The sequence below is a fragment of the Streptomyces sp. NPDC087845 genome (assembly GCF_044742755.1).
Taxonomy (GTDB): Bacteria; Actinomycetota; Actinomycetes; order Streptomycetales; family Streptomycetaceae; genus Streptomyces.
The window spans coordinates 552,215-609,885 of record NZ_JBIUVC010000003.1; the positions used below are offsets into that span (position 1 = coordinate 552,215).

At 69.9% G+C, this 57,671-nt stretch carries 39 protein-coding genes (1 of these 39 cut by a window edge); 25 read left to right on the plus strand and 14 right to left on the minus strand.

The features are described from left to right. Window positions 1-129 precede the first annotated feature (129 nt). Genes ACIOMQ_RS11565 through ACIOMQ_RS11575 form a run of 3 tightly spaced genes read right to left on the minus strand, consistent with a single transcriptional unit; the run spans window position 130 to window position 4,212 of the window. Window positions 130-942: a class I SAM-dependent methyltransferase gene (locus ACIOMQ_RS11565; protein ID WP_402188846.1), complete on the minus strand. Its 813-nt coding sequence runs from the start codon at window positions 940-942 to the stop codon at window positions 130-132. Between the two features lie 35 nt (window positions 943-977). Next, window positions 978-2,618: an FAD-dependent monooxygenase gene (locus tag ACIOMQ_RS11570; protein WP_402188720.1), complete on the minus strand. Its 1,641-nt coding sequence runs from the start codon at window positions 2,616-2,618 to the stop codon at window positions 978-980. A gap of 7 nt (window positions 2,619-2,625) precedes the next feature. Next, window positions 2,626-4,212, minus strand: coding sequence for an MFS transporter (locus ACIOMQ_RS11575; protein WP_402188722.1), 1,587 nt, complete (start codon window positions 4,210-4,212; stop codon window positions 2,626-2,628). Between the two features lie 192 nt (window positions 4,213-4,404). Between ACIOMQ_RS11575 and ACIOMQ_RS11580 the strand changes: the two genes are divergently transcribed. From ACIOMQ_RS11580 to ACIOMQ_RS11645, 14 genes are all read left to right on the plus strand, one after another. Continuing rightward, window positions 4,405-4,854, plus strand: coding sequence for a nitroreductase family deazaflavin-dependent oxidoreductase (locus ACIOMQ_RS11580; RefSeq protein WP_402188724.1), 450 nt, complete (start codon window positions 4,405-4,407; stop codon window positions 4,852-4,854). Between the two features lie 212 nt (window positions 4,855-5,066). Next, window positions 5,067-6,491, plus strand: a complete 1,425-nt coding sequence (locus ACIOMQ_RS11585) for a phenylacetate--CoA ligase family protein (RefSeq protein ID WP_402188726.1) — start codon at window positions 5,067-5,069, stop codon at window positions 6,489-6,491. After that, complete coding sequence (locus tag ACIOMQ_RS11590; RefSeq protein ID WP_402188728.1) at window positions 6,488-7,570, plus strand: Coenzyme F420 hydrogenase/dehydrogenase, beta subunit C-terminal domain; 1,083 nt, start codon at window positions 6,488-6,490, stop codon at window positions 7,568-7,570. The genes ACIOMQ_RS11585 and ACIOMQ_RS11590 overlap by 4 nt, the downstream gene beginning before the upstream one ends. After that, complete coding sequence (locus tag ACIOMQ_RS11595) at window positions 7,567-8,391, plus strand: class I fructose-bisphosphate aldolase family protein (protein ID WP_389801843.1); 825 nt, start codon at window positions 7,567-7,569, stop codon at window positions 8,389-8,391. Before ACIOMQ_RS11590 ends, ACIOMQ_RS11595 begins: the two co-directional genes overlap by 4 nt. A gap of 80 nt (window positions 8,392-8,471) precedes the next feature. Then, a complete protein-coding gene (locus ACIOMQ_RS11600; RefSeq protein ID WP_402188730.1) occupies window positions 8,472-9,725 on the plus strand; it encodes a 3-dehydroquinate synthase II in 1,254 nt (417 codons plus the stop codon). Continuing rightward, window positions 9,715-10,494 carry an amidohydrolase family protein gene (locus ACIOMQ_RS11605; RefSeq protein ID WP_402188732.1) on the plus strand — a complete coding sequence of 260 codons (780 nt, stop codon included), beginning with the start codon at window positions 9,715-9,717 and terminating at the stop codon, window positions 10,492-10,494. The genes ACIOMQ_RS11600 and ACIOMQ_RS11605 overlap by 11 nt, the downstream gene beginning before the upstream one ends. Then, window positions 10,491-11,780, plus strand: coding sequence for a phenylacetate--CoA ligase family protein (locus ACIOMQ_RS11610; protein ID WP_402188734.1), 1,290 nt, complete (start codon window positions 10,491-10,493; stop codon window positions 11,778-11,780). Before ACIOMQ_RS11605 ends, ACIOMQ_RS11610 begins: the two co-directional genes overlap by 4 nt. A 1-nt stretch (window position 11,781) precedes the next feature. After that, window positions 11,782-12,285, plus strand: a complete 504-nt coding sequence (locus ACIOMQ_RS11615) for a hypothetical protein (protein ID WP_402188736.1) — start codon at window positions 11,782-11,784, stop codon at window positions 12,283-12,285. Further along, entirely contained in the window at window positions 12,282-13,559 is a 1,278-nt protein-coding gene (locus tag ACIOMQ_RS11620) for a phenylacetate--CoA ligase family protein (protein ID WP_402188738.1), read from the plus strand. The genes ACIOMQ_RS11615 and ACIOMQ_RS11620 overlap by 4 nt, the downstream gene beginning before the upstream one ends. Then, window positions 13,556-14,470, plus strand: a complete 915-nt coding sequence (locus ACIOMQ_RS11625) for a WD40 repeat domain-containing protein (protein WP_402188740.1) — start codon at window positions 13,556-13,558, stop codon at window positions 14,468-14,470. The genes ACIOMQ_RS11620 and ACIOMQ_RS11625 overlap by 4 nt, the downstream gene beginning before the upstream one ends. Window positions 14,471-14,529: 59 nt before the next feature. Next, window positions 14,530-16,422 (plus strand): FAD-dependent monooxygenase, encoded by a 1,893-nt coding sequence (locus ACIOMQ_RS11630; RefSeq protein WP_402188742.1) that lies wholly within the window; start codon window positions 14,530-14,532, stop codon window positions 16,420-16,422. Further along, window positions 16,419-16,997, plus strand: coding sequence for an NADPH-dependent FMN reductase (locus ACIOMQ_RS11635; protein ID WP_389801820.1), 579 nt, complete (start codon window positions 16,419-16,421; stop codon window positions 16,995-16,997). Before ACIOMQ_RS11630 ends, ACIOMQ_RS11635 begins: the two co-directional genes overlap by 4 nt. A gap of 201 nt (window positions 16,998-17,198) precedes the next feature. Then, a complete protein-coding gene (locus tag ACIOMQ_RS11640) occupies window positions 17,199-17,558 on the plus strand; it encodes an ACT domain-containing protein (RefSeq protein WP_402188745.1) in 360 nt (119 codons plus the stop codon). 78 nt (window positions 17,559-17,636) lie between these two features. Further along, a complete protein-coding gene (locus ACIOMQ_RS11645; protein WP_402188747.1) occupies window positions 17,637-19,271 on the plus strand; it encodes an FAD-dependent monooxygenase in 1,635 nt (544 codons plus the stop codon). Window positions 19,272-19,347: 76 nt separating this feature from the next. On the opposite strand, the gene ACIOMQ_RS11650 is transcribed toward ACIOMQ_RS11645, so the two are convergent. Beyond that, window positions 19,348-20,445, minus strand: a complete 1,098-nt coding sequence (locus tag ACIOMQ_RS11650) for a PucR family transcriptional regulator (protein WP_402188848.1) — start codon at window positions 20,443-20,445, stop codon at window positions 19,348-19,350. 672 nt (window positions 20,446-21,117) lie between these two features. On the opposite strand from ACIOMQ_RS11650, the gene ACIOMQ_RS11655 reads away from it, so the two are divergent. The 5 genes from ACIOMQ_RS11655 to ACIOMQ_RS11675 all read left to right on the plus strand — a co-directional run bounded on the left by ACIOMQ_RS11655 (window position 21,118) and on the right by ACIOMQ_RS11675 (window position 27,848). After that, window positions 21,118-21,810 (plus strand): VOC family protein, encoded by a 693-nt coding sequence (locus ACIOMQ_RS11655; RefSeq protein WP_402188749.1) that lies wholly within the window; start codon window positions 21,118-21,120, stop codon window positions 21,808-21,810. A 49-nt stretch (window positions 21,811-21,859) separates the two neighbouring features. Then, complete coding sequence (locus ACIOMQ_RS11660) at window positions 21,860-23,197, plus strand: carotenoid oxygenase family protein (protein ID WP_402188751.1); 1,338 nt, start codon at window positions 21,860-21,862, stop codon at window positions 23,195-23,197. A gap of 738 nt (window positions 23,198-23,935) precedes the next feature. Further along, entirely contained in the window at window positions 23,936-26,092 is a 2,157-nt protein-coding gene (locus tag ACIOMQ_RS11665; RefSeq protein ID WP_402188753.1) for a LuxR C-terminal-related transcriptional regulator, read from the plus strand. A gap of 255 nt (window positions 26,093-26,347) precedes the next feature. Next, on the plus strand, window positions 26,348-27,046 hold the full coding sequence (locus tag ACIOMQ_RS11670) for a BTAD domain-containing putative transcriptional regulator (protein WP_402188851.1): 699 nt from the start codon (window positions 26,348-26,350) through the stop codon (window positions 27,044-27,046). Between the two features lie 16 nt (window positions 27,047-27,062). Then, window positions 27,063-27,848 (plus strand): thioesterase II family protein, encoded by a 786-nt coding sequence (locus ACIOMQ_RS11675; protein ID WP_402188755.1) that lies wholly within the window; start codon window positions 27,063-27,065, stop codon window positions 27,846-27,848. 96 nt (window positions 27,849-27,944) lie between these two features. Here the strand turns inward: ACIOMQ_RS11675 and ACIOMQ_RS11680 are convergent, their stop codons facing one another. Then, complete coding sequence (locus ACIOMQ_RS11680) at window positions 27,945-41,297, minus strand: type I polyketide synthase (RefSeq protein WP_402188758.1); 13,353 nt, start codon at window positions 41,295-41,297, stop codon at window positions 27,945-27,947. 130 nt (window positions 41,298-41,427) lie between these two features. Continuing rightward, on the minus strand, window positions 41,428-42,624 hold the full coding sequence (locus ACIOMQ_RS11685) for a cytochrome P450 (RefSeq protein WP_402188760.1): 1,197 nt from the start codon (window positions 42,622-42,624) through the stop codon (window positions 41,428-41,430). 287 nt (window positions 42,625-42,911) lie between these two features. On the opposite strand from ACIOMQ_RS11685, the gene ACIOMQ_RS11690 reads away from it, so the two are divergent. Genes ACIOMQ_RS11690 through ACIOMQ_RS11700 form a run of 3 tightly spaced genes read left to right on the plus strand, consistent with a single transcriptional unit; the run spans window position 42,912 to window position 45,366 of the window. Then, entirely contained in the window at window positions 42,912-44,147 is a 1,236-nt protein-coding gene (locus tag ACIOMQ_RS11690; RefSeq protein ID WP_402188763.1) for a cytochrome P450, read from the plus strand. Between the two features lie 18 nt (window positions 44,148-44,165). Further along, a complete protein-coding gene (locus ACIOMQ_RS11695; protein ID WP_402188765.1) occupies window positions 44,166-44,369 on the plus strand; it encodes a ferredoxin in 204 nt (67 codons plus the stop codon). A 40-nt stretch (window positions 44,370-44,409) separates the two neighbouring features. Further along, entirely contained in the window at window positions 44,410-45,366 is a 957-nt protein-coding gene (locus ACIOMQ_RS11700; protein WP_402188767.1) for a zinc-binding dehydrogenase, read from the plus strand. Between the two features lie 114 nt (window positions 45,367-45,480). On the opposite strand, the gene ACIOMQ_RS11705 is transcribed toward ACIOMQ_RS11700, so the two are convergent. Then, window positions 45,481-46,218, minus strand: a complete 738-nt coding sequence (locus ACIOMQ_RS11705) for a dienelactone hydrolase family protein (protein ID WP_402188769.1) — start codon at window positions 46,216-46,218, stop codon at window positions 45,481-45,483. Window positions 46,219-46,392: 174 nt separating this feature from the next. Here ACIOMQ_RS11705 and ACIOMQ_RS11710 point away from each other — a divergent pair, with 174 nt between their 5' ends. Beyond that, window positions 46,393-47,844 (plus strand): FAD-dependent monooxygenase, encoded by a 1,452-nt coding sequence (locus ACIOMQ_RS11710; protein WP_402188771.1) that lies wholly within the window; start codon window positions 46,393-46,395, stop codon window positions 47,842-47,844. Window positions 47,845-47,940: 96 nt separating this feature from the next. On the opposite strand, the gene ACIOMQ_RS11715 is transcribed toward ACIOMQ_RS11710, so the two are convergent. From ACIOMQ_RS11715 to ACIOMQ_RS11745, 7 genes are read right to left on the minus strand one after another with little or no spacing between them, the layout of a single operon-like run. Further along, window positions 47,941-49,434, minus strand: coding sequence for an FAD-dependent monooxygenase (locus tag ACIOMQ_RS11715; protein ID WP_402188773.1), 1,494 nt, complete (start codon window positions 49,432-49,434; stop codon window positions 47,941-47,943). Then, complete coding sequence (locus ACIOMQ_RS11720) at window positions 49,431-50,234, minus strand: thioesterase II family protein (RefSeq protein WP_402188775.1); 804 nt, start codon at window positions 50,232-50,234, stop codon at window positions 49,431-49,433. Before ACIOMQ_RS11720 ends, ACIOMQ_RS11715 begins: the two co-directional genes overlap by 4 nt. Further along, window positions 50,231-51,325, minus strand: coding sequence for an alpha/beta hydrolase (locus tag ACIOMQ_RS11725; RefSeq protein WP_402188777.1), 1,095 nt, complete (start codon window positions 51,323-51,325; stop codon window positions 50,231-50,233). The genes ACIOMQ_RS11720 and ACIOMQ_RS11725 overlap by 4 nt, the downstream gene beginning before the upstream one ends. Then, on the minus strand, window positions 51,318-52,136 hold the full coding sequence (locus ACIOMQ_RS11730; RefSeq protein ID WP_402188779.1) for a 2-oxo acid dehydrogenase subunit E2: 819 nt from the start codon (window positions 52,134-52,136) through the stop codon (window positions 51,318-51,320). The genes ACIOMQ_RS11725 and ACIOMQ_RS11730 overlap by 8 nt, the downstream gene beginning before the upstream one ends. After that, on the minus strand, window positions 52,133-52,360 hold the full coding sequence (locus ACIOMQ_RS11735) for an acyl carrier protein (protein ID WP_389803093.1): 228 nt from the start codon (window positions 52,358-52,360) through the stop codon (window positions 52,133-52,135). The genes ACIOMQ_RS11730 and ACIOMQ_RS11735 overlap by 4 nt, the downstream gene beginning before the upstream one ends. Then, a complete protein-coding gene (locus ACIOMQ_RS11740) occupies window positions 52,357-54,237 on the minus strand; it encodes an HAD-IIIC family phosphatase (RefSeq protein ID WP_402188782.1) in 1,881 nt (626 codons plus the stop codon). Before ACIOMQ_RS11740 ends, ACIOMQ_RS11735 begins: the two co-directional genes overlap by 4 nt. A 4-nt stretch (window positions 54,238-54,241) precedes the next feature. Further along, complete coding sequence (locus ACIOMQ_RS11745; protein WP_402188853.1) at window positions 54,242-55,273, minus strand: 3-oxoacyl-ACP synthase III family protein; 1,032 nt, start codon at window positions 55,271-55,273, stop codon at window positions 54,242-54,244. A gap of 213 nt (window positions 55,274-55,486) precedes the next feature. Here ACIOMQ_RS11745 and ACIOMQ_RS11750 point away from each other — a divergent pair, with 213 nt between their 5' ends. Together ACIOMQ_RS11750 and ACIOMQ_RS11755 are read left to right on the plus strand one after the other, a co-directional pair. Beyond that, window positions 55,487-56,677 (plus strand): cytochrome P450, encoded by a 1,191-nt coding sequence (locus ACIOMQ_RS11750; RefSeq protein WP_402188784.1) that lies wholly within the window; start codon window positions 55,487-55,489, stop codon window positions 56,675-56,677. 48 nt (window positions 56,678-56,725) lie between these two features. Further along, a protein-coding gene (locus ACIOMQ_RS11755) for a cytochrome P450 (RefSeq protein WP_402188786.1) crosses the window boundary here: on the plus strand, window positions 56,726-57,671 show its 5' portion. It continues 260 nt past the right edge of the window; 946 of the gene's 1,206 nt are visible here — the first part of the coding sequence; the start codon lies at window positions 56,726-56,728; the stop codon falls past the right edge of the window.

Consider the following 57,671-nt stretch of genomic DNA (forward strand, 5'->3'; position numbering starts at 1 on the left):
TAGACATGTTGACCCAACGCCTGTTAGGTTCACGCCCGTGACGCACCCCGCAGACGACGGAGCGCCGGGCCCACCCGCCTTCGGCGTACGGTGAACCCGGCGCTGGTGCCGGACAACTACCCTTTGGGATCAGATCAGTTCGGCGGTGAAGAGGAAGTTGCGCGGAACGTCCGTCACCTGGCGCGGCAGGACGAGATAGGGCCAACGGCCGGAGCCTTCCTCGCCCGGCTGCTTGATCTCCCGGACACTCCAGCCGCACTCGTCGAGCAGCTCCTCCGGCGTATCGGTGCCGAAGAGCCAGGGGGCCCCGTCCTCCTCGAGCGCCTTGATGAACGGGCGGGCCACCGGGTTGCTGAGCGCCGCGGTACTGATCAGGTCGCCGGCCACCAGCGCCCCGGGGGCGGAGAGCCGGGCCAGGGAGGCGAGCAGTCCGCGTACGGAACTCTCCTCCAAGTAGTACAGCAGCCCTTCGACGATCCACAGCGTGCGCGCCCCACCGCTGAACCCGGCGTCGTGCAGCGCCGACTCCCAGGAACCGGCCAGGTCGACACCGACGGTCGTACGGGTCAGCCCTTCCGCCGGCTCGGCGCCGGCCAGCAGTTCGTCCTTGACCTCCAGCAGCGCGGCCCGGTCGAGTTCGAACACGGAAGCCTTGCGGCCCCAGTCCAGCCGGTAGGGGCGGGTGTCCATGCCCGCGGCGACGAACACGACCTGATCGATGTCGTGTGCCGTGAGCGAGTTCAGCAGTACCTGGTCGAGATAGGCCGTGCGGAGCGCCAGATACTCGACGGTGACCGGACTCGCGTAGCGCTCAAGCAGGGTGAATCCGGTGTCGCCCGCCACGGTCCGCGCGTACGGGTCGCTGAACAGCGCGTCGTCGCGCTCGGTTTCGAGAGCGCGGGCCGCGGCGGTCCACTGGGCGGTGTAGGAAACGGCTTCCATCACGGTGGGCTCCTCGGGAAGGGGCGGGCCGGGTGTCACTGCGCACCACGGCTCGGTTCGAAGTCGGGTCGGTCGAGAACCGCGGACAGCACGGCGGACAGGCTTCGGCCGGGGTCCGGCGCGCCGTCCCGGCTGCGCCAGGCCACGAAACCGTCGGGCCTGGCCAGGAGTGCGCCGCAGGCGCCGATACCAGCCGCGCGTTCCCAGTCGGCCGTCGGGTCGCCGGTCGCGGCGCCGTCTCCGCCGACCCGGTGCACGCCGAGATCGAGCCCGGCCGCCGCCGCGATCTTCTCGGCGGCTTCGCACCAGTCGCCGCCGTCGGGTCCGGCGAGCAGCGTCCAGCGCGAGGCCGCCAGGTCGAGGGTCGAGACGCGCTCGCCGGCCACGGTCACCCAGTGATGCGGCAGGCGGGAGCCCGGGGCGCCGTCGAGCGAGACGGCGATGTCCTCGGTGGACGGGAGCTCGGGCCGGGGATCGACGACGGCGGCCGAGTCGTACCGGTAACCGAGGTGCACCAGGGGCGTGTTGGCGACCCCGGCCTCCTGGCGCTGCGCCCCGGCGAACGGGTTCCAGTGCAGGGCCGGGTTCTTCAGCCGGAGCATGGCCTGCCGCAGGGTGAAGGCGGCCACGGGGTGCCGTTCGGCGTGATACGTGTCCAGGAGCCCTTCGCCCGCCGTGCCGCGCAGCACCTGGGCGAGCTTCCAGGCGAGGTTGTGGGCGTCGGCGATTCCGGTGTTCATGCCGAAGGCGCCGAGCGGCGGGATGGTGTGGGCGGCGTCGCCGGCCAGGAAGACCCGGCCGTCCCTGAACCGTTCGGCGACGCGGGCCGTCAGCCGCCACGGGGCGGTGCTGAGGATCTCCACGTCCACGTCGGGCACACCGATGGCGGCGCGGACCAGTTGCTCGCACCGCTCCTGGGTGAAGTCCTCGGGCCCCTGGCCCTTCGCGGGGTCGTAGTCGACGTGCAGCATCCAGCGTTCTTCGGCGTCGACGGTGATCAGCACGGCCCAGGCGCCGGGCGCGGTGATGTCGGTCATGAACGGGATGCTGCCGAACCTGCCGTACAGATCGGCCCGGAAGACGATGTTCATCTTGGGCACGCCGAGGACGCCGGGGCCCTCGGCTCCGATGCCGAGTGCGCGTCGGACGGTGCTGGACGCGCCGTCGGCGGCGACCACGTAGTCGGCGCGCACGGTGCTGCCGTCGGCGAACCGGACGACGGCTCCGTCGTCGTGGGACTCCACGGATGTCACGGCGGCGTCGTGGCGCACCGTGGCTCCGGCGGCGCGAGCGGCCGGGGCGAGCAGTGCGTCGATCCGGTCCTGGGGGCAGTTGCCCGCCACCTCGACGGGGGTCACGGCGGCGAGCGCGGGGTTGCGGAAGTCCAGGGGGCCACCGCCCGGCGGGAAGGACGCCTCGGCCAGGGTGGGTACGGAGTCCCGCCAGGACGCGGTGCGGGGCCGTACGGACGCCGCCGCGATGTCCCGCTCCAGGCCGGCTTCGCGGAAGAGTTCCATGGTGCGCTCGTTGATGCCGAGCGCCCGGGGATGCTTCGTCGGTCCGGGTCGGCGTTCCACGACCAGCGCGGGGATGCCGTGGCGGCCGAGGAAGAGGGCGGTGGCGAGTCCGACGGTGCCACCGCCGACGATGAGTACGGGGACTCTGGTGTCGGTCATGGGTTCCTCACTTGTGGCCTGCGGGGGCGCCGCCGCCCCCGGGAGCGGCGGCTCCGGCGGGCCGGACGCCGGGGGGCGGCCCCGGGCGCCGCATCTCCTTGGCGAGCCGGGTGCTCACCAGGACGCCGATCACGCAGATGATCGCGGTGACCATGAAGACGCTGGTGAGGGCCGAGCTGAGGCCGGAGCGGAGCAGTTCCACCAGGTCGGCGGGGAAGGCGGACTTCTCCGAGAAGAGCATCTCGCTGACGCCCCGCGGTCCGGCCTGCCTGACGAGTTCCTCGGCCTGGCCCGTGAGCTGCTTGGTCTCGTTGACGAACAGGTAGTACTGGAGGACACCGAGCATGCTCACCCCGATCATGCCGCCGAACTCACGGGCGAGCTGGGTGATCGACGATCCGATGCCCATCAGATGCGGCGGCAGCGCGGACTGGACCGCGATCATGAGGACCGGCAGACCGACCCCGGTGCCCGCCCCGATCAGCAGCGTGTACGCGGCGGTGGTCCAGGCGGACGTGCCGGTGTCCATCGTCATCAGGGTGCCGAATCCGACGGCGAGCAGGAACATGGAGAGCATTCCCATCGCCCGGATGCCCACCTTGAAGATGGCGCGGCCGGCGAAGAGACTGCCCACGATGCTGGCGACCTGGAAGGGGAAGAGGGTGAGCCCGGTCTTCCCGATCGAGCCGCCGGTGACCCCCTGGGCGAAGACGGGCACGAAGAAGATCGCGCTGTACATCACCAGGCCGATGACGAAGTTCACGACGAACGCCGCGGTCAGGGTGCTGTTGGAGAACAGCGAGAGGGGGATGATCGGTGATGCGTGCCTCCGCTCGACGATCAGGAACACGACGAACGCCGCGATGCCGGTGACGAGGGCCGCCCATACGGTCCACTCCCCCAGGTCCCGCTTCTCCCCCGCCTCGTAGAGGGCGAAGAGCACCCCGGCGATCGAGTAGGTGATGAGGACGGCGCCGAGGATGTCGACCTTCTGCCCGGTGGCCTCGGTCCGGTGCTCCTGGTAGTTGCGGTGGATGAGCCAGGCGGCGATCAGCAGCAGCGGCGGGTTGATGAAGAACGCCCACCGCCATCCGACGTACTCGCCGATCCCGCTGCCGACCAGCGGGCCGAGCAGACTGCTCAGACCGAACACGGAGGCGAAGACGCCCTGCAGCCTGCTGCGCAGCCGCGGCGGGAACTGGAGCCCGATGGCCGCCATGCCGATGGGGAAGAGCGCCGCCGCGCCGAGGCCCTGCACCGCCCGCGCCGCCACCAGCTCGACCATCCCCTGGGCGACTCCGCACCATACGGAGCCCACCAGGAAGATGGTGATGCCTATATAGATCATGCGCTTCCGGCCGAAATGGTCGGAGAATTTTCCGTAGAGCGGGAGCAGAGCAGTGAGCGCGAGCATATAGCTGCCGAACACCCAGGCCGACAACTCCACATGTCCGAACTCCGCGACAACGGTGGGAGTTACGGTTCCCGCGATGGTCGAGTCGAGCGCCGAGACCGTCATAGCCAGAATGAAGCCCCATACAGGGGTCAGCAAATGACCTATCGGTTCCTTCTCGGTCTTTGTCGCAGCACTCATCCGCAACGGTTTCCTTTCCCCTGTCAACAAGCTCTGAAGGACCTCCCGCCCAGCCTGCCGGGAGCATCCGCACTGATCAACTTCCCAACGACGCAGTCTCCGTGACACCTCTTCCCGGTTGCGCACACCGTGACACACGGACGGAATGGCGACTACCGTTTGCCGCGACACATACATGGAAGGGGCACTTTGATGACCGGACAGAGCGGCACCGCCAGGGGATTCGGTACGCGGGCCGAGGTCAATATCCCAATTATCAATGAATACCGGGCAAACCGCGCAGAGAAGGGGCCCGACGAGCGGGGCGCCGGCCTGCTCCTGCTGACCACGACCGGGGCACGCTCCGGGCTTCCCCGCACCAGCCCGCTCGGCTACACCACCGATGCGGGTCACCTGGTCGTCGTGGGGGCCAAGGGCGGCGCCCCGGGCCATCCCGACTGGTACCGGAATCTGCTGGTGAACCCCGAAGTCACGGTGGAGCAGGGGCCGCAGACCTTCCGCGCGCTGGCCACCGAGGCCGAGGGCGGGGAGCGGGCCCGGCTGTACGAACGGCATGTGAGCCTCTTCCCGGTCTACCGCGGCTACGAGAAGAAGACCGACCGCCTCTTCCCGGTCGTCGTGCTGAAGCGTATCGACGGCTGACGGGAGCTCATCGCGCCGCCGTAGGGGCAGCGGAAATAGGGGGCAGGGGCCGGGCGTATTCGCCGGGCCCCTGCCCCTTTTTCACGGTGCCCGTCCGGGCCCCGCTTCCCAAAGACGCAAGCTCGCGCGTTTCCCGTCCAGAATGCGCAGCGGACCACTCCTGTTCCCCGGCCAATACTTGAGCACATCAGCCAGTGGAGGAGCAGGTTTCAGTGGACGTCATACGCGACCGAATGATTGCGGGACAGTCCTCCATCCTGGGGGTCTACAACTTCCTGGAGGAGAACGAAAGCCTGTCCGCGGAACAACTCGCGGCACGCCAGCGGCATCTCATGCGCGCACAACTAGAATTTGCACGGCAGGAGTCGCCCTACTTCGCGAATATCCTGCGCCATCACCCGACTGACGATCTGCTGAACTCTCCGGAACGCTGGGCCGATCTGCCGTTCATGGACAAGTCCGTCCTGCTCAAGAACTTCGACATGCTCAGGACCCGGACGGACATCTCTTTCCCGCACGTGGCGCAGTACCTGTCGGACCGGTCCCTGGTGGACGAGCCGTTCAACGGTTCGGACCTCCTGGTGGTCAGCACCGCCGGCACCTCGGGCAAGCCCGGCTACTTCGTCTACGACCCGCGCGAGCAGGCCCACATCCGCGCCCAGTACTTCCGCTTCATGCGGGCGATCCTGGCCGGGATCAAGCCGCAGGGCCCGCTGCGGTCGGCGGCGATCATCGTCACCGGAGCCCACATGATCGGGTACAAGATGCAGCAGCATCTGCCGACCGAGTTCTTCCGCATGATTCCGGTCCTGCGGGAGGGGCGCGCGGTCACCGTCGAGGAAACCGCGGCGGAGCTGGCGGACTTCAACCCGCAGGTACTCACCTGCTTCGGTTCGACGCTGCGCATGCTCACCGAGTACAAGGAGGCAAATCCGGACTTCTCCTGGCGTCCGCTCGCACTGATCAACACCGGCGCGACGCTGGAACGGGATGTGCAGCGGCGGGCGCTCGCGGCCTTCGAGGGCGTGCGCATCTTCGACCTCTACGGCTCCACGGACACCGGTTACATCGGCTGGACGTGCGAGCAGGGTTCGATGCACCTCAACACGGACTGCATGCGGATCGAGATCCTCGACGAGGACAACCGCCCCGTCGCGGAGGGTGAGTTCGGGTCGATCGTCATCAGCACCTACTGGCACCGCACCCTGCCGATCATCCGGTACCGGCTCGGCGATCTGATGTCGGTGAGCACCGGCGGCTGTGCCTGCGGCCGGAGCCTTCCCGTGGTCAAGGAGCTTCTCGGCCGGGAGAACACCCTGCTCTACCGGCGTGCCGAGACAGGTGTCGCACCGGTCCCGCAGGGCGTCTTCATGGAGATGTTCGAGACGATCAGCGGCGTCCGGCGCTTCCGTCTGGTGCAGGAGACCCTCGACCGGGTGACCGTGTCCGTGGTGCCGCTGCCGGACAGCGCGCCGGGGCTGGCCGAGCGGGTCGCCGAGCGGGTGACCCCCGTCTTCGGTGAGGGCGCCTCGGTGGACGTCCGGGTCGTGGACGCTCTCGTACCGCCGGCGTCGGGCAAGCTCCTCCCGGTGGAGCGGCTCTTCGATCCGGCCGCGGAGCGCGCGGGCCTGCGATGAGAACGGGCTTCGCCGACCTCCACCACGCGGTCCTCAAGACCGACCTGTGCAGCTACTGCGGTGCCTGCGTACCGGCCTGCCCGGTCGACGTGCTCTCGTACGCGAAGGAGCAGCCGGTCATCGACGGGTCCTGCGCGTCCGGCTGCCGGGTGTGCTTCGACGTCTGCCCGGAGAACCGGGCGGGCGGCACGGTGCTCCAGGACTACATGGCGGACCACCGTCCGGATGAGGAACGGCAGTTGGTGGGCCGGCTGACCGACCCCGAGCTGCTGGCCCGGACCGGTTCGGGCGGACTGACGACCGGGCTCGCGCTGTATCTCCTGGAGTCCGGTCGCGTCGACGGAGTGGTCATGACGGGGTTCGGCGGGGACTCGGCCTGGGAACCGCGTCCGCTGATCGCGACCACGCGCGGCGAGGTGATCGCGGCGAGCGGTCCCAAGTACGCGCTCAGCCCCACACTCTCCGTGCTGGACCGCATCGCCGAGGAGGGACACGAGCGGGTCATGCTCGTGGGGCTGCCCTGCCACATCGAATCGCTGCGGCAGCTCCAGGCGGCCCAGGACCGGCTGGAGGAAGGGCCGCGCCGCGCGGTGCGGGCCATCACCCACGCGGTCGGACTGTGGTGCGGCAACAACTTCCGTACCGAAGGGACCGAGCGTTTCATCTCCGCCGTCGGAGTCGACCCGGCCCGGGTCACGGAAATGGGGTACACACGACGCGACGGCAGGCTCGAATTCAGCGTCAGCACCCCGGACGGCTCCACCGGAACCCCGTTCGGCCAGTACCTGGGCTATCTGCTCGCCGGACAGACGGCCCCCTCCTGCCAGGGCTGCCGCCGCTGGCACGCCGCCTACGCCGACGTCTCCGTCGGTGGCCTGGACACCCCCGGACTGAAGTGGTCCGGATTCATGGTGCAGACGCGCGAGGGCCACGACCTGGTCAGCGGCGCCGAGGCCGCCGGCTACATCACCGTGCAGGACATGTCGCCCGACGAACGCGCCTGGCTCGCACGGAAGAACCAAGGATCCCGCGGGTTCGGAACCCCGAAACCGCTCTACAGCAAGGGGAACCAACGTTGAACGAGGGGAAGAGTCTGCGCACACGCCGCCTGATGTCCGAAGCGGGACGGTCACTGATCGTTCCCATGGACCACGGCATCAGCGTCGGCGCGACCACAGGGCTGCGTGACATCGCCGCGACGGTCGAACAGGTCTCCGACGGAGGCGCCAACGGTGTCGTCCTGCACAAGGGGCTGGTCCCCACCGTGCAGGGCAGCCTGCGGCCCGAGACGGCACTGATCGTGCACATGAGTGCCTCGACCTCACTGGGCGCCCACATCAACCGGAAGGTGGCGGTCTGCACCGTCGCCGAGGCGGTGCGGCTCGGCGCGGACGCGGTGAGCCTGCACATCAACGCCGGCACCGAGACCGAGCCCGAGCAGATCGTGGACACCGCCAAGATCGCCGAGGAGTGCGCCCTGTGGGGGGTGCCCCTGCTGGCCATGGTGTACGTCCGCAGTTCGCCGGAGGACGAGCACAACCCCGTGAAGGTGGGCCACGCGGCCCGGATGGCGGCCGAACTCGGCGCCGATCTGGTCAAGTGCCACTACACCGGGGATCCCGAAACGTTCTCCCGGATCGTCGAGGGCTGCCCGGTCCCGATCCTGATCGCCGGCGGGGCGGCGCACGGAGACGTGCGCAAGCTCTTCACGACCGTGGCCGAGGCGCTCGACGCCGGCGCGGCGGGGGTGTCGATGGGCCGCAACATCTTCGAGTCGCCCGACACGACGGCCCTGACCCGCCATCTCGGCAAGCTCATCCACCACGGGTGGTCCGCGGACCGGGTCTACGCCGCCTACCAGGAACACCTCTCCTGCGACGCGCCGCTCGCGGCCGTGTGAGCCGCAACGTCCGGCCGTTCCGCTCCGACCGTCTCCTCTCCCTCTCCTCTCCTCTCCCTCTCATCGAACAGAAGGCGAACATGACTGACGTCATCGACGACAAGACCAAGGCCGCTTCGAACAAGCAGCGGGTTCCGGCACCGGCCAAGAAGGCGACCGTCGCGGAGCCGGCCCCCGTGCAGGCCCCGCTGCCCCCCGGCAAGAAGTACACCTGGCACGACTTCCGCAAGATCGCCGGACGCCCCGACACCGCCGAGATCTTCGAGGCCGTGCAGCGCCTGCACGGCGACGGGGGCGGCGTCGTCATCGACGAGGAGCACCTGTCGCTGGTGCCCGCCGGTCTTCAGAAGATCAAGCTGTTCTCCGGTGTCCCGTCCCAGGAGAAGCTCGACCGGATCCGCAAGGACTACGACGTCCTCGTGCTGGACGCGGCGGTCGTGGCCAGCAACTGGTTCGTCGAGAACGAGTCCAGGATCGGCATTCCGGTCGGTGCCTCGGTCGACGTCGTCGACCCGCGCTCGCTGGAGCAGGCCGTCGAGATGACCCGTGTGGTCAAGCTCCTGCTGGTGACGTTCAAGGACACCACCAAGATCCCGCTGGAGATCGTCCTCGCGGACGCGCAGAACCACGGCTGCCAGACGGTCATGGGTGTGCGGGACAGTGTGGAGGCCAATGTGGTCTTCGGTGTCCTGGAGATCGGTGCCGACGGTGTTCTCGTCGACGTCGACGATCTGACCGCCGTCCACCGTCTCCACGAGGTGCTCGTCGCGGCACAGCGCACCCACGGACAGCAGCTGCAGAAGCTGACGATCATCGAGACCCGGCACGTGGGCATGGGCGACCGGGCCTGCCTCGACTTCACCTCGTACATGGGGCTCGACGAAGGGGTGCTGCTCGGCTGCTTCTCCGGCGGCGGCATTCTCGCCACCAGCGAGACCCACCCGCTGCCCTACATGCCGACCCGGCCGTTCCGGGTCAACGCGGGTGCCCTGCAGATGTACGTACTGGCACCGGACAACCGCACGTGGTACCTGTCCGACCTGCGGGCCGGCATGGAGGTGCTGGCGGTCCGGACGGACGGCACGGCACGTCCGGTCACCGTGGGCCGCGTCAAGATCGAGCGGCGTCCGATGCTGCAGATCATCGCGGAGGCCCCGGACGGCACCCGGATCACCACGATCATGCAGGAGGACTGGCACGTCCGGGTGTTCGGCACCGACTCCAAGCCGCGCAACATCACCGAACTCAAGCCCGGCGACGAGGTGTTCGGCTTCACCCAGGAGCCCGGCCGGCACGTGGGCGTCAAAGTGGATGAGCTGATCATTGAGCAGTGACGCATGGGACGGCATCGAGGTGGTCGACGCCCATGCCCACGCCAATCGGGCACTGGTACCGCGACTGCTCGCCACCATGGCGGCGGAGAACGTCTCGGCGGCCTTCCTGGTCGCCGGGGGCGTCGTCTCCCCCATGGAGCTGTCCCACACCATCGTGACGGAAGGTCCCGGCCGGGACGTCGACGCCGACAACGCCGAGCTGCTGGAGGCCATCGAGGGCGAACCCTCGCTCGCCGCCTTCTGCTTCGTCAACCCGCACCGGGCGGCCGGCGAGGCCGACCGGAAGCTCGTCGAGGAGTGCGCCGGGATCAAGTTCGCCCCCGGGGTGCACGGCATCGGTCATCTCGACCCCCGGGTCCAGTCGTACGTCGACCTCGCGGCGGAGCGGGGCCTGCCCGTCTACTCGCACTGCATCGGCAACGGTGCGCTCTCGGTCGAGTCGTACGCACGACTCGCCGGCCGCAACCCCGAGGTGACATTCATCCTGGGGCACGCCGGGCGCGGCAACTTCGATCTGGACGCCGCGCAGGAGATCCGGGGCGCCGAGAACGTGCTGTTCGAGACGTCCGGCGGATTCGACTTCGTGATCAAGAACGCGGTGGAGACGCTCGGTGCCGAACGGGTCGTGTTCGGCTCGGAGTTCCCCATCCAGCACCCGAGGGTCGAGCTGACCAAACTCGCCCTGGCCGTCGCCGAAGCGGATCTGCCGGCGGTCCTCGGGGGCAACATCCGCCGCGTCACACGCACCAGGAAGGGAGGAAGCACATGACGGATCAGGACCTGCTGGCCGGCATCGTGGGCCACGCCTACCGCAACGCGCCGTACCTGCGGGCGAAGTACCGGAACGCGGGCGTCGATCCGGCGGACTGGTCGGATGGGCTCTTCGCCCGGCTGCCGTTCACCACGAAGGACGATCTGCGCCTCGCCTATCCGGAGGGCCTGCTCGCCGTCGAGCGGTCCGAGATCGCGGTCGTCCACGAGTCCAGCGGTACGACCGGCGAGCCCACTCCGGCGTACTTCACCCGGGGCGACATCGACGAGTGGCTGGAGCGGATGCTGTTCAACGGCGTCGCGCTGACGGAGCAGGACGTCGTGCTCGTCAAGACGCCGTACTCGATGCTGACCACCGCCCATCAGATGCACGGGGCGGCGCAGCGGGCCGGTGCCACGGTCGTCCCGGCGGGCAACCGGACCGAGTTGATGCCGTACAGCCGCGCACTGCGGCTGTTGCGCGACTACCGGGTGACGGTCGCCTACTGCATGCCCGTCGAGCTGATGCTCTTCGCCCGTCGGGCCCTCGACGCCGGTCTCGACCCGGCCGAGGACTTCCCGGACCTGAGGGCGGCGGTGGTCAACGGCGAGGTGCTCAGCCCCGCCAAGAAGCGCTTCCTGGAAGAGCTCTGGTCCGTCACGCTCTTCCCGGACTACGGCTCCACGGAGACCACCACGCTCGGTGGCGCGTGCGCGTGCGGCACCCTGCACCTGTGGTCGGACCGCTTCCGCTTCGAGGTCCTCGACATGGCGAGCGGCCGGTGCACCCCGCACGGCACGGGTGAGCTGGTCGTCACCTCGTACCACCGCCGGGCCATGCCGATCGTGCGGTACCGCATGGGGGACATCGTGACCGTGACCGACGCGTCGTGTCCGTGCGGCAGCGACCGGCCGCAGGTCCGGGTCCACGGCAGGGAGGCCGACCGCTTCTCGGTCCACGGGCGTGAGCTGTTCCCGATCGATGTCGAGGACGTCGTGTACGGGGCGCTGTACGGCTGCGAACCGGTCTTCTGGTCCGGCGAGGTGGACGGCGACCGTCTGGCCCTGGAGCTGGAAGCCACGGAATCCGGGATCGCCGAAGTCCGGCGGCGGTCCGGAGAGCTGGCCGCGGCGCTCGAAGGGCGTCTCGGGATGGGCTCCACCATCAGCGTCGTCCCGCCGGGCACCCGGATGACGCTCGACCGCCGCACCGAGCAGGAAGCCATGTTCAAACCCGTCTACCTGCGCACGCGTGGTCAGAGCGGGCGCGGCCTCGACTACACCGGTACTTCCCAGGAGAACTGACATGACTGACATCAGCGCACGGCCGTCGATTCCGGCCGAGGCCAAGGCCGAGATGTGGAAAGCGATGTACTTCCGTGCCCAGGCCGGCATGGAGCGGTACATGGTCTCCAACTACGGCTACGGCGCCATCGACGAGTGGATCGACTTCTCCTCCGAGGCGACCGCCAAGCAGTCCGACCGCTACAAGACCGAGGGCGCGCTTCCCTTCACCGAGAACCTCACCCGGATCCTGGGCGACTGCTGGGGGTCGGACGTCACGGTGCACGAGGCGTCGGTCGAGGCGTCGAAGCTCGACATCGACAACTGCGGAATCCTCTCCTACCGGCAGGGCGCGGCGAAGCTGGGCATCGAGCTGACCTTCGACGACCCGTGCCGCGAGTACTGCACGAAGCTCCAGTCGTCCATCGCCGCCAAGCAGGACCTCACGGCGACGTTCGAGCTCAGGCCCGGCGGCTGCTCGTGGTGCTTCACCAGGAACGCGGAGACCGACGCGGAGGCGTCATGACGTCCGCCCTCCACGACGCGCCGGCCGGTGCCCTCGACGCGGACCGGCTGCGGCTGCTGCGTACGACACTGGCCCAGGCCGCCAAGTCCCCGTTCTACGCCCCGGTGCTGGCCGGCCTGGGGGCGGCCGAACTGGCGGAGGCGGACTTCGGCCTGCTGCGACGGCTGCCGTTCACCGACAAGGCGGATCTGCGCGAGGCGGGGCTGCGCATCCTGTCCGTGCCGCTCGCGGAGACCGTCCGCTACTACGAGTCGTCCGGCACCACCGGTACACCCACGCCGACGCCCAAGACGAAGAAGGACATCGCGGCCAACACGCGCGGTCTGCTGCTGAACTGGCAGCGCATCCTGCGGCCGCACCAGGACAAGGCGATCCTGCTCGTGCCCTCGGACATCGCGCCGGTGGCCGACGCGATGGTCTACGGCCTGGAGTCGATGAACGTCTTCAGCGTCCGTGCGTTCCCCTTCACCCGGGGCGTCTGCGGGTGGGACCAGATCGTACGGATCTGCCAGCAGACCGGCATCAACACCGTCCTCACCACCCCGGGTCTGAGCCTGCACTTCTACGCGGAGCTCAAGAACCGCGGCATCGACCCGACCACCTTCGGCATCCGCAACATCCTGCTCCTGGGCGAGCTGCTCACGGAGCCCATGCGGGCCATGCTGGAGCGGATGTGGGACGCCCAGGTCTACATCAACTCCTACGGTTCCTCGGAGATGGGGACCTGCTCCACCTCGTGCCCCGAGAAGCGCATGCATCTGCTGGAGCACATGTACCACTTCGAGTGGGTGGACCCCCAAACCGGTGCGCCCACGTCGGCGGAGGTCGCCGAGCTCGTCGTCACCACGCTGACCGCGGACGCCCGGCCGCTGCTCCGCTACCGCACCGGGGACCTGGTGCGCCGCCGGCCCGGCGGCTGCGCCTGCGGTCTCGAACTGCCGGTGGTGGAGGTGCTGGGCCGCACCACCGACGAGCTGGAGATCGCGGGCCGCCGGCTGCGTCCTTACGACATCGAGGAGATCGTCTACGCGATTCCGGGCCTCCTCGGCTACTGCATCCGCTTCGAGGACGACGGCCGGCCCCTGCTCTGCCTGGAGGTGGAGCGGGACCACCAGGACGACGCCCGGTGCGCCGAGATCGTCCGGCTCGCCGAGACGGCCCTGGCCGCGCGCGAACTGCCGCTGGAGGTCGAGCTGTCCTTCGACTTCAACGAACTCACCAAGCGGGGAGGTGGCTTCAAGAATTGGAAACTCACCCACGTAGTGCGGAAATGACCGTCCGGAGATCGTGGCAGCTCGACGGCTGGGTCACCACGGTCCGGCTGAGCAACGACCGGGTGGCTGCGGCCGTCGCCCCCGGGCGGCTCGCCCTGGGCAGCTGGGGAAGTGCCGCACCGGACCATCTGATCGGTTTCGACAGCGCCGTCACCGACATCGCCGTCCATCCGGACGGCTGGCTGCTCTCCCTGGAGGCGGGGGCCGTCGTACTGGTCTCCCCCCAGGGCCGGCGGCTGGAACGGCGCAACGGGGTCGGCGGCTGGCGCCTGGCACCGGACGCGCACGGCCATCTCGCGGTGAGCCGGAACGGTTCCGTCGCTCTGATCGACCGTCATCTGAACGTGCTGTGGGCCGAGTCGGGGCCCTCCGCCTGGGACATCTGCCTCGGGCACGACCGGGTCACCACGCCGAGCACCGAAGGCTCGGTGACCTGCCGTGCCCATGCGACCGGGGAACTGCTCTGGCAGCGCACCGAGGGCTTCCCGGTATACGGATGCGCCGCGGTCGACGAGGGCTTCGCGGTGGGCACGGCCGAGGGCGCGCTGATCGTCCTCGACCTGTCCGGCGCACCGCTGCACCGCCGGGAGACCCACGCCGTACGCATGGTGACCAGCGACGACGGAGGGCTGCTGGCGGCCTGCGTGGACGGGACCCTGCGGTCGTACGACTCCGGGCTCTCGGAGCGCTGGCGCTTCACCACGGGGTCCTGGGTGAAGGGCGTGGACGCCCGGTCCGGCACCATCGCCGTCGCCTCCGCCGACCATCATCTCTACCTCCTGGACCGCGAGGGCCGTGAACTCGGCCGCCACCGGGCCGGCCACACGGTCCTGTCGGTCGCACGGGAGGGCGGCCGGCTCGCCGCCGGTTCGGCCGACGGGCTGCTCTACTTCCTCGTTCCGCCGTCCTGACCTCCGCCGCCCGCCGTCACCACTCACTTTCCAGCCCGACATTCAAAGGAGCACCACACATGTCTGACTACCTCGCGTCGAAGGTGGACGCCTGCGTCGTCGGTGCCGGACCCCATGGCCTCGCGCTGGCGAAGGCCCTGCTGGACGCGGGCCACAGCGTCGCCGTGGTGGACCGGGAAACCGACCGTTCGAGCAAGCGCCAGACCATGCTGATACAGCCGGGCGCCATCAAGGTGCTGGACTCCCTGGGGGTGCGCGAGGCGGTGGAGGCGGACACCCACCGGCTGGACGGCTACGACTACTACGTCGACGGGGACCGCATCGCCGCGCTGCGCTACGCCGACATCGAGGACAGTCCGTTCGCGTACGGCCTGGGCGTGCCGTACCGGGTCATGCAGCACGCGTTCCTCGACGAGCTCCTCAAGCACCCCGGCTTCCAGATCTTCGACGGGTCGGTGGTCGGTTCCCTGCTGAAAGACGCCTACGGCGTCCTCAACGGGGTGGCCTTCACCCAGGACGGCGCCGAGCGCGTCCTGGAATGCCGGCTGGTGGTGGCGGCGGACGGTGAGGGCTCCCCCACCCGTGACCTCGCCGGCATCCCGGTACAGCCCGCCGCCTGGGACTACGAGGCGATCACCTTCCTCGCGCCGCGCCCCGACGACTGGCCGTCGGTGCTGAGCAACTACCGGGCCAGCGACAACCGCTACCTCGGTCTGGCCGCCTACTCGCCCGACGAGGTCAGTGTGCTGTGGGGCATCCGCAGCGGTTCGTTCGACGAGGTGAAGGCGCAGGGGTTCGAGACGTTCCTGGAGCGGATCCTCTCGGTGGAGCCGCGGCTGCGCCCGAGCCTGAAGGGTCTGCGCGGCTGGGAGGACGTACGCCACCACACCTTCCCCGGGCACATCGCCGACACGTGGGTGGCCGACGGTGTGATGCTGATCGGCTCCACCGCGCACAGCCTGACCACGTTCGGCGGGCAGAACATGAACCTGGCGCTGTACGACGCCCAGTCCGCGGCCAGGACGGCCGCTCGGGCGCTCGCCGAGAACGACGTCTCGGCCGGCTCGCTGGCCGAGTACGAGAACGAGCGCCGGCCGCTGGTCGAGAACATCGCCAAGTTCCAGACCCAGGCCGCGGCTCCGGACACCGACGGTTCGGGCGGCCCCGCAGCGCAGGCCGTCGCCGCCGGACTGCAGCAGATGTTCCGTTCGATGGCCCTCGGCCCGAGCGCCTGGCAGACCGCGCCCGCCGCATCGGCCGCGGGGTCTTCCCGGGGCCCGGGAGCCTTCGACCCTTCGATGATCCCGACCGAGATCTACCGCTTCGACTTCCGCTACGACGCCGCGCTCAACTGGGCCTGGAAGAAGGCTCCGAAGAACGATCCGGTGATGACCGAGATCGGCATGTACGCCTGGGAGAAGAACGTTCCGATCATCGGTCCGCTGTCCGGGCGCCTGCTGTGGCAGCTGGCGAAGATGTCCGGCGCCAAGCGGGTGTTCGAGTTCGGTTCGGCGGTCGGGTTCTCCACCATCTGGCTGGCCCGCGCCGTCGGACCCGAGGGCAAGGTCTACTACACCGAGTCCGATCCCGAACTCGCCGCCAAGGCCGCGTCGTTCATCGAGAAGGCAGGTGTCTCGGACCGGGTCGAGATCCTGGTCGGGGACGCGATGGAGTCCTTCCGTTCGGTCGAGGGCGACTTCGACCTCATCCTGTGCGACATCGACAAGCGGCTCTACCCGGAGGTGTTCGCCGTGGCTCTGCCCCGGCTGGTCCGCGGCGGACTGTTCGTCGCCGACAACATCTTCTGGAACGGAGACGCACTGAGCGGCTACACGCGGGACCCGATGGGCAAGGCGATCGGTGAGACGGTCGACGCGATGCTCGCCGAGGAATCCCTGTTCACCACCCTGATCCCGCTCGGGGACGGGCTCGCGGTCGGATACAAGGAATGACCGTCCGGCTCGTCGCGCTCGGCGGCAGTATCGGGCACTCCGGCCGGCCGTCGCGGACCGAGACCGCGCTGCGGCGCGCGGCGGCCGCCGCGGTCGGCGCCGGGGCGGAGGCGGAGTTCTTCGTCGGGGAGCAGCTGCGGCTGCCGCTCTACGATCCCTCGTCGTCCGTCCGGGACCCGAAGGCACGGCGGATGCTGGAGGCCGTGCGGCAGGCCGATGCGCTGCTGATCGCGTCACCCGCCTACCACGGCGCGGTCTCCGGTCTGGTCAAGAACGCGCTGGACTACTTCGAGGATCTGCGCGAGGACTCCCGTCCGTATCTGGAGCAGCGGGTGGTCGGCTGCATCGGGGTGGGGGCGGGGCCGCAGGGTCCGGCCGCCGCGCTGCGCAGTCTGCGGGACATCGTGCACGCGCTGCGCGGCTGGCCGGCACCGCTCGGGGTGGTGATCGGCGCGGCGGCCACCGATCTCTCGGGCGGTCCGGAGGACCGCACGGCGGACCAGCTGAGTTCCATGGGGATCGAGGTCACCGATTTCGCCCGCACCCGGGCGGCGGCACGGCCGCTGCTCGGCTGACGGGACGGCAGAAGGAACCATGGCGCCGAGCGGGGCCATGCCAGCGACGGAAAGGGGGCTCACTCGATGGAACACCCCATCATCTACGGCGTGTGTCATGACCTCCGGGTTGCCCGGGTAACGGTCCGCGGCGCTCCCACGCAGTCATGGGTCGTCGCGGAGATCTTCCGGACCTTGGCCGATTCCGGCATCAGGTCGGACATGGCTCAGAACACCTCCGCGCCCGGCGGCCGGAACGATCTGTCCTTCGTCGTCGACGAGCGCGACTCGGCGACGGCGATGGCCGTGCTGGAGCAGGTGCGCGACACCCTGTGTTTCGACTCGGTCCGGGTGGACATCGGCGTCGGCAGGGTCTCGCTGGTCGGCGCCAGTCTGCGGTCCAACTCGGAGATCATCGCCCGGTACTTCGAGTCGCTGCGCGATGCGGATGTCGCGGTGGAGATGGTCGCCGCCACGGACAGCTTCATCGCGGTGGTGACCCGGGAACGGGACGCGGACAGGGCTTCCAGACATCTCAAGTCCACTTTCCAGCAAGGCGAACCGAGTCCGCTGCTGAAGTAGGCGCCCTGTCCTTTATGTTGAAAGTACAGACATGAGAACGGGCGGCCGTGCGGGCGGGCCGGCGACGAGAGGGCTTGAATGCGAGACCAGCACAGCACCCCACGGCATGTCCCCGTTCTGATAGTCGGAGGGAGTCTGAGCGGTCTGTCGGCTGCTCTGTTCCTCGCCGCCGAGGGCGTCGAGTGCCTGCTGGTCGAGCAGCGACCGGGTACGTCGGTGCATCCGCGGGCGCGGCTGGTGACGGCCCGCTCGATGGAGCTGTTCCGCTCGGTGGGGATCGAGGACGCGGTCCGCGAGGCGGGTGATCCCGGACCCATCGGTTTCGTCGTGGTGGACACGCTGGCCGACGAGCACTATGTGCCGACCGGCAACCACCACGACGAGACGCTCGACATCAGCCCGACCGGGATGCGCCTGTGCGATCAGCAGCGGTTGGAGCCCCTGGTGCTGGGGCGCGCGCGGGAACTGGGCGCCGAGGTGCGGTTCGGGACCCGTTTCGACGGCCTCGTCCAGGACGCGGACGGGGTCACGGCGACGCTGCACGAGACCGACGGTTCGGGGAGCTGGACGGTGCGCTGCGACTATCTGCTGGCGGCCGACGGGATCCGCAGCCCGGTACGGGAGGCGCTCGGCATCGGACGTCATGGGCCGGGGGCTCTCGGACGCTCGGTGAGCGCGATCTTCGACGCCGATCTGGAACCGGTGCTCCGGGGGCGGCGTGCGATGGCCGTCATCGTCAAGAAGGCCGGCGCCTTCCTGTTCGCCCGCGGCAGCAGCGAGTCCCGGATGTGGCAGCTCGGCTTCCCGCTGTTCGAGGGCATCGACCCTTCCGAGGACGGTTTGCGGGAGAGCACCCGGGCGTTGGTCCGGGTGGCCGCCGACGACCCCGGGACCGAGGTCACGGTGCACAGCGCCATGGCGTGGGAGAGCGCGGCCCTGGTCGCCGACCGCTTCCGGTCCGGCCGGGTCTTCCTGGTGGGTGACTCCGCGCACGCGATGCCGCCCGCCGGTGGGTTCGGCGGCAACACCGGGGTCCAGGACGGTCACAACCTCGCCTGGAAGCTGGCCGCCGTGCTGGCGGGCGCCGCGGGCGAGGCCCTGCTCGACACCTACGACGCCGAGCGCCGTCCGGTCGCGGACTACACGGTGCAGGAGACCCTGGCCCGGATCGGTCAGTCGTCGTCCGAGTCCCGAGCAACTGTGCAACTCGGCTACTGCTACCCGTCTTTGCTCACGGCCGCCCGTGAGTGCGGCGGCTCGGACGAGCCGGCCGGTGACGCCGCGGTGTCCGAGGACCCGCACCGCCCATCGGGGCGTCCGGGGACCCGGGCCCCGCATGTCGTGCTGGAGCACGAGGGACGGCGGATCTCGGCGCTGGATCTGTTCGGCGGCGGTTTCGTCCTGCTGACCGCCGCTCCGGGCGGCGCCTGGGACGTGGCGGCCGAACCGCTCGACGCGCGGGAACCCGCCGTGGCCGTGCGCCGGATCGTCGGACCGGAACACCGGGCGGCGCCCGGTGAGGGGCCGGTGTACGTCGATGTCGAGGGAACGTTCCTCTCCTCCTACGGCATCGGCGCCGAGGGCGCCGTACTGGTCCGGCCCGACGGCTTCATCGGCTGGCGGACGTCCGAGGAGTGCTCGCGTGCGCGTCGGCGGCTGAGCGCGGCGGCACTCGGTCTCATCGGTCACGCGGCGTCCGGCACCCCGCGCTGATCCGCGGCCTGCCGCCGCGGCCCCCCGAGTCCGTCCGGATCACCGGACGGACTCGGAGGCTTGGGCGGTGCCGGGGTCAGGCGCTCTCGGGCACGGCACAGGACGAGTCGAGATCCCGTGCGGCGAGCGCGAGAACGAACGCGAGAATGCCGCGGGTGCGTACGGGGTTGATTCCCGTCAGCTGTTCGATCCGTTCCAGACGGTAGGTCAGGGTCCGCCGCGCGACGTTGAGCCGGCGGGCCGTCCTGGTCCTGTCCAGGTCCATGAGGTAGAGCGTACGGAGCGTCTTGAGGAGCTCCGGGGTCTCCACGATCGGATCGATCAGGGAGATCAACTGCCTGCGGTACTCGCTGTCCCTGGAGATGGCGAGCTCGCTGATGACCTGGTTGCTCTCGACCGTCTTGCCGTCGAGCCCGGCGATGTTGGCGAGCGACTCGATCCTGGCGGCCTGCTGGATGGCCACGGCGAGCTCCGAACGGGGTGCGATGACCGCACCGGCGGGCGCGGCGAAGGTGATACCCACCCGCTTGAGCGTCTCCACGATCTGTCCGGCCTGTTCGTCCGGGCCGCTGTGCGAGCGGATCGGAGCCAGGATGCACAGATGGCGGCCCGCCTGGCAGCTCAGTCCCAGGTCTCCGGTCGTCAGTGCGGCCGAGGCACGCGCTACGGTGGCGGCGCTCGGCGCGATCTCACCGACCACCCGGCCGGCCACGGCCACGTACTCCTTCGCCGGTGTGTGGTGCGCGGTGGCCGCGAGTTCGTCGGTCGTGGCTCCGTTGAGCATGAGATCCGCGAGTACCCGGCGCGAGGTGTCGAGCCCGGCCTGCTTCTGGGCGTGGACGTAGGCGAGGCTGATCGCGGCGGTGATCTCCTTCACTCCGGTGGATGCCCACTGGGTCAGGGAAACCAGTTCGCTCTGCTCCCCGGGCCGGGCCGAGACCCAGCAGTCGGCGACGGCGACCGAGCAGCCGACCTCCCAGGCGTGCAGCAGGGGTGCGATGCGCTCCCCCCGCTCGGCGAGCTGCACGGCGAGCGCGGTGCACCTCGCGATTTCCTCCGCGGGCAGGTGACCCCCCTGCCGGTAGAGCTCCAGTCCCCTGTCGAGGACCGAGCGCACGAGCTCCGCGCTGCCGGCCGAGCCGACCAGGCCCCCGCCCTCCGCATACATCTGCACCTTCAACCAGATTTCCTGGGCGATTTCTTCCGTACGCGCCGCAAGCCTGGAAAGTATGTCTCCGCGAGAAAGCTCCAAAGTACCCATCACATGCCCCCATACATGTAGCGATACACTCCGGCCGTCCAAATTTCAACCACGTCAGACCAACCACCGCCGACCCCACAGATGAGCAGAAATCCTGCCGGGGTGACTCGAAGGGCGCGGAGCACGAAGAGCCGAAAACAGCGCCCAATCTTGCACAGATTCGAACTGACTTCCATCCGGTTGCCTCCACCCCCCACAGCAGCGACTATGACCTGCATCACACATACCGATTGTTGTACTTCCCTTGGCCATTCCTTTACGGAGTACCGGGAACTCTGCGCCAGCGTTCGGCCGCGCCACTGAAACCCACCACCGACATTCCGGATCCGCTCACCACTCCCGCAATGCCATGCAAAACCGGCCACGACGGCACCGACCGCCGTCCGAGAGCTCCGCCGCAACGCATCCGGCCTGCCCCAAGGTGCTTCCCAGGTGTGCAGGCTCCCCCACCCGGCTTCGACACTGAGCATGCGGAGCAACCCGCGGCGGAGCCGATAGTGGAACCGGTACAGCGGCCGCATCGGCACGCGATGACTGCGGCAGGCTGCCGTTGCTCATAAGGGCCAAGGGGGGACCGCAGTGTTCTTGGATCACGTAACTTTCGCTGTACACGATCTTGACGAATCAATTACGCAAATAGAGGACGCGCTGGGCGTCTCCTTCGAGGTTCCCACCGCCACCATCCCGGGAATAACGGGCCGGGTCGTCGCCCTGAACGGAAATTTCCTGGAAATCATGGCGGTTTCCGAACCCGAACAGGCCACCCTTTCCCCGTTCGGGAAAAAATTCGTCCAGTACCTGGCAGAGCGAGGTCCGGGCATCTTCTCGGCCACGCTGTGCACCGAAGATCTCGCGAACCTTCAGAAGAATCTGCCGGACACCGTCAAGAACTGTGGCCCCATTTCCACCTGGGTGCCTCAGCCAGACGGCTCAAAAATTCATTTCTCCTCGCTGTTCTTCGGTCAGTACCACCTGATGCCGTGGGTCATCGAGTACCACTCCGAGCTGCCCGACGTGCCGATCGACATGCGGCTGCGCTCCGCCACGATCCGGGTGTCGGACCTGGCCTCGGCGGTGCGGCACTACCGGCTGGTGTACGGCATTCCGGAGGACCGGGTGCGGCTCGACGGCGAAACCGCCGTGCTCCTGCTCCACAACAGCTCCCTGGTGTTGGAGCAGGCCGCCCCCGAGGGGCTGTCCGGGGTGGAGATCGAGGCGCCCGGCAGATCCCTCCGGCTGACGTTCGACGACAACGGGCTGGGCTTCACCGCGCTGTGATTCCCGCCCCCGCGCCCGACGCCCGGCACCGAGAAAGGAACACGCACGTATGAAGAATCGATTCCTGGAAGGACGCATCGGGCCGGTCTCCGAGGAGATAACCGCGCTCGACCTTCCGGTGACCGGCCGGATTCCCACCGAGCTCAACGGCCGCTATCTCCGCAACGGCCCCAATCCCGTGGGTATTGAGGACCCTCAGGCCTATCACTGGTTCACCGGCGACGGCATGGTCCACGGTGTGCGGCTGCGGAACGGCAGTGCCGAGTGGTACCGCAATCGCTGGGTCCGCTCCCGGAGCGTGGCCGAACGGCTCGGCGAGCCGTGGCCGGCCGGTCCCGTCTTCGCCGACCGGGACGCGGCGGCCAACACACATGTCATCGGACACGCGGGCCGCACCCTCGCCCTCGTCGAGGCCGGTATCCGCCCGTACGAGATGAGCTACGAGCTGGACACGCTCGGCCCGTTCGACTTCGGCGGGGGCCTGCCGGGCGGATACACGGCACACACCAAGCGCGACGTGGTGACCGGTGAACTGCACGCGGTGGCGTACTACGCGGGCTGGGACCACGTCCAGTACATCGTCATCGACGCCGGGGGCACCGTCACCCGCACCGTGGACGTGCCGGTCGAGGACGGGCCGATGATGCACGACTTCGCCCTCACCCAGAAGTACGCGGTGATCTACGACCTGCCGATCACCTACAACGCCCCTCTCGCCAGGACCGGGGCCCGGCTGCCGTACGCCTGGAACAACGACCACCAGGCCCGCATCGGTCTGCTGCCCCGGCACGGCGGCTCCGACGAGGTCCGCTGGTTCGACCTCGAACCGTGCTGGGTCTTCCACACCCTCAACGCGTACGACGAGGACGACACGGTCGTGGTGGACCTCACCCGGTTCCCGCGCATGCTGCAGAAGGGCGGACTCGACGGCAACTCCGCTCCCGTTCTGGACCGTTGGACGATCGACCTGAAATCCGGCAAGGTGCTCCAGGAGACGCTCGACGACGAGAACCAGGAGTTCCCCCGGGTCGACGAACGCGTCGTGTCGCTCAAGCACCGGTACGGCTACACCGTGGCGTCCGACGCGGTGTTCGACACCGGATCGGGCGAGGTGATGCTCAAGCGCGACTACGCGAAGGGGACGACGGAGCGACGGCTGTTCCCCGTCGACTCCGCGGTCGCCGAGGCGGTCTTCGCTCCTGCCGCGCCCGATGCCCCGGAGGACCACGGCTACGTCATGGCCTACGTCTTCGACCCGGAACGCGACGCCACGGATCTCCTCATCCTGTCCGCGCAGGATTTCACCGGCGAACCCGTGGCCCGGGTGCATCTCCCCGTACGCGTTCCGCCCGGCTTCCACGGCAGTTGGGTTCCCGACCTCGACTGAGCACGCAGCCGTCCCGGACCGGCCGGCCCTCCGCCCGCCCGTCGTTCCTGCCGAAGGCAGCGGCGGGCGGGCGCCGTGGCTCTGTCAACCCCTTCTCCCGGGGCGCCGCCTGCCCACAGGTGAAGAACCCTCACCGGCATTGCGCACCTGGGAAGTCCCGGAATCGACTGAACCAGGCGGTTGTTGCACCTCATCGATTCGAGATGCAATCATCCTGAAGTCTGTCTTCGTACGCGTCGACTTTACGTCTCTCTATCAGTTCTCGGAGGTACGGAGAGTGTTCCATCCGCGATATTCCTCGCCTCCTCGTACCGAAAAAACGACGGCACACGACGACCCGCGTTCCGAACAGGACGGGGCGGCGAAGACACTGTCCGAGCGCGCGGCCCCGCTGGCCCGGCTGACGGACGCCTTCGCCCTGACACGCACCCGGGCCGGACAGATCGTGCAGGTCAGCGGGGCAGTGGCGAGCGGCAAGACGGAGTTGCTGCGGGTCTTCACCACAGCCGCCCGGGAAGAGGGCGCCCTCGTCCTGTCCGCGACGGGCCGGGCCGGGCCGTCGAGGGGGCGCAGCCCCAGGGGGTACTGGCGCAGCTACTGGATTCACTGCCCGGGGAATTCATTGCCGATTCCGGGGGCGAATCAACGGCACAGGGCCGGTCGGCCGCTTCCCGGATCTTCAGCGAAACCGTTCTGGAGATCTCGCGTCATACCCCGGTAATCATTGCTGTCGATGACGTGCAGCACGCGGACACGGCATCGCTCGACATTCTCATGTCCCTGCTCCAGGGCTGGGAGGGCGCCCGGATCCTCACGGTGCTGGCCTGCCGTACGGGTGAGCCGGCCGAGAAGCTCGCCCTCTACCGCACCCTGCCCTCGCACCGGGAGGTGACCCAGGTCCGGCTGTCGATGCTGTCGGCGTACGGTACGCGCGATCTGCTCACCCGCGCGCTCGGACCGGTGGCCGGCGCGCGGCTCGCACCCGCCTGGCACGCAATGACCGGAGGAAACCCCTTACTCCTCGGCGCACTTGCGCAGTACGGCACACCGTCCGGCGGCGAAACGGCGGGAGTACGGGAGGACGCCCCCGGCCACGAGGCGTTCGGTCACGCCGTGATGCGCTGCCTGTGGCGGGCGGGGACGGCCGTCCTGCATACCGCTCAGGCGCTGGCCACTCTCGGCGAGGTCGCCACCCCCGTCCTGCTGGCCAGGCTGCTCGGCACCTCCCCGCAGAGCGTCCGGCGCGCTCTCGCCGAGCTGACGAGCATGGGGTTCACCGACGGAGGGCGGCTCAGGTCGCCCGGGATCGGGGAGAGCATCCGCACCGGAGTCCCGTCGACAGCCCGGTCCCACTTCCCGTTGCGCGCCGCTCGGCTCCTCTACCACGACGGCGCCGACGTGGAGACCATCGCCCCGCTGATCGAGGCCGCGGGAGGCAGCAGCGAGGACTGGGCCGTGCGCGCGCTCCTGGAAGCGGCGCAGCGCCACACAAAGGGCCCCCGCTCCGAACTGAGGATTCGCTATCTGCGGCTGGCTCATCGCACCGGCGCCGACGGACCGCAGGCCGAGCGGGTGACCGTGGCACTGGCCGAGGCGCTGTGGCAGACCGACCCGGCTCTCGCCTTCCGGTACGCGGCCCAGCTGTCCGCACCGGACCGGCGCGGCAGCCTGCCGGGCGGCGCCGAACCGTTGCTGGCCAAGTGTCTGCTGTGGGGCGGCGAGGTCGACGAGGCCGCCGCGCTGCTCTCGTCGGCGCCGCCCGACACGGCGCCGGACGCCTTCAACCAGGTGCGGGTGTGGTTCTCGTACCTCTATCCCGGCTTCGACACGTCGGCCGCCGTCGGCCCGTACCGGCCACGGGGCAGGGCCGCCAGGGAGCCGGCCGGCCGCGGGGCGCACGCCATGGCGGCGCCGTTCCCCCCGGGCGCCGCTCACTGCCACCCGGGCGGGGCCGCCGAAAGGCTGCGCGGGGTACGGCTGACGGAGGGTTCGCTTCCGCATGTGGCGATCGCGCTGGCCGAGTTGCTCGCGGCGGGGCACACCCGTGAGGCCGCATGGTCGGCCGACCGGCTCCTGGAACAGGCGGCGGAGAACCGGGTTCCGTTGTGGACGGCGATCCTCACCGCCTGCCGGGCGGAGATCGCGCTGCGCCTGGACGATCCGGCCGAGGCGGAACGCCTGGCGCTCCTGGCACTCGACGAGATCTCCGAGGCCGGCTGGGGAGTCGCCCTCGCCGGTCCGCTGTCCACCCTGATCACCGCTCTCGTCGAGCAGGGGCGGGCCGAGGAGGCCGCACCGCTGGCCGACCGGGTGCTGCCGCCCCACACCTTCCGGGGCAGCGCGGGGCCGGGGTTCCTCGCGGCCCGCGGCCGCTACAACCTCGCGGTGGGCGAGCCCCGGCGCGCGCTGCTGGATTTCGAACGCTGCGGCGAGCTCCTGCGGACCTGGTCCGTCGATCTTCCGCTGCTGTCGGACTGGCGGGTGGGTGTGGGAGAGGCGCAGCTGCGCCTGGACCGGCCGCACGACGCCCGCCGCATTCTGAAGGCCCAGCTCCGGGAGTCCGACGGCCGCTGCCCGCGGATCGAGGGCCAGATCCGGCATCTCCTGGCCGAGGCGGCGGCGGTCGCCGGCCGGGTACCCCCTCAACGGACGGCGGGCGAACAGGAATCCGCGTCGCGTCTCAGCAAGGCCGAGCTGCGCGTGGTGGCCCTCGCGTCGTCCGGCCGGAGCAACCGCGAGATCGCCGGTGACCTGTTCATCACCGTCAGCACCGTCGAGCAGCACCTCACCCGGGTCTACCGCAAGCTCGGCATCTCCGGCCGCGCCGAACTCGTCGAGTACGCCCGCGCCTGGAACAGCGAGGTCCCCCTCCTAGGGGGCGCCCCGCAGGATTAGGGGTTGGTGAGCCCAGAACGGCCCACTTAACGTGGAGACCGTTTGCACAAATCGATCGTTGCCCAGCGACGGAACGGGAGTGTGCTGATGGAGGACTTGGCTGCCGCAGCTGAGATACGGCTCGGAACGTTCGGCGGGGGCGGGGTTCCTGGAGCCCCCGGTGCCCCGGCGCCACCGACCGGGATCAGATACGAGGTACTGGGCCCCCTGCGGGTGCGAGGCCCCAGGAGCAGTGGGTTCATCAGCGCTCCGAAGATGGAGGCGGTGCTCGCCCTCCTCCTGGTACGAGCGGGGCAGGTCGTGTCCATGGACACGCTGGTGGCGGAGATCTGGGGAGACCGGGCGCCCCGCAGAGTCATCGCGTCCCTGCAGGTGTACGTGTCGAACCTGCGGAAGCTGCTGGCCGCCCCGGGGCGGGAGGAGAGTCCGATCGTGACGCGGGCACCCGGCTACCTGCTGAATCTCTCCGACGACGAGCTGGACCTGCACGACTTCCAGCGCTTTCTCCAGCTCGGCAAGGAACACGCGCGCGCCAAGCGTCACGAGCAGGCCGTCGAGTCGTTCGAGCACGCTCTGGCCCTGTGCCGGGGCACCGCGTTCAGCGGGATCGAGGACATCCAGGCGATCAAGTCCTTCGCCACCTGGTGCGACGAACTGCGCCTGGAGTGCTCGGAATTGCTGTTCGAATCGAAGCTGGCGCTCGGGGAGCACCGCGATCTGATCGGTGATCTGCACACGCTGGTCACCGACTATCCGCTGCGGGAGGCGTTCCACCGTCAGCTGATGCTCGCCCTGTACCGTTCGGACCGTCAGGCCGACGCCCTGGCCGCCTATCGATCTCTGCGCGACAATCTCTACCACGAGCTCGGCCTCGCGCCCTGCCGGGGCCTCCGCGATCTCCAGCAGGCGATCCTGGTCTCCGACAGCAGGCTCGAATATCCGGAAGCAGTGTGAACCACGAGGGGAATCGATGACCGACAGCGACCTGTGGATCAGGCGCTTCCAGCCCGGCCCGCCGTCCGGCCCCCGGCTGGTGTGTTTCCCGTACGCGGGTGGGGCGGCCAGCTACTTCCATCCCCTGGCCACCTCGTTGCGGCAGACCGCCGGGGTGCTGGCCGTCCAGTACCCGGGCCGGCAGGAGCGCAGGTCCGAGGAGACGCTGCGCGATCTGCACACGCTCGCCGACCGGGTGGCCGCCGCGCTGTCGCCGTACCGCGACAGGCCTCTGGTCTTCTTCGGCCACAGCATGGGCGCGGTCGTCGCCCATGAGGTCGCTCTGCGTCTCGCCGAGGACGGCGAGGGCCCCGTGGAACTGTTCGCGTCCGGGCGACGCGCGCCGTCGCGCCACCGCGACGACAAGGTGCGGCTGCTCGACGACGACGGGCTGGTCCGGGAGCTGAAGAGTCTGGCGGGTACCGCCCCCGCGCTCCTCGACGACGAGGAGATCCTGCAGATGGTGCTCCCGTCGATCCGTGGGGACTACTGGGCCGTGGAGACCTACCGTCACCGTCCCGGAACGATGCTCTCGTGCCCCGTCACCGTGCTCACCGGTGACCGTGACACGCGTGTGTCCCTCGATGACGCACGGGCCTGGCGGGAGCACACCACGGGCCGGTTCGCCCTGGAGACGTTCAGCGGCGGGCACTTCTTCATCAATGACCACACGGAGGCCATCGCCGGGCTGCTGCGCCGTCGGCTGTCCGAACTCGCCCCGCGCCCGTCCGCCGCCGCGCACGCCGTCCGGCCGGATCGCTGACCTCTCGCGTACCGCCTTTCTTCCGGACAGCCCTTACGGAGGCCGGCCGACTGCCCGCCCGCGGATCCCGCGGGCGGGCAGTTCCGTGTCACCGTGCTATCCGTCCGTCCGCGGCTCCGCCCCGGGCACCGGCTCCCCGACGAGTTCGGTCCGCAGATATCCGGCCAGCCGCTCCAGCGTGGGGTGGTCGTACACCGCCATCGGCGTCAGGGTGAGTCCGGTGACCGTGCACAGCCGGTTGCGCAGCTCCAGTGCGGTGAACGAGGAGAACCCGAGCTCAAGGAAGTCCGTCGTGGTGTCCACCAGGTCGGCCGACGGGTAGCCGAGCACGGTGGCGGCGTGCTTCCGGATCAGCTCCAGCAGGAGCGTCTCCTGGGCGCTCGGGGACAGCTCCGCCAACTGGTCCGGCAGGGCGCTCGGTCCCGGTTCGGGACGCTCGGACCGGGCCGTCAGGAACGGCTCCGCCTCCGGTACGCCGGCGATCAGCGACTCCGGTCCCCGGCCGGAGAACTCCGGCACGAACCGCTCCCAGTCGATGTCCGCCACCACCGACGTGGCCTCGCCGCTCGCCAGCGCCTGGCCGAGGGCGCGGACCGCCATCCTGGGGCGCATCGCGTGGTGCCCGGACGCCCCGGCGGATTCCCCGTCGCCGGACCAGCGGCCCCAGATCACCGAGGTGCCCGGCAGGCCGAGCCCCCGGCGGTGGTGGACCAGCGCGTCCAGGAAGGCGTGCACCCCGGCATCCTCGCCGGGCCCCGGAGTGCCGAAGAGCCCCGAAGCCGAGGAGAACAGCACGAACGATTCGAGGTCCGCGCCCCGGGTCAGCTCGTCCAGGCGTACCGCGGCCGCCACTTGGGCGTCCGCTCCTGCGCGGAGGCCTGTACGGTGCGCGTCCCGCGTCCCGCCGTGCATCGCGCCGGCGTGCACGACGGCGGTCAGCGGGGACTCCACGGGGATCGCCGCGAGGACCGCGGCCAGCCCCTCCCGGTCGGCCGGGTCGCAGTGGGCCGTGTCGACAACGGCGCCGAGGGCGGACAGTTCGGCGGCGAGCCGGGGCAGTCCGTCGGAGCGTTCGGCAGTGAGCAGAATCCGCGCGGCCCCGTTGCGTACGAGCCATCGGGCCGCTTCCGTACCCGGAATGGTGTCGCCACCCGTGACGAGTACGGTGCCGGAGGCGACGCGCCCGTCGGCCGCTCGGATGCCCGCGCCGGAGACCCTGGTCAGGTGGCGTACGAAGGTACCGGAGGCCCGGACCGCCACCTGGTTCTCGCCATGGGGGTCGGTGAGCACCGCGGAGAACGCCGCGCCTGCCCGTACGTCCAGGACCTCTGGCAGATCGACGACGCCGCAGGGCCGCCCGCCGTCCGCCACCGACGCCCTGGCCGTACCCCAGAGCCTGGCCTGTCCGGGGCGGTTCAGCGGGTCGGCCGATCCGACGGACACCGCGCCCCGGGTCACGTACCAGAGCGGGGCGTCGATCCCGGCGCCGACGAGCGCTTCGGGCAGCACCTGGTGCAAAGCGGTCCCGGGTTCGGCGGTGTGTGCGGTGATGCCCGCGCCGACAGCGGCGAACGACAGGACACCGCTGAGCGGCAGATCGTCGCTGAGCACACCGCTGATCCGCTTGGCGAGGACGGCCGCAGAGCCGGGATCGGCCGGATCCACGGGCAGTTGCACGACTCGGGCGCCGCGCTCCCTCAGTGCCTGAAGTGCCCATGTCGTGGGCTCGGAGGCGGCCGGGGTCTCGGGGGCGGCCGGGTGTTCGGAGGCGGCTGTGGTCGCGGAGGCGGCCGTGGTCGCGACGTCCGGCGGGGTGAGCATGAGCCAGGTGCCGGACTGTTCCGTCCCGTCCTGGTGCTTCAGCGGCCGCCAGCGCAGCCCGTAGCGCCACTGGCTCTGCTTGCGCCAGGCCGCCAGCGCGGGCAGCACGGCACGCAGCGAGGCGCTCTGCTCGTCGCCCAGCTCCAGTGATTCGGCCAGATCCGCGAGGTCGCCCCGCTCGACGTCTTCCCAGAACACGTCCTCCGCGTCGTTGCGTATCGCGTCAGCCCGGACGGGGGCCGGGTTGTCGAGCCAGTAGTTCTCTCGCTGGAACGGGTAGGTCGGCAGGTCGATCACTCTGCTCCGGGCGGGGATGAAGCCACTCCAGTCCACCTCCGCACCATGCACGTGGACATGGGCAAGCGCCTTGAGCAGGGTCACCAGCTGCGGGCGGCCCCTGCGCATCACGGCCGCACCCGCCATGCCCACCACATGGGGAGTGAGCGCCGCATCGGGCCCCACCTCCAGCGTGGACGCCACACCGAGCATCTCCAGTTCGGCGATTACCACGTCGAAGCGCACCGCCTCACGCACATGCCGCACCCAGTACTCCCGCGAACCCACATCACCCGCACTCACCACGGGGATGACCGGGTCGTGGAAGGACACCCCGGCAACAACCCCGGCAAACTCCTCCAGCACCCCATCCATGTGCGGCGAATGGAACGCATGACTGACCCGCAACCGCCTCGTCCTGCGCCCCAGCTCCTCCAGCCGGCCAACCACCCCGTCCACAGCCTCACCATCACCCGCGACCACCAAAGATCCGGGACCGTTGACCGCGGCGATCGACACCCGGTCCTCCAGCCCGGACAGCAACGGAACAACCTCCTCCCGCCCCGCCTGAACAGCAACCATCACACCACCAGCCGGCGCAGCCTCCATCAAACGCCCACGAGCCACCACCAACGACACCGCATCACGCAACGAGAACACACCCGCCACACACGCCGCACTCACCTCGCCGAGGGAGTGACCGGCCACATGATCCGGGACCACACCCCACGACTCCAGCAACCGGAACAACGCCACCTCGAACGCAAACAACGCCGGCTGCGCGAACTCCGTACGCTCCAACACCTCCGCCCCCGCAGAACCCGCACCACCGAACATCACCTCCCGCAACCCCACCCCACCCCCACCACGAGCCACATCCACCAACCCGCACACCTCATCCACAACCCCCGCAAAGACCGGGAACCGCTCATACAACTCACACCCCATACCCGGGAACTGAGCCCCCTGCCCCGAGAACAGGAACGCCAGACCACCCCCACCCACCACACCCTGAACCGTGTTGGACAGCGGATGGCCACCCACGAACCCTTCCAGAGCACCCAGCAGCTCCTCACGGTCGCCTGCCGACACCACCACACGGTGATCATGCGAGGCACGCGACGAGACGAGAGAGAACGCCAGATCACCCAACCCCAGACCCTCGTCCGAAGCCACACGGTTCCGGAGCCGGACGACCTGGTCCCGCAACGCCCCCGCACTCCGAGCCGACAACACCAAGGGAACGAGTCCCCCGTCCCCGGCCACCGGTTCGTCCGCAGCCGCCGGCTCCTCCGCCGGGCCCTCTTCCATGATCAGATGCGCGTTCGTCCCACTGATCCCGAACGACGACACACCCGCACGACGCGGCGTACCGTTGCGCGGCCACTCCTGCGCCTCCGTCAGCAACGACACCCCACCCGCAGACCAATCCACATGCGACGACGGCACCTCCGCATGCAACGTCCGCGGCAACACCCCACGCTGCAAAGCCATCACCATCTTGATCACACCCGCCACACCCGCCGCAGCCTGCGCATGACCAATGTTCGACTTCACCGAACCCAACCACAACGGACGCCCAACCGGACGATCCACCCCATACGTCGCCATCAACGCCTGAGCCTCGATGGGATCACCCAGGCGCGTCCCCGTCCCATGCGCCTCGACGACATCCACATCGGCCGGCGTCAGCCGCGCGTTCGCCAACGCCTGCCGGATCACCCGCTGCTGCGACGGACCGTTCGGCGCCGTCAGACCATTCGACGCACCATCCTGATTCACCGCCGAACCCCGAAGCACCGCCAGCACCCGATGACCATTGGCCCGAGCATCCGACAACTTCTCCAGCAGCAACAACCCGGCACCCTCGGCAAACCCCGTGCCATCCGCACCGTCCGAGAACGCCTTGCACCGCCCGTCCGCGGACAGACCCCGCTGCCGTGCAAAGTCGATGAAGGTATTGGGCGTGGCCATCACCGTCGCCCCGCCGGCCAGCGCGAGCGAGCATTCGCCGCTCCGCAGGGCCTGAGCCGCCAGATGCACCGCGACGAGCGACGACGAACACGCCGTATCGATCGTGACCGCCGGACCCTCGAAACCGAACGTGTACGAAATTCGACCCGACGCCACACTCGGCGCACTGCCGTTACCGAGGAACCCCTCGTACTCCTGCGGAACATCCCGCAACCGCGACGCATAATCGCTGTACATGATCCCCGCGAACACACCCGTCGCCGACCCCCGCAACGCCACCGGATCAATACCCGCCCGCTCCACCGCCTCCCACGCCGTCTCCAGCAACAACCGCTGCTGCGGATCCGTCGCCAACGCCTCCCGCGGACTCAACCCGAAGAACCCCGCATCGAACTCACCCGCCTCATGCAGAAAACTCCCGAACCGCGTATACGTCGTCCCCGCGTGATCCGGATCCGGGTGATACAACGACTCAAGGTCCCACCCACGCCCCACAGGGAACCCGCCCCTCGTCTCCCCACCCCCCTCCAACAACTCCCACAACTCCTCAGGCGACGACACACCCCCCGGGAACCGACAACTCATCCCCACCACAGCCACCGGCTCATCCACCACTCCACCCCGCACCACCGCCACACTCTCGCCCCGGCCCAGCAACTCCCCACGCAAGAACTCCGCCAGAGCATCAGGCGTCGGGTGATCGAAGACGAGGGTGGCGGGCATCCGCAAGCCCGTCGCGGCGTTGAGCTTGTTCCGCAGTTCGACCGCCGTGAGCGAGTCGAAGCCCAGCTCCTTGAACGCCCGGTGCCCGTCGATGGCCTCGGGATTCTCGTGGGCCAGCACGGCCGCGACCGTCGTCCGGACCAGAGCGAGCAGCGTCCGCCGCTGTTCGGCCTTCGGCCGGCCGAGGAGTTGACCGATCAGGGTGGAAGACCCGGTGGAGGGCGCCGTCGTTTCGAGTGCGCGGCGTGCGGGAGCGGGCACGAGGGCACGGAGCATGGGCGGCAGGGGGGCCGTGCGAGCCTGGCGGCGCAGAGCCGCCATGTCAAACGCCGCGGGCACGAGAACTGCTTCGTCCATGGTCAGGGCGGCGTCAAAGAGGGCGAGTGCCTCCGCACTCGTCATCGGAGCAATACCCGAACGCGCCAACCGCTCACGATCACCCCCACCCATACCACCCGTCATCCCACTCACATCACTCCACAACCCCCACGCCAACGACACCCCCGGCAAACCCAACGCACGACGACGATGAACCAAACCATCCACCCACGCATTCGCCGCCGCATAATTCGCCTGCCCCACCGAACCCAACACACCAGCCAACGACGAAAACACCACAAACGCCCGCAACGACAACCCCAACGTCACCTCATGCAACCACTCACCACCCCACGCCTTCGGACGCAACACCCCCTCCACCTGACCCACCGACAACCCCTCCACCACACCGTCATCCAACACACCAGCCGCATGCACCACCGCAGACGGCGGAAACTCCGCCACCACACCAGCCAACGCACCCCGATCCCCCACATCACACGCAGCAAACACCACCTCAGCCCCCAAAGCAGACAACTCCGCCTCAAGAACCCCAGCCCCCACCGCCCCCGCACCACCACGCGACACCAACACCACACGCCCCACCCCATACCGCTCCACCACATGCCGCGCCACCAAACCACCCAACACACCCGTCCCGCCAGTAATAAGAACACAATCCCCCAAATCAACCCCACCACCCACACCACCCGCACCATTCAAACCACCCGCACCACCCGCACTGCTTGAACCACCCGCCACAGCCACCGCACCCAACCGCGGCACCAACAACACACCCCCACGCACCGCCACCTGCCACTCCCCACACCCCAGAACCACACCCACCAAACCAGCCGAAACATCCACACCCACCCCCACATCCACCAACACCACACGCCCCGGAAACTCACTCTGAACCGACCGCACCAACCCCCACACACCCGCACCCACCACATCCACCACATCACCATCACCACCAGCAGCAACCGCACCCCGCGTCACCACCACCAACCGACCCACACCACCCCCACCCACACCCAACAACCACCCACGCACGGCCTCAAGCGTGGTGAACAGGTCTTCTCCAGTGGCCTCGTGCAGGTGATAGCTCTCCTCCGGAGCACCGTCGGAATCTGCGTCGTCAACGCCCACCGAGATCGGAACCCACTGCACTTCGTACAGCGACTGTGCTGCGTCGCCGGCGCCCTGAAGTCCCGCCTTGGCCATCGGCCGCAGGGTCAGGTTCTCGACCGTGGCGACGGGCAGCCCGGTGGTGTCCGTGGCAGTGAGTGCGACGCCGGCTGCGCCGCGAGGGCTCAGCCGTACCCTCATCTCCTTCGCGCCGCTCGCGTAGAGCGTCACCCCACTCCAGTTGAACGGGAGAAGTCCGGGCTCACGCTCACCGAGCGCGCCGAGAACAATGGGATGCAGGGCGGCGTCCAGCAGGGCAGGGTGCAGACCGAATCCAGACGCATCGGCCGCAGGGCGGGACGGGAGGGTGATCTCGGCGACGACATCGGAGCCGTCGCGCCAGACGGCGGTCATCCCCTGGAACTGGGGACCGTAGTCGTACCCGCGATCGGCCAGCAGGTCGTAGGCATCGGTCAGATCGACGGGGACCGCACCACGCGGCGGCCACGCGTTCTCGTCGCGTGCATCTTCCTCGGGCAGGCGGTCGCTGAGTGTGCCACTGGCGTGCCTGACCCAGCTCTCCCCGCTGCGGGAGTACACGCTCACCGGCCGGGAGCCCTGGTCGTCCGCTTCACGGACGACCAATTGGAGCGCCACACCGGCCGACTCGGGGAGCCATAGCGGCGCTTCGAGCGTCAGGTCGCCGATGTGCCCGCAGCCGACCTGGTCCCCGGCGTGGATGGCGAGTTCCAGGAACGCGGTGCCAGGCAGCAGGGCGGCGCCCTCGATGGCGTGATCGGCCAACCAGGGATGGGTAGGGAGCGAGATGCGTCCGGACAGGACCATCTCGTCGCCGTCACCGATGTCGACGGATGCCCCCAACAGCGGGTGGTCGCTGCTGGACAGGCCGGCCGAAGCCACGTCGGCTCCCGTACCGCTCTCCTCAAGCCAGTAGCGCCTGTCGTTGAAGGCATAGGTGGGCAGTTCGACCATGCGTCCGCCACCGATGACGGCGGGCCAGTCGACGTCGACTCCTCGTACGTGGCCTTCGGCAACCGAAGCGAGGAACTTGTCCATACCGCCTTCGTCGCGACGCAGCGACGGAAGCACAATCGCTGCGGCCCGGAGGCCGACATCGGCTCCGGCTCCAACAGCGACCGTGGCACCAGCGCCGGCACCGGCACCGGCAGTTGAAGTGGACGGAGTTGTCTGGGCGCCGGTAGCGGCTTCCAGGGTCTCCTCAATGCTCATGGTCAGTACGGGGTGTGCGCTGACCTCGACGAATACATCGTGGCCCTGACCGTGGAGGGAGCGGATGCTCTCCTCCAGCCGAACGGTGTTGCGCAAGTTGCGGTACCAGTAGTCGGCACCCGCCATCGCCGTGTCGAACCAGTCGCCAGTCACCGTCGAGAAGAAGGGCACCTCGGACGTCCGCGGCTCGATCGGGGACAGGACGTCCAGGAGTTCGCCCTCGATCATCTCCACGTGCGCGGAGTGGGAGGCGTAGTCGACGGGGACGCGCCTCGCTCGTACCCCGTCGTTCTCGCACACGGCGAGCAACTCGTCGAGTGCGGTGACATCGCCGGAAACCACGGCTGTGCCGGGTCCGTTGAGTGCGGCGATTGAGATCCGGCCGTCCCAGCGGACGAGCAGCCGCTCCAGTTCCCGCGCGGCCAGGGAGACAGAGACCATGCCGCCCTGTCCGGCCAGGGCCACGATCGCCCGGCTCCGCAACGCCACCACACGGGCCGCGTCATCCAGACTCAACGCACCCGCCACATACGCAGCCGCGATCTCACCCTGCGAATGCCCCACCACAGCCGACGGACACACACCCACCGACCGCCACAACGCCGCCAACGACACCATCACCGAAAACAGAACCGGCTGCACCACATCCACCCGATCCAACGACACAGCACCCGCCCGCCCCCACAACACATCCTCCAACGACCAGTCCACATACCGCGAAAGCGCCTCACCACACCGACCCACCTCAGCAGCGAACACCTCCGACTCCCCCAACAAACCCACCGCCATACCCACCCACTGCGACCCCTGACCCGGAAACACGAACACCGCCCCGTCACGCCGCTCGGCGATTCCCCTGACGATGGCGGGGCTGTCGTGTCCGGCGGCGAGCGCGTCCGTGGCGGCCCGGAATTCCGTGAGGTCACGGGCGACGAGTACCGCCCGGTGGTCGTGCAGCGTGCGGGTCGTGGCGAGGGCGAGACCGGTGCTCGCGGGGTCGATGGTGTCGTTGTCCGCGAGGAACCCGGCGAGCCGCTCCGCCTGGCCGCCCAGCGCACGGGCGTCGCGGGCGGAGAGGAGCCACGGCAGGGCGTGGCCGCGTGCGTCGGCTTCCACGACGGGCCGCCGATCCTGCCGGTCCGTCCGGTAGCCCTGTTCCTGGGACTCTTGGGGCTTCTGGGACTCCTGATCCCCTTGGGCCTCTTGGACCTCCCTGGCCCCTTGGGCCTCCTGGATCTCCTGGACCTCCCGGGCCTCTCCGGCCTCCTGGGTCTCCAGCGTCTCCTGGGTCTCCCGCTTTTCGGGGGCGGTCAGCGGCGACTCGGAAGTCTGCGGCCCGGACGTCTCCCGCGGCCCGGTCGTCTCCCACGCCCCGCGGGTCTGCGGCGCCTCCTCCACGATGACGTGGGCGTTCGTACCGCTGATGCCGAACGACGAGATCCCGGCCCGTCGTGTTCGCTCCCCGCGTGGCCAGGGTGCCGCCTCCGTCAGGAGCGACACGGCGCCCGAGGCCCAGTCCACATGCGGCGACGGCTCGTCCGCGTGCAACGTACGAGGCAGTTCACCGTGACCCAGCGCCATCACCATCTTGATGACGCCGGCGACGCCCGCCGCGGCCTGGGTGTGGCCGATGTTCGACTTGAGGGAGCCGAGCCGCAGTGGCCGGTCCGGCCGGCGGTCCGCACCGTAGGTGTTGAGCAGCGCCTCCGCCTCGATGGGGTCGCCCAGCGCGGTGCCGGTGCCGTGGGCCTCGACGGCGTCGACGTCCGAGCCGGAGAGACCGGCGGCCGCCAGTGCCTGACGGATCACCCGCTGCTGCGACGGACCGTTGGGCGCCGCGAGCCCGTTGGACGCGCCGTCCTGGTTGATGGCGGAGCCGCGCACCACGGCCAGCACCCGGTGCCCCTTGCGCCGGGCGTCGGAGAGCCTCTCCAGAGCGACGACACCCACACCCTCGCCCCACGCGGTGCCGTCGGCCCCCGCGCCGAACGCCTTGCAGCGTCCGTCGGGGGACAGTCCGCTCTGCCTGCTGAACTCGACGAACATGCCGGGGTTGGCCATCACCGTCGCGCCGCCGGCCAGGGCGAGCGAGCACTCGCCGCTGCGCAGCGCCTGAACGGCCAGGTGCAGGGCGACGAGCGAGGACGAGCACGCGGTGTCGACCGTCACCGCCGGGCCCTCGAAGCCGAAGGTGTACGAGATCCGGCCGGACGCCACGCTCGCGGTGTTGCCGGTCAGCAGATAGCCGTCGTATCCGTCGGCCGGTTCGTACAGCCGGGGACCGTAGTCCTGCGTCATGGCGCCGACGAACACGCCGACCGCGCCTCCGCGCAGTTCGGTCGTGGTCAGGCCGGCGCGTTCCAGTGCCTCGACGGAGGTTTCGAGCAGCAACCGCTGCTGCGGGTCCATCGCGGCGGCTTCGCGCGGTGAGATCCCGAAGAACGCCGCGTCGAACTTGTCGGCGTCGTGCAGGAATCCGCCTTGTCTCACATACGACTTCCCCGGGCTCGTGGGGTCGGCGTCGAACAGTCCGTCGAGGTCCCAGCCGCGGTTGGTGGGGAACGAGGACACGGCGTCGGTCTCCGCCGCCACCAGTCGCCACAGTCCCTCCGGCGACTCCACGCCGCCGGGGAAGCGGCAGCCCATGCCCACGATGGCGACGGCCTCGTCGGGTGATGCGGCGGACGCGTCGCCGGACGGGGCATCGGTGTCGGTCGCGGCGTCGTCACGGGTGGTCGTTCCGCCGGGCAGTTCGTCGAGGAGGTGATCGATGAGGGCGGCGGGTGTGGTGTGGTTGAACAGCAGGGTGTTGGAGAGCGAGAGGCCGGTGAGGTTGTTGAGACGGGTGCGCAGTTCGACGGCGGCGTAGGAGTCGAAGCCGAGTTCGTTGAAGGCGCGGCCGGTGTCCACCGCTGCCGGGGTGACGTGTCCGAGGACGATCGCGACGGTCGTGAGCACCAGCTCGGTGACGGCTCGGGTGCGGTCGGTCCCGCTCAGGCCGGCGAGCCGTTCGCCGAAGGACGTTCCGTCGCCCGGCTCCTCCTGCCGTACCCGCTCGCCCGGCTCCTCCTGCCGTACCCGCTCGTCCGGCCGGTCCTGGGGCTGGGGGCGCAGTGCCCGGTGGGCGGTTCCCGTCGCTCCGGTGCCGTCCGTTGCGTCGAGGGCTTCGGGCCAGAAGCGTTCGCGCTGGAAGGCGTAGGTGGGAAGGGTGATCGCGGTCGCTGTGCCCGGCAGCGGCGCGGCCCAGTCCATGTCCGTGCCGTGGGCGAACGCCGTGGCGACGGCGGTCAGCAGGGTGGCCGGTTCGGGGCGGCCGGCGCGCAGTGCGGGGACGAGGACGGGGGCGGGACCCCCGGGCAGGCAGTCACGGGCCATGGAGGTCAGTACGGCGTCGGGCCCGAGCTCCAGGAAGGTCGTGACGCCCTGCTCCCCCAGGGCACGGATGCCGTCGGCGAACCGTACGGGCTGCCGCATGTGCCTGGCCCAGTAGTCGGGGGTGCGCAGTTCCGCCGGTTCGGCGAGGGCGCCGGTGACGTTGGAGACGACGGGAATCCGCGCAGGTGCGAACGTCAGTCGCGCGGCCGCGTCACGGAACTCGTCGAGCACGTCGTCGAGGTGCCAGGAGTGGAAGGCGTGGCTGACCTTGAGGCGGCGGACCTTGCGGCCCTCGGCGCGCCACAGGTCGGCGATCTCCAGGACGGCGTCCTCGTCGCCCGAGACGACGGTGGACTCGGGGCCGTTGACGGCGGCGACGCCGGCCCGGCCCGCGAAGGGGGCGAGGGATTCGAGGACCGCCTCCTCGGGGACCTGGAGCGAGACCATCGCCCCACCGGCCCGCGCCGCCTGCATCAGCCGCCCGCGGGCCGACACCAGGGTCGCGGCGTCGGGGAGCGAGAGCACTCCGGCGACATGTGCGGCGGCGAGTTCGCCCACCGAGTGCCCGGCCACGTGGGACGGGGTGATGCCCCAGTGCTCGACGAGCCGGTAGAGGGCGACCTCCAGGGCGAACAGAGCACTCTGGGTGTATTCGGTCCGGTCGAGCAGCTCCGGGTCCGCGGCGCCGAACAGCACGTCGCGGACGGGCAGTTCGAGGTGTGCGCAGACCTCGTCGAAGGCGCGGGCGTACGGGCGGTACGCCTCGTACAGCTCGCGGCCCATGCCCGGCCGCTGGCTGCCCTGGCCGGTGAAGAGGATCGCGGGCCCGGTGGAGCCGTTCGCCGCTCCGGCCGGCCGCCGAGGTCCCGCGGTGCCGGTCATGGTGGTGGGCGACGGCGTACCGGTGGCGAGCGCGTCCAGTCCCCGCAGCAGTTCTTCACGCCCGGTGCCGAGGACGACGGCCCGGTCCGTGAAATGGGTCCGAGTGGTGGCCAGCGAGTACGCCACGTCGTCCACGCGGAGGCCGGGATCAGCCGTGACGTGCTCATGGAGCCGCGCGGCCTGGGCGCGGAGCGCGTCGGGGCCCTGCCCGGACACGACCCATCCGTGAACGGTGGTCCCCGTCTCCGGCGCGGGTCCAGCGGGTTCGCCGGGTTCGCCGGGCTCGGCGAGACCGGCGGGCTCGGCGGTTTCGGCGGTTTCGGCAGGTCCGGCAGGTTCGACGGGTTCGACGGGTTCGATGCCCGGTGGGTCGGAGAGCACCAGGTGGCAGTTGGTGCCGCCCATGCCGAAGGAGCTGACACCGGTCAGCAGCGGGCGGTCCGGACGCGGCCAGTCGCCGGGTTCGCTGTGGACGCGCAGGTTCAGTTCGTCGAGCGGGATGCGCGGGTTGGGCGTCTCGTAGTTGAGGCTGCGCGGAATGGTGCGGTGCCGGATGCTGAGGGCCGCCTTCAGGAGGCCGACGATTCCGGCCGCGCCTTCGAGGTGGCCGACGTTGGTCTTGGCCGAGCCGACAAGCAGGGGTGTTCCGTCCTCGCGCGCGGCGCCCAGCGCGGCGCCCAGCGCGGCCGCCTCCAGCGGATCGCCGACCGGGGTGCCCGTGCCGTGCAGTTCGACGTACTGCGCGGCCGCCGGCGAGGTGCCCGCCCGCTCCCAGGCCCGCCGGATGACGTCCTCCTGGGCGACGGGGTTGGGACGGGTGAGACCGTCCGTGGCGCCGTCGTTGTTGACCGCGCCGCCGTGGATGACGCAGTACACCGGATCGTTGTCGGCGAGCGCCTCGGAGAGCGGCTTGAGTACGACCGCGGCGCCGCCCTCACCCCGGACGTATCCGTTGGCGCGGGCGTCGAAGGTGTAGCTGCGGCCGTCGGGCGAGAGTCCGCGGAACCGTGCGGCCGTGATCGTGCTCTCCGGCACCAGATTGAGGTTCACCCCGCCGGCGACGGCGAGCCGGGACTCGCCGCGCCAGATGCTCTCGCACGCCATGAGGACCGCCACCAGGGACGACGACTGCGCGGTGTCCACGGTGAGGCTCGGACCGACCGTGCCCAGGGTGTAGGACAGCCGATTCGCGATGATGCTGCGGTGCAGACCGGTCAGCGAGTGCTGGGTGATGGCCTCGTGACCGTACCGCTGCAACAGCCGGGCGTAGTCGTCCCAGATGGCGCCGATGAACACGCCCGTGCGACTGCCCCTGAGTTCGGCCGGGACGATACGGGCGTCCTCCAGGGCCTCCCACCCCAGCTCCAGCATGAGCCGCTGCTGCGGGTCCATCGCCAGGGCCTCGCGGGGGGAGATGCGGAAGAATCCCGCGTCGAATCCGTCCACACCGTCCACATGGCCCGCGAACCGTGTGGCGGCGAGATCGTCCTCGTGCGGGATTCCGGCGTCCCAGCGGTCCTCCGGAATTTCCGTGATCGCGCTGCGGCCTTCATCGAGCAATTTCCAGAAGGCGTCGGGGTTTTCCGCCTGCGGAAGACGGCAGGACAATCCGATGACGGCGATCGGACGGCCCGTCGCCGGGTCCTGTCGCGATGCGTTCTCGTTGCCGTTGCCTTCGGCTCGGGAATCGTGAACCATCGACGCCTACCCCTAACCTCAACGATTCGGCCTTGTCCGTCATTCAGGATCACCAGAAGAGCTAGCGGCATTCTTTGCGCCTTCTAAAGCCGCTCTTTCGCCGCCCCGCCGCGATGCGGTGCCCGGCCCGTCACCAGGTGACGGGCAGCCCGCGCAGGCTGACCGCCCAGAGCCCTGTGGACCAGGGCAGTTCCTCGGGCGGTACGGTCAGCCGGAGGGTGGGGAAGCGGGCGATCACCGCGGCGACGGCTTCCTCCAGTTCGACCCGCGCCAGGTGCGCGCCCAGGCAGTAGTGCGGGCCGGCGCCGAAGACCAGCGAGGAGGGCCCCTCCCGGTGCAGGACGAATTCCTCCGGGTCCGGGAACTTCTCCGGGTCGTGGCCGGCCGCGATCAGCGGGGAGAGCACGCCCTGGCCGGCCCGCACGGTTCCGGACGGCAGCTCGACGTCCTCCGTCGCCATGCGCAGCAGCCCGATGCGGCCGGGCGGGTTCAGCCGCAGCAGCTCGTCGATCGAGGCCGGGATCAGCGAGGGGTCGGCGCGCAGCGACTCCAGGACGTGCGGGCGCATGAGAAGGACCAGCAGCACCCGGCTCAGCGCGTTGGCGATCGTCTCGTTGCCCGCGACGATGAGGCCGCGGGTCATCGAGACCAGTTCCTCCTCGCTGAGCCGGTCGTCCTCGTCCCGGGTGCTGATCAGATGGTCGACGAGGTCGTCGCCGGGCTGCGCGCGGTGCCGTGCGATCAGTTCGACGGTGTAGGCGGTGAAGTCCCGCATGGCCGCGTCGCGCTGCTCGGGGGACTTGCCCGACACGGACAGGAACGCCTCGACCCATTCCCGGAACCGGACGCTGTCCTCCTCGGGGACCCCGAGCTGCTTGCAGATGATCCGTACCGGCAGCGGGAACGCCAGCGTGGCTATCAGGTCGGCCGGGGGGCCGCTCTTCTCGATGGGGTCGAGCAGCTCCTCGATGATCGCCCGGATGTCGGGCCGCCACTGCTCGGCCCGGCGCGGGCTGAAGGCTCCGGCGACGATCCGGCGCAGCCGCCGGTGGTCGGGGCCTTCCATGTTGACGAGGAAGGTGGAGTCCGACGACAGTCCGTCGGCGGGGAACAGCACCGGCGAGCCGGGGGCGGACAGGTCCCGGGTGAACCGGGGGTCCTTCATGACCGCTTCGACGTCGTCGTAGCGCACGGCGAGCATGGCGCTGTCGCCGCTGGGCAGCGACACCTCCCCCAGCGGGCACTGGGTGCGGCGGCGTACGTACTCCGGCGGCTGGGTGGCCAGCGGGCCTTCGGGAAAGGGGAATTTACTCTCGGAACTCGACATGCGGGAACCCTTCACTGAGCGCGGTGTTCTCTGTGTTCTCGGTGTTCTCGGTGTTCTCCGTGTCCTGCATTGCACGGTGCACGCTTCGCGTATTCAGCACTCTCGACCGGACAGGCAGTCGGCACGATAGCCGAGCGGGGTCTGCCGGTACACCGAGGAATCCTGGCGCTTTAGAGCGCCCCAAGGGCACGCTTAGAGACGATTCCCATACTGCCCGGAGGATTTGGTCGGACGTGCTGCCCAGCAGGGGTGCACGATTGCTTCCTTGGTGCCGAGGAGTGGAAAGAATGCCCCAGGCGGAGAGCACGGGAAAGTGTCCCTTCAGCGCACCGGACACGCCGGAGGAACTGGCCCGCAGCTGGAGCGTGTACCAGCCCTGGCTCCAGCAGGATCCGGTCTCCCACTGGAACACGGTCCGTGAGCTGTCTCCGGTCGTACGCTCCGAGGAGGCGGGCGGGTTCTGGATCCTGACCCGGTACGAGGACATCGAGTGGGCCGCGAAGAACTCCGATGTCTTCTCCAGCGCGCAGGTGGGCATCCCGCACCGCGATGTGCTGCCGGTGAAGCAGATCCCCATCCAGCTCGATGGTGACGAGCACCGCAACTGGCGCCGCACGCTTTCCGATCTCTTCAATCCCTCGGTGGTCAACCACTTCGAACCGCGGATGCGTCAGGCGGCGGTCGAGGCCATCGAGCCCATCGCCGCCAAGGGCGAGTGCGAATTCATCACCGAATTCGCCACGGCTCTGCCGGCCGAGACCTTCCTCATGAATTTCGGCATCGGGCGCGAGTATCTCCAGCCGCTGCTGGAGCACAAGACCTGGCTGCGCCGGGTGGGCATTCCCAACGCCCGCAACGACGAGGAGCTGTGGGCCGCGAACCGGCCGCTGTGGGACTTCTTCAGCGAGGCGATCGACCGTCGGCGGGCCGAGGGCACCGAGGGCCGCATGGATGTCTTCAGCAGGCTGCTCGAGTCCACGTACGACGGCAGGAAGCCGACGCAGGACGAGATGGTCAACGCGGCGTTCGTCTCGATGCTCGCCAGTCTGGACACGACGACGGCGGCGCTCGGCCTGGTCTTCCTGCATCTCGCCGAGAACCCCCAGGTGCAGGACCTCATAGCCCGGAGCCCCGAGAGCATCCCGGCGATCGTCGAGGAACTCATCCGCCACGAGCCGGTGTCGACCACGGGACGGATCCTGACCCAGGACGTCGAGCGGCACGGGGTGACGATGCGCAAGGGCGACCGCGTCATGCTGTCGTGGGGCATGTCCGGTCTGGATCCCGAGGTGTTCGAGCGGCCGGACGAGGTCGACTTCTCGCGTGCGTCGACGCGCCAGCTCGCCTTCGGCATCGGCCCGCACCGCTGCCTCGGCATGCATGTCGCCCGGCGGATCCTCAAGGTCGCGCTGGAGGAGTGGCACCGCCGCATCCCGCGCTACCACCTCGCTGCGGGCTCGACGCCCGCGCGCCACTACTCCCCGGCGCGTGGTGTCGCCGATCTCCATCTCGTCGCCGGCTGAACACCCAGGGAGCCCAAGGTGAGGATCAAGGTCGACTCGGAACGCTGCATGGGCCACGCGATGTGCAACGCACTCGCGCCCGAGGTCTACACCGTCACGGACGACGGATTCAACGAGATGCCGGAGTTCGAGGTGGCGGCGGACCAGCGGGCCGCCGCGCTGCGCGGTGCGAGTGCCTGTCCGGAACGGATCATCGCGGTGCTGGCCGACGAGGCGAGCTGAACCGGTCGCCGGCCCGCGGCCGGGACCAAGGGAGAAGACAATGACGTCAATCAAGGCCGTGGTGGTCGATCCGGACGCGCCCGGACGACTCGCCATCAGTGAGGTCGAGGCACCCGAGCCCACACCCTGCGAGGCGGTGGTGCGCGTGCACACCACCTCGCTCAATCTGGGCGATGTGTACCGCATCCCGTATGTGGAGGCCGGCTGGCGGCCCGGCTGGGACCTCGCCGGTGTGGTGGAGCGGGCCGCCGCCGACGGATCGGGGCCCGGGGAGGGCGCCCGGGTGCTGGGGCTGCGCGGATCACGTTTCGGTGCGTGGGGCGAGACCGTCGCCGTGCCCACCGAGTGGCTCGCCGAACTGCCCGCGGAGGTTTCGTTCGCGCAGGCGGCGACCCTGCCGACCTGCGGGCTGACCGCCCTGTACGCACTGGAGCGGGCCGGCTTCCTGCTCAACCGCACGGTGCTGGTGACGGGTGCGTCCGGCGGCCTCGGTCATTTCGTCACCCAGCTCGCGGCCCGGTCCGGCGCGTACGTGGTGGCGGGAGTGCGTCGTCCCGAGCGGGCCGACGCGGTGCGGGAGTCCGGTGCGACGGAGGTCGTGGTCGGCGAGGATCTCACCGCCGCCCGGGAGTTCGGCCCCTATGACGTGATCGTCGACCAGCTCGGCGGGGAACCCCTGGCCCAGGTGCTGCCGCTGCTGGTGCCGGGCGGGCTCGCCGTGACGCTCGGCATCTCCGCGGGTACCGAGACCAAGCTCAATCTGGCTCAGCTGTTCGCGGGCGTCGGCGGGGTCGAACTGGCCCAGCTCGTCCTGTTCACCGAGCTGGAGCGACGCCGGGCGGCCGCGGGACTCGCCGCGCTGGCGCGCATGGTCGCGGAGGACCGGCTGCGTCCGGCCATCGGTGTCGAGGCCTCGTGGACGGAGATCGGCAAGGTGGCCCAGCAGTTCGTCGACCGCGGTATCGCGGGCAAGGCGGTGCTGCACTTCACCCCCTGACAGTGCGGCCGGGTGTCCCCACCACCCGGCCGGACGTGCGCCGGTGCCCCTCCCCGCCTCGGGAGGGGCACCGGCGCGTGGTGGCCGGGGCAGCGGCCCGCGGTTCCGGGACCGTCAGCGCTTCAGCCTGCGGTCCAGGAACGCGTCTGTGAGCCGCCAGGCCTCTGCGGCGGACTTCTCGTGGAGATGCTCCGGGCGGGCGTCGCAGTAGAAGTCGTGGCCCGCCTCGGCGTACCGCACGACCTCGGTGTGCACCGGCGAGAGCGCCGCCGCCGTCCTCAGCCGCTCCACGTCGTCGACCGGTATGTACGCGTCGAGATCCCCGAAGTGGCCCAGCCACGGGGTACGGAACCCCTTGGCGACCTCGATCAGCGGTGGCAGTCCGAACAGCCGCGCCTGGGTGAGTCCGCCGCCGCCACCACCGCAGAACGACACCCCGGCGCCGAGTTCGAGGGCCGCGCCGAGGGCCATGACGACCGAGCCGCCCATGCTGAAGCCGACCACGCCGACCCTGGCGGCCGGGATGCCGGACTCCTCGATGCGGCCGAGCGTGGCGGCGATGTCCGTCAGCAGCCCTTCCTGAGTGAGCGCCCGGATGTGCGGGAAGGCCGACGTCGGGTCGTCGTAGCCGAGCTCGGGGTCGCCGGTGCGGTGGAACAGGTGCGGGGCGACGGCGAGATGGCCGGCGTCGGCGTAGCGGCGGGCGACGCTCCGGATGTACGGGTCGACGCCGAACCCCTCCTGTATGACGATCACCGCCGATCGCGGTGCGTCGGACGAAGTGTCCGGGCGCACCTCGTGGAGCTTCATCGGTCCGTCCTGGGTGGAAAGCGTTTCGGTCACCGCACGCATGTGGTCTCCAGGTATTCGGGGATCTTTCGCAGGGGCGACAGGATAGTGGCACCCGCCTTTCCCTGTCTGCCGCACTTTGGCCGCAATTAAGCGCGCTACTAGGGGAATTCGGAGAATACGAACCGGTAAGCCAGGTGGAATGTCGACCACTTTCTTCTGTCTTGAGGAGCCTGTATGAGTCGCACGGTCGTCATCGCCGGGGCAGGGCCGGTCGGTCTGGTGCTCGCCGGGGAGTTGGCGTTGAACGGCGTGGACACGGTGGTCGTCGAACGCCGCGCCGAATCCACGGAGGATTCCCAGGGAATGGCCATTCATGGCCGGTCTCTGCAATTCCTCCGCCGCCGGGGGCTGGGTGAAGGTCTGGCCGAGCAGGGGATGTGGGCCTGGCCGCGGACACCGTTCGCGTTCTTCTGGCTCGATCTGGAAACCGTGGGCGAGCAGGACCACACCTTCGCCCTTCCCCAGTGGCGCACCGAACGGCTGCTGGAGGAGCGGGCCGGAGCGCTCGGTGTGGACATCCGCCGCGGGCAGGAGATCGTGGACGCCCGGCAGGACGCTGACGGTGTGCGGGTCACGGTGCGCGAGCAGGGCGGTGGCACGTACGAGGTGGAGGGTGCCTATCTCGTCGGGTGCGACGGACCGGACAGCACCGTGCGCGAGCTGGCCGGCATCGGCTTCCCGGCGGCCGGCCAGAGCTACTACGGCGTGCTGGGTGATGTGACCCTCGCCGACGGCGCGAGCGACCAGTTCGATTCGGGCCTCCTGCCGAACGGGATCTTCGGCGCACTGCCCCTGCAACCCGGTCAGCTGCGGCTGATGACCATTCAGTTCGACCGTGAACCGCAGGGGCCCGAGGTGCCGGTCACCGTGGACGAGCTGCGTGCGAGCATCGAGCGGATAGCGGGCAGGGCGCCGGAGATCGGCACGGTGCACTGGCTGTCCCGGTTCGGCGGCCGAAACCGGCTGGCCGAGCGGTACCGCAACGGGCGGATCCTGCTGGCGGGGGACGCCGCACACGTGCAGTTCATCTCCGGGAGCCAGGGACTCAACACCGGAATCCAGGACGCGGCCAATCTGGGCTGGAAACTCGCGGCCACCGTCAGGCAGCAGGCGCCCGAGGGGCTCCTCGACACGTACCACAGCGAGCGCCGCCCGGTTGCGGAGCTGGGACGCACGCACGCCATGGCGCAGATGGCGCTGCTCAATCCGCTGGACCGGATGGCCCCGCTGCGGGAGCTCTTCGACGAGCTCCTGGTCCATGGCGAGGTCAACCGCAAGCTGCTCCAGATGGCGACGGAGACGCGCTACGACGTGGGGGGCGCGGAACCCGGCGCGCATCCTCTGCTGGGTGCGGTGGTGCCCGACGCGGAGCTGACCACCCCGACGGGGCCGACGAGTGTGGCGGAGGCGCTGTCCTCCGGGCGCGGGCTGCTGCTCGACTTCGGCGGCGGCGCCGAACTCGACGAAGGGCTCACGGACCGGATCGGGTTCGTGACGGCGTCACCGGTTCCGGAGATCGACGCGACGGTTCTCCTGGTCCGCCCCGACGGGCATGTCGCGCATGTGGACCGCACGGGCACGGACCACGAGGGTCTGCGCAGCGCGGTCAAGGCCTGGTTCGGCTGATCCCTGGCAGCCGGACCGGGCCGAGGGGCGGTTCCCGCAGTGACTGCGGGAACCGCCCCTCGGTCGTGTGCCTGCCCCGGCCGCCCGCCGGGACCGTCAGTGGCCGGTGGCGTCCCCGAACCAGGTCTTGAGGGCCAGTTGCAGCCCTTCCCGGTCGCCTCCGTCGTGGTCCACGTGGGCGACGTGGCCGTCCGGGCGCAGCAGCAGTACGGCCGCGTCGAGTTCCGTGACGAGTTCGGCGTCGACGGTGTCGACGCGGTCGGTCCAGCCCTTGATGTCGGGGGCCTCGCCGCCCGAGAGGTTCAGCAGGACGCCGCGTCCCGGATGCAGCGTCCGCCAGGTGGTGGTGGCCTCCGCCGCTTCCCCGGCACCGGACTTCACCGGTGTCAGGGGGATGTCGCCGATGCGCCGGCCGAGCAGCGGGTGGGCCGGTCCGTCGGCCGGCTTGCCCATGGGGTAGCGGATGCCGATGCCCGTCACCATGTCGGTGAGGTAGGTGTTGACCTCGTCGAGCCGCAGGAGCTCGCCGAAGAGTTCCCGCAGCGGCGCCACCCGCTCCAGCGGGTACATCAGGGAGTCCTGGGCGCGGGTGTTCATGCAGACGCGTTCGCCGATCGGGTGCCGCTCGCTGTGGTAGGTGTCCAGCAGCCCGTCGGGGGCCTCTCCCCGGACCACCGCGGCCAGTTTCCAGCCGAGGTTCCAGGCGTCCTGGATACCGGTGTTGAGGCCCTGGCCGCTGACCGGGAGGTGGATGTGGGCCGAGTCGCCGGCCAGCAGGACCCGGCCGTCGCGGTAGCGCTCGGCGAGCCGGGTGGGGTTGCCGAAGCGGGACAGCCAGTGGGCCTCGCCGATGTCCAGGATCTCCGGGTCGATGCCCGCGACGCGCTGGATGCTGCCGCGGAACTCGTCGATCGTGACGGGCACGTTCTTGCTGGTCAGTTCGGTGCCGAATTCGATGACCGTGACCCGGTGCTGTCCTGGCCCGATGGGGGTGACGGCGAACAGCCCGGTGCCGTACAGCTTCGGGGGGAGCCGCTGCTGGAAGTCCTCCGGCGTGTTCACATCGCCGGTGATCCCGTTGATGGTGGAGGCGCTTCCGGGGAAGCCGATGCCGGCGAGTTTGCGGACCTTGCTGCCGCCGCCGTCGCAGCCGACGAGGTAGTCGCCGCGCACCTCGGACTCCTGCTCGCCCTCCCGTACCCGGACGGTGACTCCGTCGGCGTCCTGTTCGAAGCCGATCACCTCCTGGCCGCGGCGGATGTCGACGCCGAGTTCCAGCGCGCGGTCCTCCAGACGGCGTTCCAGATGGCGTTGCGGCACGAGCAGCGGGACGAGGCTCGGGTCGATGATCCCGGTCAGCTCCAGCAGACCGAAGTTGTACGAGCGGATGTGCGGGTACTCGTCGAACCAGTCGAGCCCCCGTTGGGAGAGGACTTCGACGGAGCGTGCCTGAAGGGTGAGTGATCTCGACCATCCGTTGGCTTCCGGCAGCCGCTCGATGACGATCGTGTGCACGCCCTTCAGGCCCAGCTCGGCGGCGAGCATGAGGCCGCTCGGGCCTCCGCCCGCGATGACAACAGTCGGACTCACGGCAGACTCCTCGCTGCGGGATGGATGGTGGCGAGCGGGACGAGCGCCCTGCGGAGCAGGTGGAGAAAGGACCGGCTCTCGTCCCGGATGAAGAAGTGGCCGCCGGGCACGGGCTGGACGGAGCAGCCGCCTTCGGTGTGCTGTGCCCATGCGGCGGCGTCGCGTGCCGTCACGAGGGTGTCGGCGCTGCCGGTGAAGACCTGGATCGGGCAGGGCAGCGGATCGTCGGGGCGGGTGCGGCCGGGGCTCGCGCACAGTTCCAGGTCCGCGCGCAGCAGCGACACCGCGGCCTGGAGCCATTCCGGGTAGCGGAGCAGCTCCGGGGACATGCCTCCGATGTCGATCATCCACTGGGCCAGCAGGTCGTCGGAGAGTTCCGCGACCGCGTCGAGTCCGGTCGGCAGGTGCGGTGCGGGAAAGGCCCCGACCAGCAGCCGGGCGGGGAGCGGGCGTCCGCGGGCGTGCCGGTGGCGGGTCAGCGCGTAGGCGACGGCGGCGCCCATGCTGTGGCCGTAGAAGGCGTACGGTCCGGTCAGCGACGGGCCGAGCGCCTCGTCGAGGTCGGCGACGAGCGCGCCCATGCTGAGCTGCCTCGGTTCGCGGATCCGCCCTTCCCTGCCCGGGAGTTGGACCGGGAGCACGGCGATGTCGGGCCGGAGCGCCTGGACCCAGGGGGCGAAGGCCGAGGCGGCCCCGCCGGCGTGGTGGAAGCAGAACAGCCGCAGCCGTGCGCCGGGGGCGGCGGAGGTGGGGAGATAGCCCCCGGCGCCGCCCGCCGGGGGCCCCGCGGTGCCGTTCACGAGCGTGCTCCCGCGAGGCGGCGGCGGGCCCGGGCCGCGCCGAGCAGCAGGCCGATGACGGCCCGTTGGGCGGCCTGGGCGCGCTGCATCCGCAGCACCGACTGCACGGTCCACAGCCGGGTCTCGACGACGTGGTCGGGAGATCCGTGCACGTCGTCGTTGTTCAGCAGGCTCAGCCGGCGTACGTGGGTGCGCAGCGCCTGGATGTCGGCGTCGGGGATGATCTCGTCCCTGGCGCTGACCACGCTGTGCACGGGGATGTCCAGGGCGCCCAGCGACGCGGCGTCGATGATGTGCCCGCTCATCCGCTCGACGGTGTGCTCCGGCGGTGTACCGGTGAGGTGGGCGAGCGTGTCCACGGTGACGCGCGGCAGTCCGGCCCGCCAGGCGCGGTCGGAGAAGAACGCGTCGACCGGGGCGCCCGCGGTGACGATGCCGCGTATGCGGGGGTCGTGGACGGCGCAGCGCAGGGCCATGTTTCCGCTGAAGCTCAGTGCGACGGCGTAGGTGTGGTCGACATCGGCCCGGGAGGCCACGGCGTCGAGCACGGCCGGGATCATCTGCCGGCTCTTGTCGTCGTAGGGGGTGGTGTTCTCCCCGATCCCGGGCATTTCGGTGACGATGCCGGCCATGCCCAGGCGTTTGGCCTGGACGAGGACGGGCCCCCACTGTTCCTTGACGGTGACGATGCCGCCCATGATGAGCAGGACGGGGCGCGGCCGGTCCGCGGAGAGGCCGGCGGTCCAGCAGGCGATCCGGCCGCCGTCCGTTTCGATGTCGAGCCGTTCGATGGCGCGGCCGTCCTGGGTGCGCCAGGTGTCGAACGCCTCGACGCAGCGCTCCCCCGCGGTCTGGCGGGCGGGACCGTCGACGTAGGGGAAGCGGGCCATCGCGTAGTGCCGGCATGCCTCCAGCAGGCGGCCGGCCGCTTCCTGCGCCTCACCGGCCCGCTGCCATTCCCCGGCCCAGGATCCGGGACCGCCCCGCGGGTCGTCGCTCGCGATGCGGTCGAGGACGGTGCGGTAGCCGCCGATGTTCTGTGCGCGGGCGTGCACGACCGCGAACTGTTTGAGCTCGTCCACGTCATTCATCGCCCCTCCTCACGAAGGCGTCGGAGGCGTCGGAGGTGTCGCGGTCCGCGGCCGGCAGGCCGGTCGGGTTCTCAAGTCCGTCCTTGAGGTCGCCCAGTACGTCGGCGGCCTCCGCTCCGTCGATGACCCGGTGGTCGAAGGCCAGGCTCAGCCGCATGACGGGGGCGGTCGTCACCACGTGGTCGCGTACGACGGGGCGCTCGGCGATGCGTCCGAGGCCGAGGGTGACCGTGGTGCCGCCCACCGAGTGGAAGCCGTCGACGGGCCGGTGGCCCAGCGAGGTGACGGCGAAGGTGCCCATGCGCGCGGCCCGTCGGCCGAGGGGGCGCACGGCGGCACGGTAGGCGAGCCGTCCGAGGGGCATGGGCAGCCGTTGCAGCGCCCGTGCTCCGGCGAACTCCGGCATGGTGGCCGGGTCGCCGTCACGGTAGTGGTCGACCTGGTGCTGGATGTCGTCGAGTGCGGCCCGGTGGAGGCCGGGGAGGACGGCGGACAGCACGATGCGCCGGCCGTCGAGGGTTCTGTCCAGGGTGAGTTTCCCGTCGACGGACTCGTACCGGGCGACCCTGGGCCGGATCCGGCCCGTGATCGCGGCGTTGGCCTCGGGGTGGTCGGCGAGGACCCGTGCCGCGGTGTGCAGGACGTAGGTCACCACCGAGTACCGGTGGCCGGCCGCGCGGGCCGCGGTGCGGTGCTCCCCGATGCGCGTCATGTCGATCTCGGTGTCGAGGAAGACGGGGGCGAAGGACCGGATCTCGCCGAGGAATTGCAGGGTGTGGCGGCGTTGCCGGGCCATCGGCCCCGGGGTCATGCCGTCACCGTCAGGTCGTAGATGTCGTGCAGGCTGGAGGCGAGCAGGACGTCCGGCATGGAGACGCGGGTTCCCGTGGTGCGCTCCAGTGCCGTCAGGAGGGTCAGCAGGTGCATCGAGTCCCAGCCCGGCACCGCGTCGAGCGGTCCCGCGATGTGGTCGACGGTGACGGGCAGCCCGACCTCCTCGTTGATGAGCGTCACGAAGTCGTCGATGGTCTTCACGAGCCGGTGCCTCCGAGGTGTTCGGTCAGTCGCACATGGGGTGGCGGCGGAGTGATGGTCTCCAGGTCGTGGCGGTGGCCGAACCCGTTCGCCGCCTCGCCGGACGGCACGAAGCCGCCCTGTGCGTAGAAGTCGGCGACCTTGGTGTTCTTCGGCGTCGGCCGGTAGGTGCCGTGCACGGCGCGCATTCCGGTGGCTTTCGCATGGGTCAGCACGGCCGCGAGGCAGGCCTGCTCGACGCCTCGGGAGAACACCCGGCAGCTCAGCAGGAAGTTCTCGATGTGCAGCTCGTCGCGGTCGCGGCGCAGCAGTACGACGCCCACGAGGCCGTTCTCGCCGTAGCGGTCGCCGGTGTGCACGGTGAGGACCCGGGTCTCGGGGCCGGCGGCGAGTGCCTGGACCTCGGCCGGCTGGAGCCGCTGTGTGGTCATGTTGAACTGGTTGGTCCGCAGGGTGAGTTGGGCGACGCGAGGGATGTCGCGAGCGTCCACGTCGGCGATCCGCACGGTGACGCCGAGCTCGCGCAGATAGTCCTCGACCGAGTCGAAGCCGGTCATGAAGTCCTTGCGGACCAGCTCGTCGCGGTACCGGTCGGGCCTCTCGCGGTCCTCGGAGGTCAGCGCCCGGACGTCGAACCAGCCGTCGGCCAGGAGCTTGCGGACATGCAGCGCGGGTTCGTCGTCGAGGTCGATCACGGCGACGCCCGGCAGCATCTTCCGTACGAGGCCGCGCTCGTAGGCGCTGTCGTCGGCGAAGACGAGGCTGTCGACACCGAGGTTGAGGTCCTCGGCCAGTTGCACGAGGTTCTCGTGCTTGGGCCGCCAGTTGGCGGTGACCCGCACGAAGTCATCCTCGCGCAGGGTCATGTCGGGGTGGTCGCGCAGGACTTCGCGGACCGGTTCGAGGTCGTTCTTGCTCACGGCGGCCACCAGGACGCCTTGCGAGGCGAGTTGCCGGACCACGCGCTGGAAGGCCCGGAACGCCTCGCCGCGCAGGCTGCTCGCGACTTCGATCCCGTCGATCCCGTCGTCCCCCAGGATGCCGCCCCACACCGTCTCGTCCAGGTCGACGACGAGGCACTTCCTGGTGTGCCCACCGATGTGCCGGGCCAGATGCGCGACCTCGCGCGCGTAGGCGGCGAGCAGGGCGGGTGCGAGGTGGGCCTTCGCGTAGATGTCGAGGCGTGGTTCCGTGACGGGAATGCCGTCGGCGACGAGGGGATCGAGATCGAGCACGACCGTCGACGGGCGGTCGCGCATGAGGTCGAGGAGGGCGGCGTTCGCCTGCCGCCAGATGGCCCCGAGCTCGGCCCGCGAGGCGAGGTCGACGAGCCGTCCGGTGTACTCCCGCGGGAGCGGCAGGGTGTTCAGTACGAGGGTGCCGCGGCCCGCCGATTCGAACCGCCGCGTCGCCTCGTCGAGGAGCGCGAGCTGCCCGGCGAGCGCTTCCCGCACGTCCGCGGGGCGCCAGGGCGTCGGCAGGAGGTCGAAGACCATGGCGGGATCGAGGACGCACAGGACGAGGTCGGCGTCGCCGTACACCTCGCTGCCCGGGTCGGCCAGTTGCAGCCGGTAGCTGTCGTGGTCCGTCATGTGCGGGCGCAGCAGGATGCCGTGCCGTGCCGTCTCGGCGGTGAGCGCGGGGATCAGCTCGGACAGCGTGCCGTGGCCGGTGACCACCACGGTCGTCGTCGGCGTCGCGGGATGGGCGCGCAGGATCTCGTCGGGGTCGCTCCGGGACAGCAGCCTGCCCGCCCGCAGGAGATCGTCCCCGGTGAGGGGTGCGATCAGCCGGGATACGTCGGGGTGGCGCTCGACGAGCAGCCCGGCGCGGGCCAGGGCGAACAGGTCCTCGGCGACCGGCTCGGTGCGGGTCATGGGGCTACCCCCGCTCCAGTGCGAAACCGGCCTTGATCCACTTGCTCGACTCCACGGCGACGGCGACGGCGCGGTCCCCCGTGGTCATGCGTGGCAGCAGCCGTTCCAGTTGCAGGAAGGGCAGCGCGTTGCCGGTGTTGCCGGTCTCCGCGACGCAGGTGATCTCGGTGGGATGCGGGGCGTCCATCCGCTTCACGATGAGTTCGGTCATCCGGCCGGAGAGCTGAGGCGGGAGGAGGAAGTCGAGGTCGTCCGCGGCCCAGCCGAGGCCGTCGAGCAGTTCGTCGAGGACTTCGGCGGCCATCACGGGCACGGTTGCCTCGATCGCCTTGTAGTCCTCCCTCGACGCCGCACGGTCCGGATTCCGGTCGGACTTGGTGAACCATTCCAGGACCTGTCCGGGCTCTCGGTTCAGGCCGACCAGCCGGGTGAGTACGCGGACCAGCCGGGCGGAGCGGTCCTGCGGCCGGGTGGTCAGGACGGCGGCTCCGGCGCCGTCGCCGAAGAGCGCGACATTGACCATCTCTTCGGGGCTCAGGGCACTGAGGTCGGTCTCGACGTCGAAGATCTTGCTGCAGACGTCGCCGCCGAGGACCAGCGCGGTGTGGTGCTCGCCCGCCATCAGCAGCTGCCGGGCCATGTTCAGGGCCTGGACCGCACCGGTGCATCCGGACTGCAGCTGGTACGTGGCCACGGCGTCGATGCCGAGGCGTTCGGCCACCATGTTCACGGTCGCGGGCATCAACTGGTCGGGGGTGGAGGTGCCCAGCACCACCAGATCCACGTCACCGGCGGTGAGGCCGGCCGTCTCCAGCGCGCGGGAGCCCGCCTGTTCGCACAGGTCGGTGAGCCGGACATTCGGCTCACCGGTCTTGAGATCGACGGCGAGATGGCGGGTGCGGGTACCGACGAAGGTGTCGATCCACTGCTCCCACAGGGTGTCCATGCCGAACCGGTCGGCGAGCGCCGCGTTGTCCACGGGTGCGCCCGGTAGCGCCGTGCCTGCCGACAGCAGGTGGATGTCGGGTGCGTCCATGCCGTTCCCTTCGGGTGCCGCGAGGTGCTGGTCGAGGAGCCGGGTTCGGATGGTGGCCATCGGGCCTAAAGCGGAACTAGCGCCCACCTTGGGGTCGGCCCGCCGCGCCTCTGCCCCGATGCCCGCTGCCGGGCCGGGGCGCGTCCGATCCGTACCGCGCCGCTTTAGCCGGGCCGAAGGACGACCCAAGCGGCGGGTCCGACCCTCGGGGTCATGACAGATGCCGACCTCCAGGTCTTCCCCATGCCGCGCACGGACCCGTTGCTGCCGCCTCCGGGCTACGCGGCGCTGCGTCAGGGGCCGCCCTGCAAGGTACGGCTGCCGCTCGGCTCGGAGCCGTGGCTGCTGACGCGGCACGCGGATGTCCGGGCCGCTCTGGCGGACCCCCGGCTGAGCGCGGATTCGCGCAACCCGGACCTCCCCCAGGTCGTGCCGCTGCCGCCGGGGCCGAGCCGGGTGTCGTTCCTCCGCATGGACGACCCCGAGCACGGCGTACTGCGGCGGATGCTGACGCCCGAGTTCACGCTCCGCAGGATCCAGGAGCAGCGTCCGGGCATCCGCAAGACGGTCGACGCTCTGCTCGACGCCATCGACCGGGGCTCGCCGCCCGTCGACTTCATCGACACCTTCGCCCTGCCGCTTCCGTCGCTGGTGATCTGCACGATGCTCGGAGTCCCCTACGCGGACCACGACTTCTTCCAGGCCCAGAGCAAGATCATCGCCTCGGGTACGGACAGCCCGCAGGAGATCGCGGCGGCGTACGGGGAGCTGTCGGCCTATCTGGACCGGCTGTCCGCGGAGAAGGCGCGCACTCCGGGCGACGATCTGCTCAGCCAGGTGGCCGGCCGGTATGTCACCTCGGGCGAGCTCTCCGTGGAGGAGCTCAGTTCGATGGCCCGGCTGCTGCTCGTCGCGGGCCACGACACCACGGCGAACATGATCGGCCTGGCCGTCCTCACGCTGCTGCGGAACCCCGACCAGTTGGAGGCGCTGCGGCGGGATCCCGGCCTCATGCGTTCCGCGGTCGACGAGTTGCTGCGCTACCTGTCGGTGTCGCAGAGCGGCATGGTGCGGGTGGCGGTCGACGATCTGGTCATCGGCGGGCAGCGCATCGCCAGGGGCGAGGGGGTCGTCTTCGCCCTGCCGTCCGCCAACCATGACGAGGCTGCCTTTCCGCATGCCGAGCGGCTCGACATCCGCCGGGACGCGAGCAGCCATGTCGCCTTCGGACACGGCATCCACCAGTGCCTGGGCAAGTCGCTGGCCAGGGTGGAGATGGAAACGGCACTGTCCGCGCTGATCGAACGCTTCCCGGATCTGCGGCTCGCCGTCCCGTTCGATGAACTTTCCTTCCGGTTCGACAGTTTCGTGTACGGCCTCTACGAACTTCCGCTCTCCTGGTAAGCGGTACGGATGCAGGCAGACCTGCGACCGAGGAGTGAGGAGTCAGCTGTGTCTTCGGCAGAGCCACGAGTCAGGGACTTCCCCCACACGCCGCCGGGCCAGTTGCGGCCCGCCGCCCTCCTGGACGAACTGCGCGAGAGAGAGCCGGTGTCCCGGGTCCGTCTGCCGTACGGCCGGGACGGCTGGCTCGTCACCCGTCACGACGACGTCCGGACCGTGCTGACGGACCACCGGTTCAGCCGTGCGGCCGGTGTCTCCGAGGACGTGCCCCGGTCCACTCCGCGGGTGCCGCGAGCGGACTCGATCCTCTCGATGGACCCGCCGGAGCACTCCCGGCTGCGCGGTCTGCTGGTGAAGGCGTTCACCGCCAGGCGGGTCGAACAGCTGAAGCCGCGCACCGAGGCCATCGCCCGCGGTCTCCTGGACACGATCGCCGACGGAGGCGGGCCCGCGGACCTCGTGGAGCAGTTCTGCCTCCCGCTGCCGGTCACCGTGATCTGCGAGCTGCTCGGGGTCCCCGCCACGCGGCGGGGCAGCTTCCGGGAGTGGTCCGAGGCGTTCGTCTCCTCGACCCGGCTGACAGGGCAGGAGATCGAGGCGGCCCACGGTCATCTCCGCGACTGCCTCGCCGAGTTGATCGCCGAGCGCCGCGCCGTTCCCGGCGACGATCTGCTCGGCGCACTGGTCACCGCACGGGACGCCGAAGGCAGGCTGAGCGAGGGGGAACTGGTCACCTTCGGTGTGACGCTGCTCGTCGCGGGCCATGAGACAACCGCCGGCCAGCTCGGCAACTTCCTCTATCTGCTGCTGACCCACCCCGACGAGCTCCGGCTGCTGCGTACGCGGCCCGATCTGCTTCCTTCGGCGATCGAGGAGATGCTGCGCTACGTGCCGATCGCGGCGAGCGCCGGGTTCGCCCGTATCGCCAAGGAGGACGTGGTGCTCAGCGGGGTGACCATCAGGGCCGGAGAGGCCGTGCTGGCTTCCGAACCGG

What these genes read in the sequence shown, in the direction of transcription:
- ACIOMQ_RS11565 (WP_402188846.1), bottom strand. Translation starts at nt 942, where the DNA reads ATGGAAGCCGTTTCCTACACCGCCCAGTGGACCGCCGCGGCCCGCGCT.
- ACIOMQ_RS11570 (WP_402188720.1), bottom strand. Translation starts at nt 2,618, where the DNA reads ATGACCGACACCAGAGTCCCCGTACTCATCGTCGGCGGTGGCACCGTC.
- ACIOMQ_RS11575 (WP_402188722.1), bottom strand. Translation starts at nt 4,212, where the DNA reads ATGAGTGCTGCGACAAAGACCGAGAAGGAACCGATAGGTCATTTGCTG.
- ACIOMQ_RS11580 (WP_402188724.1), top strand. Translation starts at nt 4,405, where the DNA reads ATGACCGGACAGAGCGGCACCGCCAGGGGATTCGGTACGCGGGCCGAG.
- ACIOMQ_RS11590 (WP_402188728.1), top strand. Translation starts at nt 6,488, where the DNA reads ATGAGAACGGGCTTCGCCGACCTCCACCACGCGGTCCTCAAGACCGAC.
- ACIOMQ_RS11600 (WP_402188730.1), top strand. Translation starts at nt 8,472, where the DNA reads ATGACTGACGTCATCGACGACAAGACCAAGGCCGCTTCGAACAAGCAG.
- ACIOMQ_RS11610 (WP_402188734.1), top strand. Translation starts at nt 10,491, where the DNA reads ATGACGGATCAGGACCTGCTGGCCGGCATCGTGGGCCACGCCTACCGC.
- ACIOMQ_RS11615 (WP_402188736.1), top strand. Translation starts at nt 11,782, where the DNA reads ATGACTGACATCAGCGCACGGCCGTCGATTCCGGCCGAGGCCAAGGCC.
- ACIOMQ_RS11620 (WP_402188738.1), top strand. Translation starts at nt 12,282, where the DNA reads ATGACGTCCGCCCTCCACGACGCGCCGGCCGGTGCCCTCGACGCGGAC.
- ACIOMQ_RS11625 (WP_402188740.1), top strand. Translation starts at nt 13,556, where the DNA reads ATGACCGTCCGGAGATCGTGGCAGCTCGACGGCTGGGTCACCACGGTC.
- ACIOMQ_RS11630 (WP_402188742.1), top strand. Translation starts at nt 14,530, where the DNA reads ATGTCTGACTACCTCGCGTCGAAGGTGGACGCCTGCGTCGTCGGTGCC.
- ACIOMQ_RS11635 (WP_389801820.1), top strand. Translation starts at nt 16,419, where the DNA reads ATGACCGTCCGGCTCGTCGCGCTCGGCGGCAGTATCGGGCACTCCGGC.
- ACIOMQ_RS11640 (WP_402188745.1), top strand. Translation starts at nt 17,199, where the DNA reads ATGGCTCAGAACACCTCCGCGCCCGGCGGCCGGAACGATCTGTCCTTC.
- ACIOMQ_RS11645 (WP_402188747.1), top strand. Translation starts at nt 17,637, where the DNA reads ATGCGAGACCAGCACAGCACCCCACGGCATGTCCCCGTTCTGATAGTC.
- ACIOMQ_RS11660 (WP_402188751.1), top strand. Translation starts at nt 21,860, where the DNA reads ATGAAGAATCGATTCCTGGAAGGACGCATCGGGCCGGTCTCCGAGGAG.
- ACIOMQ_RS11670 (WP_402188851.1), top strand. Translation starts at nt 26,348, where the DNA reads ATGGAGGCGGTGCTCGCCCTCCTCCTGGTACGAGCGGGGCAGGTCGTG.
- ACIOMQ_RS11675 (WP_402188755.1), top strand. Translation starts at nt 27,063, where the DNA reads ATGACCGACAGCGACCTGTGGATCAGGCGCTTCCAGCCCGGCCCGCCG.
- ACIOMQ_RS11680 (WP_402188758.1), bottom strand. Translation starts at nt 41,297, where the DNA reads ATGGTTCACGATTCCCGAGCCGAAGGCAACGGCAACGAGAACGCATCG.
- ACIOMQ_RS11685 (WP_402188760.1), bottom strand. Translation starts at nt 42,624, where the DNA reads ATGTCGAGTTCCGAGAGTAAATTCCCCTTTCCCGAAGGCCCGCTGGCC.
- ACIOMQ_RS11690 (WP_402188763.1), top strand. Translation starts at nt 42,912, where the DNA reads ATGCCCCAGGCGGAGAGCACGGGAAAGTGTCCCTTCAGCGCACCGGAC.
- ACIOMQ_RS11700 (WP_402188767.1), top strand. Translation starts at nt 44,410, where the DNA reads ATGACGTCAATCAAGGCCGTGGTGGTCGATCCGGACGCGCCCGGACGA.
- ACIOMQ_RS11705 (WP_402188769.1), bottom strand. Translation starts at nt 46,218, where the DNA reads ATGCGTGCGGTGACCGAAACGCTTTCCACCCAGGACGGACCGATGAAG.
- ACIOMQ_RS11710 (WP_402188771.1), top strand. Translation starts at nt 46,393, where the DNA reads ATGAGTCGCACGGTCGTCATCGCCGGGGCAGGGCCGGTCGGTCTGGTG.
- ACIOMQ_RS11725 (WP_402188777.1), bottom strand. Translation starts at nt 51,325, where the DNA reads ATGAATGACGTGGACGAGCTCAAACAGTTCGCGGTCGTGCACGCCCGC.
- ACIOMQ_RS11730 (WP_402188779.1), bottom strand. Translation starts at nt 52,136, where the DNA reads ATGACCCCGGGGCCGATGGCCCGGCAACGCCGCCACACCCTGCAATTC.
- ACIOMQ_RS11740 (WP_402188782.1), bottom strand. Translation starts at nt 54,237, where the DNA reads ATGACCCGCACCGAGCCGGTCGCCGAGGACCTGTTCGCCCTGGCCCGC.
- ACIOMQ_RS11745 (WP_402188853.1), bottom strand. Translation starts at nt 55,273, where the DNA reads ATGGACGCACCCGACATCCACCTGCTGTCGGCAGGCACGGCGCTACCG.
- ACIOMQ_RS11750 (WP_402188784.1), top strand. Translation starts at nt 55,487, where the DNA reads ATGACAGATGCCGACCTCCAGGTCTTCCCCATGCCGCGCACGGACCCG.